This window comes from Mesorhizobium sp. NPDC059025, from assembly GCF_042739655.1.
GTDB lineage: Bacteria > Pseudomonadota > Alphaproteobacteria > Rhizobiales > Rhizobiaceae > Mesorhizobium.
Window position 1 is genome coordinate 1 of record NZ_JBHYIM010000022.1, and the last position, 54,278, is coordinate 54,278.

Below are 54,278 nucleotides of genomic sequence, written 5' to 3' on the forward strand. Positions count from 1 at the left end.
AATGAAACCGGCGGGGCATCGGCGCTCAGCGTCCACAGCGGTTCCAACGACAACAGCTTCACCACGCTCGGCATCCGCGCTTCGACCGATTTCGACATCGGCTCAACAAGGGCGACGGCACGCGGCATGATCGGCTGGCGCCATGCCTATGGCGATGTGACGCCTGAGATCAGCCAGGCCTTCACCGGCAGCAGCGCTTTCACGATCGCCGGCGCGCCGATCGCGAAGGATGCCGCGGTCATCGAAGCCGGGCTGGACTTTGCCATCACGCCGCAGGCGACGCTCGGCATCTCCTACCATGGCCAGGCCGGATCGAAGACCAGCGACCACGGCGTGCGGGCCGATCTCAACGTCAAGTTCTGACGAAGCTCGCCGGCCAGGTTCGAAGCATGTCGGCGATGTCGAGGCTCTGCGCCGTCACGCCGAGCGCGAGCTCGGTATCGCCGGAATCGACGATCGGCAGCCGCGGCCTCAAGCGCCTCCGGGTTCATTCACGGGTAACCATCCCGGCATGAACCCGGCCGATATACGGCATCTGCCGTATGCCAACACCGTCGTTTCGCGGGCAGATATCCGGACGGGTCGCGTGAAGGCGCGCCGCGGCCCGGCACCGCCAGGTGCCTTCCGCGCATCTGAAAGGGATAGATCGATGAAGCGTGTAGCCATTGCCGTCATGGCCTGCCTGTTGGCAGCCTCCGCCGCGAACGCCGCCGGGCCGAACAGGTCGGGCGCCATCAGCGGTAGCCTGCCGAATGGCAAGTATTGGAGCCCGTTCCGCTGATCGGCTAGAACGGCACCCGCTCCGGTCAGCCGGGGCGGGCCTTGCCCGGATGCCTGAGCTGTCCGGCAGGCTGGGACGGTGGGAACAGCGGGAGCGTGCATCCGCCAGGGGGGCGGGCAGGCTCGCAAGTTGGCTAATCGTGTTGCCGAGTCTAGGAGGTCGCCAGCCAGCTATAGGCCTGAGCAACAATGACGACAGAGACGAGAAGAAAAGCGACTTTGTAATAACGCCCATAAGGCGATTGGTATTCGTGTTCCTTCGCAGGCATAGCGGTACTCCCCAACACCACTCGACATGATTATGCACTAGCACTCGATGGGCGGCGGTACAATCAGTTCTCCCGACAGCGTTACCGATTCATCCACACCGATGTAACAAAGCCACGGATTCTGGCGTGAACCGCTTGTGCCCCGAACCTGGGAACCGCTAGAGCAATTGCGGAGAAAACACACTGCTGTGCATGCCGACGAGGGAGGGGTTCTTGCGGATTTGCAATTGCGGTCTGATCGACCGCAGGGCTTTGTTGCGTGGCGCCGGTGCGACGGCGGTGGCAATGCTGGCGTTTCCGGCTGTCGGACATGCCTTCAGGATCCGCGCCGGGACATTCTGTGGCCTGTCGAGCGACAGGAAGCTTCCGGCGATGACCGGAGTTGCGGCGAGCGACACGGCCGAGCAGGTCGTCGCCGAGATCTGCGGCATCGTCGGGCTGCCGGCCAATTTCCGCATCGTGGCCATCGACGATCCGAAAGCCAATGCCTTTGCCACCATCCAGGATGGCGAACGCCTTGTCGTCTACAGCGAACCGTTCATGGAGCTGATCGCGGACCGGCAGAATCGCGACTGGTCGAGCATGGCCGTCTTTGCCCATGAAATCGGCCACCATCTGTGCGGCCACACGCTGGACAATGTCGGGTCGCGCCCGCCGAGGGAGCTCGAGGCGGATCATTTCGCCGGCTTCATCGTCGGCCGCCTCGGCGGAACCCTGGAGGACGCGACGCGCGTCTTTGCCAGGCTCGGGGCAGGGTCGGCGACGCACCCGCCGAGTGCCGAGCGTGTCGCAGCGGCCTCGGCCGGCTGGAGGAAGGCCACCGGCAAGGCCGGCGAGGATCGCCTCAATGTGCTCACGCACAATCTGGAAGGCGGCGAATATGTCCGGGTCGTCGTGGAGTTCTCGGGCCGGGACGGCCGTTGGACGGAGATCCAGCATGGCCAGACCTTTGCCGTGTTCGAGGAGCTGAGGCGCAAGGGCAGAAGCGTGTTCCTGTTCGATGAAACCCGCTCCATCTGGGTCAGGCTCGATGTCGACGGCTCCGGCCGGTTCGCCACCGGTTTCTGGGCGCGGGGAGACAGGCAAAAGGCGACACCGCCCTGGACACCGCTGGACCCGGTGGCGTGGAGATAGCCGCGGGCCACGCCCTGGCCCCAGCGCGAGCAGTTGAAGGGGCAGCCCTTTATCCGTTCGGATCCGGCACGCCGCGCCGGATCTCCTCGGAAAAGCCCGGTCCGATGCCAAAAGCCTTGGCGCGCTCGCTGATGCGGGAACGTTCGATCAGCTCGTTCAGCGGCAGTCGGGTGTCGATCCGTTTCTGGTCATAGAGGTAACCCGGCAGGTAGCCGTTGACGAGCAGGCGCCAGTCGGTCGGCACGCTTGCCCCGATCAGCCGCAGGATGCGCACGATCGCCGTGGTGCAGTTGGTGGTGATCGAGTTGTAGAACTGCGGCTTCGCGGCCAGGGCGTTGGCGTCCTCGACATAGCCGGCCAGGAAGACCCGGGCATGATCTGCGGGCACGGCCAGCCGGTAGAGATGCACATCCTCGCCGCGCACATTGGTGCGCAGGCCGATCAGGTCGCGTTCGTCGGCCGCGATCACGATCAGCGTATCGGTCTTGAAGGCGTCGGCGACCGGCGAATACTCCGTGCCCACCCGGTAGCGCGCCTCGATCGACCAGGCCACCTGCTCGCCGCCCTCGAAGCCGAAGCTCACGATGGTGTGCGCCATGTTCGGCCCTGCCCAGTAGGACATGAACAGGTCGACGGTCCTGAGCTTCGACAGGTCGTAGCTGCGCGTCTCCCAGCTCCCGGTGAAATCGGTCTTCGAGCGCCAGGTGAAGTTGCGCATGTTGGTCAGGGTCAGGCGATCGCCCTCGATCCGGCCGATCACCTGGTGCGCATCCTCCGGCACGAAATCCCCGCCGCCCGGCGGCACGATGCTCGCCCACCAGACCAGCACGCCGGCAAAGACCACGGCGAACAGGCCGATGGCACGCCACCTGCGGCGGGTGAACAGGGTAACGAGCGTCGCCAGCCCGAACAGGCAGAACAGCGCGGCGACGGCGATGCGGCCGGTCTCCGGCAGCGGCAGCCGGTAGAAGAAGGCAAGCCCGGTCCACACACTCGCCAGCGCTATGGCAAGAAAGAGGACGGCGATCAGGACGAAAAGACCGGCACGGCGCATCGCAACTCCTGCAATCATGACCGGCGCGGCAGCCGGACATTCACCAACTTCACGAGCGCTGCCGGGAAATCAAGACGCGATCGTGGCCTGTCGGCCATCGATCCGATGGAGCGTGGGCATCTACTCGGCGACGTGACGGCGCTCCTTCCGATTGTGATCATGCTCGCGGTGCTGATGCCTCCAGGGTCGAAAATACCGGATCCTGACCTAGAGCCTTCGTCCCCGCAATCCGCTACACCGGAGATGGCAGAAGCTCTGGCGCAGATGGTGCGATGAAATCGAAATGGGCCGCGGGCAATATCGTCAGGATCGAGCTGGGGGCAAACAGGCATTGCTACGGCCAGGTTGCCTACAATCCGCTGATCGTCTTCTTTGCCGGCACCTATGACGACGACGTTGCGATCGATCGCATTCCCATGCTGCCTGTCGCCTTCAAGCTCTGGGTCACGAAATACGCGCTCACCAAAGGCATCTGGCGCGTGCTTGGACATCGCGGCCTGACCCCGGAAAATGCAGCCGAACCCTATTTCTTCAAACAGGACATCTTCAACGGCCGGCTGGCACTGTACCATTCGACGTTTGCGGCGTCGAACTGTGAAAGGCCCGCGACCCTTTCCGAGTGCCTAGGGCTGGAATGCGCGGCGGTCTGGGACCCGGAACATGTCGTCGACCGGCTGCGCGACCTTGCCGACGGCCGGCCCAACAAATGGGTCGAGAGCCTGGCGGTCGATCAGAACAAGCTGCGATAAGGACGCAGGCTCTATCCGTTATTCGTAGATCCTGGCGATGAGAAGCAGTTGAGCCGCATGCTTCCAGGGATTGCCGTCCGCCGGATCCCGGCTGTCCAGGACCCAGCCCCCCATCGCCTCCAGATAATCGTCAAGATGGGTATTCAACCAATCGTCCTCGCTTTTCGCCGCGCGAAGCTCGCTGCGCAACGCATCCAGGAAGAGGAGAAATGTCTCCTTGTCGCGCACCGTCGCGACGAGCGTTTCCGGTCCATAGGTGCGGTCAGCAGCGATCTTTGCCTCCTTCATCCGATGGCTGATGGCGCCGATGCAACATCGTTCCCGCTCTCGAGAACGGCTTTGAATTCGTCGGGCTGCAGGACATTGGCGGGCGCGTCACGGAACAGCGGGGCAATCTGGGCGGGCGTGTATCCGGCCAGCCCGCAGCCGATCGGGGTCAGCTGAAACGACAGTTCGGCATGTTCGCGGGCGAATGCCTTGAAGCGCTCCACAGCCTGCGCGATGTTTTCGAGCGGCAGCGTCTTGATGCGCGTGTCCTTGGTCGGAATCCCATAACTGTTGCCTTGCAAGCCTTCGCCCTGGCCATGGATCGCGCCGCGATGCTGTTTTGCCCACAAAGCCGCGCCTTTGCCATGGCGGCCGGCCTGATTGCTTCCGAACACGAATATGGGATCCGCAGCTTCGCTCAAGTTCACCTCTGTGGGGGTATTGGATGGATGGTGGATCAAATCCCGCACAGTCTCTCATGGATCTGGCCTGCAGGTGCATCCAATCCACACAATTCACGTGAAAATGCCCGGCACGCCTGTCGAGATGAGGGCAGCGTCGCGGCCCGGTAGGAGTGCAGCACTCTGTGAGGCAGCCACCAATTGGGCCCTTTTTTCTTTTCTACTTTCGTACCAACTGGTGATTTGGGGCTGACAACAGCCGCAAGTTGCATTATTCGCGCCCGCTTCAACGCAAAACTGGGAGGTTTGGACAGCGAGGCTTCGATGGGCCGACCCCGATATGAATGCATTCAGGAGCCCGCGGGCACCTGGAAGGTCTGGGACAACGCGCTCAACCGCGCGGCGGAACTCGATGGGCAGCAGCTGGTCAACCGGTCCCTGTTTCGCGCCGAAGCCGCCTGCCAGATCCTGAACAGGATCCACCTCGGCTCGCGTTTCTGACACGCCGGCGCCTGCCTCGCATCCACCTCCTTTCGCCTCCGCTGCACCCTGTCCGAGGGAACGTCTGCCGTGCTCATCCGTTCGATCCCGAAAGGAGATCGAGCCATGGCCAAGGTCCGGAACCTGGAGAAGGACAGCGCGATCAACGAAACCGATGCCGCCGGAACCCCGGCGCTGCGGAAGGGAGCGGCGCCCAGCGCGGAAACCACCGTCACCGGCTCGTGTCTCTGTGGAGCGGTGACGTTCACGCTCGCGGGCGATCCGATCCGCGCCGGCCTCTGCCACTGCCACGACTGCCGCCGCGCCAGCGGCAGCGCATTCTCCATGTTCCTGGTCTGGGACCGTTCCGCCTTCGCCTGCACCGGTCCGACGGGGGTCTATGAAGGCAGGAGCTTCTGCTCCTCATGCGGCTCGCGCGTGTTTTCGCTGCGGCCGGAGGAGGCGGAAATCATGGCCGGTGCGCTCGACCGGGCGCCGACGCAGTTCACGCCGGGCTATGAGCTGTGGACGAAGCGCCGCGAGCACTGGCTGCGCCCCGTGCGGTCCGCGCAGCAGTTCGAGGAAGATCGCGGCTGACGGCAGGGTGATCTGATCGCGGTCCGGCGCATTGCCGGGCGCCGGAGAGCACCTTGGAATTCCACTGTGTGGCCACGCGTCGTTTCCCTTGCAGGTTGCAGGAGAAATTGACTCCGGACCAGCGTTGCGGCTGAATGGATCTCCGTTCGGAGGCCCATATGCGTGTCGTTGTAGCCCTTGCCGTCTTCGCCGTCGCTCTCGCGGGCTGTGCTTCTCCCAGGCATGCCATGGTCGGCAATGGCTCGCGCATTACCGTCGCGCCGGACCTGCCGCCGGATGGAAACATCATGCAGCGCGTCAGCACCATGATCTGCGCCAAGCGCTTCATCGACCCGCAGCCGGCCCCCGCCGACGCGCTGGCGGCGCTGCAGAACGAAGCGGCGGCTATCGGCGCGGCCGGCATCTACAACGTGAAATATGCGCAGACCGGTCTTGTCGACCGTTGCGGCATCCTGCCTGGAACCGTGGCGACCGCGATCGCCTATCGGGCGGGCGGCTAAGATTGCGGGATCTGCCTTCGCGTGGGTAGGATCGTGTCGTCAAGCGTGTTGGAAGAGATCGGGCCAGACTTGCCGAGCTGGCTCGAAGCTGTGCTCGGCAGGCTTCGCTTCTATAGAAGACGGGAGCCGGATTCGGAATTCGCGCGACGGCTCGATTCCTTGCTTTCAAAGATGGCCAATCAAGCGTCGTCGACTGCGCGGGCCGATACACTCGACAGGTTTCTGCGTGCCTGCCTGGCCTCTCTCCTGGATGCCGCACATTCGAAGCCGGAGCTCCACGCGCACCGGGCTGACCTGGCGGTGCTGTGCGGCCTTGCCTGCGAAGCACTCGATACTGACCGGGATGACCGTCTCCTCATCTTTGTTGCCGACGGCGTGCGGACGTTGGAAGAAGGCGCTCCATGGGCTATTCGAGTGCCTGGACGTGTGGTTTTCCTGGCGGCAATGGTCGCTGCTGGCCCCGAAGACGAAATCCCCGCGGCGGCCATTCGGCTCACGAATGATCTCGCGGCGGCCGTCGGTCTTGACCATCTGATCCAGGCGATGGAGAACGGCTTGCTCGGGAATTGACGTGAGCGCACGGTGCTGCGGTTGCTCGGAGCGTGTGCCGATACCTTGCCTTCGAAGCAGGCGAACACGATGGTTTGGACACTCCTCCGCAGCATCCTCGACCGTAAGCCATTGCCAGAAGGATCGGCCGTGCGGTCTGCGATAACGTATCGGCGAGACGGCAGGATATACGTGTTGAGTCAGTCGAAGACCGTCGATGGCTTGTGGCTTGCTACCGCGCCGAAGTTCGAGGTCGAAGAAACGGATGCCCCCGAAGTCGGCCGCGCTCTGCTCCGATGCCTTTCGCAATCCAGAACCGGTATACCGCACCCGAAGCGGGAGGATTGGCCCACCCTCGATCGGCAACTGGTCGAGTTTCTGGGCGTCAAGTCCATCAAGGCGTTTGAACGCTCGGCTCTATGCGCAACAGTAAGCCAGGCGGCTGGTGGATTGGTTACGCTGACGCCGACGGCACGGGATTCAACAAACGGCGGCTTTGTGGGCCTCTCGGAAAAATCGATCATGGTCGAGGGATCGGATCGACGTCTGGGCGAGATTCTGATCGAGTGTCTTCGTCTTTCGAAATAAGGACCGGCCGTTCGTTTCCAGTCGGCTCGAGGACAGCATGCACAAGTCGGAACACCGTATCTGCGTCGAATGCCTCAGCCCCTACCATGAGGGGAGCTCGCGCATGCTCGAGCTGTGCCCGGAATGCTCCCACCACATCTATGGCTACCCGAATTGCGAGCACCGGTTCGAAAATGGACATTGCGTCGTCTGTGGATGGAATGGAGCCGTCTCTGAATATGTCGCGAGCCTCCGTTCATAATCATGATTGGGTGTATCCATTCGCCCGCGCATCCGGGGCCTTGAATAAACCGCAATCGGTTTCCATATAGCGATGGTGTGTCCCCGTCAGAGGTTGATGCGCTTTCCCTTCCGCCTTCGTCCGACCACGGATGTACTGGCGAGTTGATCGTGGAAGGGGTTCTCGAAAGAGACAGCAGAGCCGTTGGGAGATATCCCCAGCGGCTTTTTTGTTGCCTGCCGGAGAGCGGCGCTGCCTCTCACCCCGGCCAGGACACCGGTGCCGCTCGACCCCCTTCAGCTTTCGACCTGGCGGGCCACCTCCCGATAGGCGAATTCCCGCTGACGGAATCGAGATGCCTTTGCGAGGCAGAACAGATTGCCTGCGCATGCTGCGTTGTCTCAGGAGGCAAGCACCGCATCGATCCGGGCCCGCGTGCGCGCCACCCCTTCGACGATGCGGTCCTTGTCGATCGAGGAATAGCCCATGCGGAAGAAGCGGCAGGGGCCGTCCGCGTCGGGGAAGAAGGGCGAGCCGGATTCGATCAGCACGCCGTCCTGCCGGAGCGCGGCCATCAGAAGGTCCGCATCGAGACCCTCCGGGCCTTCCACCCAGAACGAGGTGCCGCCGAAGGCTGAGGAGCCGGCTATGGTGAAGCCCTGCCGCTTCAGCGCATCGGCCATGACGATGTGGCGCTTGTGATATTCGCCGCGCATGCGGTGCAGCACCGCGTCATGGTGGCCGAGCGCCAGGAAATAGGCCGCGGTGCGCTGCACATGGCCGGGCGGATGGCGCAGCATCAGCGCCCGCAGCGCGCGTGCCTCGCGGATCACCGGCGCCGGCGCCACCAGATAGCCAAGCCTCAGGCCCGGAAACAGCGACTTGGAAAACGAGCCGATGTAGAACACCCGGCCGGCCCGGTCGAAAGCCTTCAGTGCCGGCGACGGCGGCGCCAGGAAGCTCATCTCGAACTCGTAGTCGTCCTCGATGATGACGAAATCCTGCTCGGCGGCTGCTTCCAGCAGGTGCTGCCGGCGCTCGATCGGCATCGTCGCCCCGGTCGGGGAATGGTGGCTCGGCGTCACGAACACCGCATCGACGCCGGCCGGGATCACTTCCGGCGGCAGGCCCTGGCCATCGACGTCGATCGCCGTCACCTGCGCCCCGCTCAGTTTCAGCGAAGCGCTCATGTCGGGGTGGCAGGGGTTCTCGCACACCGCATGCGCGCCGCGGGCGAGCAGCAGCTGCGTGACGATCCACAGCGCGTTCTGCGCGCCCACCGTCACCAGGATCTCGTCGGGATGCGCCCGGATGCCGCGGCTGGGCAAGGTGCGCGAGCAGATGTAGTTCACCAGCTGCACGTCGTCGGCGGCGGCGAAGTCGCCGGCCATCAGCTCGAAATCCTCGCGCGACAGCGCGCGCCGCGCACAATCGCGCCAGGCATTGAGGTCGAACAGCGAAGGGTCCATCTGGCCATACAGGAACGGGTAGGGGAAGCGGCGCCAGTCCAGCGGCTTGATCATCTGCTTGGCGACGATGAAGCTGGAACGCAGCTTCGCCGACCAGTCCACCACCTCGCCCGCCGCCTGCGGCGTTTCCGTGGCCAGCAGCCTGAGCGGCGGGTTGTCGCAGATGCGGTAGGCGCTGCGGCTCGCCGCCTCGACATAACCCTGCGAGGCCAGTTCCTGGTAGGCCAGCGTCACCGTGATGCGCGAGATGTTGAGATAGTCGGACAGCTTGCGCGTCGAGGGCAGCTGCGCGCCGGGCTGGACGCGGCCGGCCAGCACCGCCGACACCACCGTCTCGCGGATCTGCGCCTGCAGGCCGACGCGGCTGGCGCGGTCGAGGAAGAACACCGTTTCGGAAACCGTCGGATGCGCCATGGGGGCCTTCGGTTGATCGCAAGAGCCTGCGGGCAGAGCTCTGTTCGTTTCAGCCTGACATGTCCATCGAGAGTTGAACTGGAATCATTCAACTTCCAAACTGGATATAAGGCAATCCGCGTCCCTCCTTTAACCCTATCAGCCAGAACCAAGACCGGCACCAAAGCCGGCGTGTTCCCGGACCACCGGCAACCAACAAAACAAAGAGGGTAACGATAATGGGATTCAAGCATTTCAAGCAGTTGGCCGCCGTCGCCTCGCTGGCGGCCGGCCTTTTCCAGGCAGGCTTCGCCTATGCCGAGGAAACCGTCGTCGTCGGCTACCAGCAGATCGTCGGGCCGTTCGTCACCGCCATCGCCGACGGCCGCTTCGACAAGGCCGCCAAGGAGGCCGGCTACACGATAGACTGGCGCCAGTTCTCGTCGGGCGGCGACATCTCGACCGCGCTCGCGTCCGGCAACGTGCCGATCGGCGTCATCGGCTCGACCGGTACGGCCGCCGCCGCCACGCGCGGCGTCGACCTCGAGCTGTTCTGGATCCTCGACAACATCGGCAAGTCGGAAGCGCTCGCCGTGCGCAACGGCTCCGGCATCGAGAAGCCCGAGGATCTCCAGGGCAAGAATGTCGGCGTGCCGTTCGTGTCGACCTCGCATTTCCATCTTCTGGTCGGCCTGCAGCAGGTCTGGAAGGTCGATCCGCGCGAGGTCAACATCCTCAACATGAAGCCGCCGCAGATCATCGCCGCCTGGCAGCGCGGCGACATCGACGCCGCCTATGTCTGGCCGCCGGCCCTGACCGAACTGCTCAAGACCGGCAAGACCATCGCCGATTCCGAAACCATCGGCGCAGCCTCGGTGCCGACGTTCGACGGCCTCGTCGCCGACAGGAAATGGGCCGCCGCCAATCCGAAATTCATGGTCGCCTTCACCAAGGTGCTTGCCGAGGCCTATGCCGACTATAACAAGAACAAGGCGAGCTGGACGGCGGACTCCGAACAGGTCAAGGGCATCGTCAAGATGATCGGCGGCGACGGCGCCGGCACGGTCGAGGCGCTGAACCTCCTGTCCTTCCCCAATGCCGATGAGCAGGCCTCCCCGACCTGGCTCGGCGGTGGCGCGCTCAAGGCGATCAGCGAAAGCGCCAAATTCCTCGTCGCTCAGAAGCAGATCGACAAGGCGCTCGACGACTACACGCCCTTTGTCAACGCGAGCTACGCCAGGGAGGCGTCCAAGTAGGTCAGGATTTCACATCAGGCGCCGCCGGCGTGCCGGCGGCCGTCTCCCTCTCATACGCGAAAGGCTCGGCGTGATGGAAACCCTCAATGTCAGCAATGTCAGCCTGACCTACCCAGGCCTCTATTCGGACCAGGCCGTGATCGCCCTCAAGGGTGTCAGCCTGGAGATCAAGAGCGGCGATTTCGTCGTCGCGCTCGGCGCGTCCGGCTGCGGCAAGACCACGCTGCTCAACCTCATGGCCGGCTTCATGGCCCCGAGCGACGGCGACATCACGCTGGGCGGCCACCAGGTCACCGGCCCCGGTGCCGAACGCGGCGTCGTCTTCCAGAAGCACGCGCTGCTGCCCTGGCTCAACGTCATCGACAACACCGAATTCGGCCTCAAGCTGCGCGGCATCGACCGGCAGACGCGGCGCGAGATCGCCACGAAAAACCTGGCGCTGGTCGGCCTGCAGGATTTCCACAAGCACATGATCTACCATCTGTCGGGCGGCATGCAGCAGCGCGTCGGCATCGCCAGGGCCCTGACCTGCGATCCCGCCATGCTGTTGATGGACGAGCCGATGGCGGCGCTCGACGCGCTGACCCGCGAGACCATCCAGGAACTGCTGCTCGAGGTGTGGCAGCTCACCAACAAGATGTTCTTCTTCATCACCCACAGCGTCGAGGAGGCGCTGTTCCTTGGCTCCCGGCTGATCGTCATGTCGCCGCGGCCCGGCCGCATCACCCACACCTACGAGCTCGATTTCAATCGACGCTTCCTCGAGGAGGGCAACGCCCGTGCAATCAAGTCCAGCCGCGATTTCATCGACATGCGCGAACAGATCCTCTCCATCATCTACGGCGACGAGCGCCAGGCCGGCGGCGCCCTCTATGCTTGACCGCGTCTCCAGGGCCCGGCCGGTCACGCCCGGCAAGATCTACGGCGCCCCCGGCGACGGCGCCAGCGGCCATATCAGCCTCATCACCGCGCTGGTGCTGTTCGGTCTGTGGCTGCTGGTCACCGAGATGGGCTGGGTCAAGCCGCTGTTCCTGCCGTCGCCGCTGGCGGTATGGGACAAGTTCGTGCTGGCCATGACCGAAGGCGTGTCCAACTCGACGCTGACCCAGCACACGCTGGCGAGCCTCGGCCGAGTGCTCGGCGCCTTCGTGCTGGCGCTTGTCACCGCCGTGCCGATCGGCATCCTGATGGGCGTCAACCGCACCATACGCGGCCTGTTCGACCCGATCATCGAGTTCTACCGCCCGCTGCCGCCGCTCGCCTATCTGCCGCTGATCATCATCTGGCTGGGCATCGGCGAGTTCCCGAAGGTGTTCCTCATCTACCTGGCGATCTTCGCGCCGATGGCGATCGCGGCGCGGGCCGGCGTGCGTTCGGTCTCGACCGAGCAGATCCACGCCGCCTATGCGATGGGCGCCACCCGCACCCAGGTGATCAGCCAGGTCATCCTCAAGGCGGCGCTGCCGGAGATCTTCACCGGCATGCGCATCGGCATCGGCGTCGGCTGGACCACGCTGGTGGCGGCCGAAATGGTGGCGGCGCATCGCGGCCTCGGCTTCATGGTGCTGAACGCGGCCGAATACCTGGCCAGCGACACCGTCATCATGGGCATCATCGTGATCGGCATCTTCGCCTTCGCCTTCGATCTTCTGCTGCGCTACCTCGAGAAGATCCTGATCCCCTGGAAGGGCAAGATCTGATGGCGATGCTCGGCAATCCCGCTACCGCGCCGCCTGTCTAGGGCGGGCATCCAACCACACCAACGACAATTCATCCGGCCGGTTCTTCCGGCCACGGCGGAGCCGTGCCCGGCGCGCCATTGACCAATCCACCGGCCACGGCGTGTCCGGCGGGGGAAGACCACCATGACAAGAGACGAGGACCACACCATGGCGCTCAACGCCGACGACCTTGCCAGGCTGTTCGATGCCTTCAACCGGCACGACATCGACGGCGTGATGCGCTTCTTCTCCGACGACTGCGTCTTCAACGCGGTCGGCGGGGCCGAGGCCTACGGCACCCGCTTCGAAGGCCCCGAAGCCATCGCCAATGCCTTCAGCGGCGTGTGGAAGGCGATGCCGGACGCGCATTGGGCCCATCACGGCCATTTCGTCCAGGGCGACCGTGCCGTCTCGGAATGGACCTTCACCGGCACCAATGCCGACGGCAGCCGCGTCGAGGCCGAGGGCTGCGACCTGTTCACGCTCAACGGCGACGGGATCGTGCGCAAGCAGGCGTTCCGCAAGAACCGGCCGCTGCTCGCGGCGGACGCCTGAGCGGTTTCAGGGAGGATCGGGTCATGCAGCAGCAGCTTGTCAGGCCGGCGGCACGGCGGAAGCCGTTCGACCCTGCCTATGATCCCGTGCACGCGCCGAACCCCGGCGACGGCAAGGATTATGCGCCGACCTACTGGATCGCCACCGCCGGTGCCGAGCCGGAAGACGATGGCCCCGTCGCGGGCGACATCGACGTCGACGTCGCCATTGTCGGCTCGGGCTACACCGGGCTGTCCTGCGCCATCCATCTCGCCCGCGAACACGGCATCAAGGCCACCGTGCTCGAAGCCAATGGCGTCGCCTGGGGCTGCTCGACCCGCAATGGCGGCCAGGCGCAGATCTCGGCCGGCCGGCTGAAGCGCTCGCAATGGATCGAACGCTGGGGCGTCGATGTCGCCCGCGGGCTGCATGCCGAGATCGCCGAGGGTTTCGAGCTGTTCCGCGCGCTGATCCGCGAACCCGAGATCGACTGCGAGCCGCAGGATGGCGGCCATCTCTACATCGCCCATCGCGACAAGGTGCTGCCGGCGCTGGAGAAGGAGACCCGCCTGCTCAACGAGGTGTTCGGCTACAAGGCCCGCATGGTCGGCCGCGACGAAGTGCACCGCGACTTCGTGCGCGACGCCGAGGCGAGGGGCGCGATGTACGAACCCGACGGCATCGGCATCCATGCCGCAAAACTGGCCTTCGGCTATCTCCGGCTTGCCCGCCGGCTTGGCGCGAAGGTGCATACGGCAAGTCCGGTGCTGGGCAGCGACCTCAGGGGCGGCGTCCATCATCTGAGGACGCCCGGCGGCACGGTGCGGGCGCGAACGGTGTGCATCGCCACCGCCGGCTACACCTCGCCCGGCCTGCATGTGCTGACCCGGCACCGGCTGATGCCGATCCTGTCCAATTCGGTGGTCACCCGGCCGCTGTCGCAGGCCGAGCGTGACGAGCTGAATTTCACGGCGCGCATCCCGCTCACCGACACGCGCACGCTGCGCCACTACTACCGCATGCTGCCGGACGGGCGGGTGCAGATCGGTAGCCGCAGCGCCATCACCGGCCGCGACGCCGTAAACCCGAAACATCTGGCGCTGCTGCTGGAAGGGCTCGCCCGCAAGTTCCCGATCCTGCGCGGCATCGAGATCGATTATTCCTGGTGGGGCTGGGTCGACGTCAGCCACGACATGATGCCGCGCATCTTCCAGCCCGATCCCGGCCAGCGCCTGTTCTACGCCATGGGTTATGGCGGCAACGGCGTCATGTATTCGGCGCAGGCCGGCCGCCGCATGGCGCAGATGGTGGCGGGCAAGGGCGGTGGGCTCGACCTGCCGATCTTCACCTCGCCGCTGCCCAGCCACGGCCTTTTGACGCCGTTCCGGCGGCTTGGCCAGGCCGGCATGTACCGCTGGTATTACCTCAAGGACGAGATCCTCTGAGCGTGATCCCGCGCTCCGACAAGAATCCGCCGGCAACGCTGGCCCGACCCCATCGAAAGGAAGCCCAGACATGAAGATGACCACCGAAGAAGCCTTCGTCAAAGTCCTGCAGATGCATGGCATCGAGCATGCCTTCGGCATCATCGGCTCGGCCATGATGCCGGTGTCCGACCTGTTCCCCAGGGCCGGCATCAAATTCTGGGACTGTGCCCATGAAACCAATGCCGGCATGATGGCCGACGGCTTCAGCCGCGCCACCGGCACCATGTCGATGGCCATCGGCCAGAACGGCCCCGGCGTCACCGGCTTCATCACCGCGATGAAGACCGCCTATTGGAACCACACGCCGCTTTTGATGGTCACGCCGCAGGCGGCCAACAAGACCATCGGCCAGGGCGGTTTCCAGGAAGTCGACCAGATGGCGATGTTCGAGGAGATGGTCTGCTACCAGGAGGAAGTGCGTGATCCCTCGCGCATCCCCGAGGTGCTGAACCGCGTCATCGAGAAGGCCTGGCGCGGCTGTGCCCCTTCGCAGATCAACATCCCGCGCGATTTCTGGACCCAGGTCATCGACGTCGACCTGCCGGCGATCGTCCGTTTCGAGCGCCCGGCAGGTGGCCCGCAGGCCATCGCAGAGGCGGCGAAGCTTCTGTCGGAAGCGAAGTTTCCGGTCATCCTCAACGGCGCCGGCGTCGTCATCGGCAACGCCATTGCCGAATCCATGGCGCTGGCCGAGAAGCTCGACGCGCCGGTCTGCTGCGGCTACCAGCACAACGACGCTTTCCCCGGCAGCCATCGCCTCGCCGTCGGTCCACTCGGCTACAACGGCTCGAAGGCGGCGATGGAACTGATCGCCAAAGCCGATGTGGTGCTGGCGCTGGGCACGCGCCTCAACCCGTTCTCGACGCTGCCGGGCTACGGCATCGACTACTGGCCGAAGAACGCCGCCGTCATCCAGGTCGACATCAATGCCGACCGTATCGGCCTGACCAAGAAGGTCTCGGTCGGCATCTGCGGCGACGCCAGGCAGGTGGCGCGCCAGATCCTCGAAAAGCTGAGCCCGGCGGCGGGCAATGAAGGCCGCGAGGCGCGCAAGGCGGCGATCCACCAGACCCGCTCGGCCTGGCTGCAGCAGCTGTCGTCGATGGATCACGAGGATGACGATCCGGGCACCGAATGGAACGCGTCGGCGCGCAGGCGCGAGGCCGACCGCATGTCGCCGCGCCAGGCCTGGCGCGCGATCCAGGCCGCCTTGCCCAAGGAGGCGATCATCTCAAGCGACATCGGCAACAACTGCGCCATCGGCAATGCCTATCCGAGTTTCGAACAGGGCCGCAAATATCTGGCGCCCGGCATGTTCGGTCCCTGCGGCTACGGTTTCCCGGCGATCGTCGGCGCCAAGATCGGCTGCCCCGACGTCCCGGTGGTTGGCTTCGCCGGCGACGGCGCCTTCGGCATCTCTATGAACGAGATGGGCTCGATCGGCCGCGACGGCTGGCCGGCGATTACCATGGTGATCTTCCGCAACTACCAGTGGGGCGCGGAGAAACGCAACACCACGCTGTGGTACGCCAACAACTTCGTCGGCACCGAACTCAACCCCAATCTCAGCTACGCCAGGGTGGCAGACGGTTGCGGGCTGAAGGGCGTCACCGTCGACACCACGGCCAAGCTTACCGAGGCGCTGGCCAGGGCGATCGACGACCAGGGCAAGGGTGTCACCACCTTCATCGAGGTCATCCTCAACCAGGAACTCGGCGAACCCTTCCGCCGCGACGCCATGAAGAAGCCGGTGCCGGTGGCCGGCATCGAGGCGGCCGACATGCGCCCGCAGCAGCGCGCCTGATGGTGCCACGGCCTGCCCGGTTCGCCGGGCAGGCCCGAGATGTCGATCCGCCTGCAGGCCCTCATACAGGCCCTCATACAGGAATGATCCGGATGAACACCGCCGCCGCGACCCGACGCCTCAACAGCCTGCCTTCGATGGCGCAAGCCTGGTGGCCGGGTCTTGCCGTGACCGGCGCTGTGGCGATCGCGGCGCAGTTCCTGTCGGATCACTACGGCGCGCCGGCCATGCTGATGGCGCTGCTGCTCGGCATCGCCTTCAATTTCCTGTCGGAGGAGGGCCGTTGCGTTGCCGGCATCGACCTCAGCGCGAAGAAAGTGCTGCGCATCGGCGTAGCCCTGCTCGGCATGCGCATCAGCGTCGACCTTTTGGTCGGGCTCGGCGCCGGCACCATCCTCCTGCTGGTCTGCGCCATCGCCGCCACCATCCTGTTCGGCCTTGCCGTCGCGAAGCTGCTGGGCCGCGGCTGGCGGCTGGCGCTGATCACCAGCGGCTCGGTCGCCATCTGCGGCGCTTCGGCCGCCATGGCGATCGCCGCCGTGCTGCCGCGCAACGAATTCTCCGAGCGCAACCTGATCTTCACCGTGCTGTCGGTGACGGTGCTCTCGACGCTGGCCATGATCTTCTATCCGATGCTTGCCGATGCCATCGGCCTGGACGCGCGCGCCACCGGCATCTTCTTCGGCGGCACCATCCACGACGTCGCCCAGGTGGTCGGCGCCGGCTTCTCGGTTTCGCCGGAAGCAGGCGAGACCGCCACTTTGGTCAAGCTCATCCGCGTCACCATGCTGGCGCCGGTCGTGCTGGTGTTCTCGCTGGCCACGCGCGGCGCCGGGCCGGTCGGCGACACCGGCAAGCGGCCGCCGCTGCTGCCCGGCTTCGTCATCGCCTTCCTCATCCTCGCCGCCGCCAATTCGCTCGGCTTCGTGCCGGAAGTGGTCTCGAAGGCCGGCATGGAGGTGTCGCGCTGGGCGCTGCTCGCCGGCATCGTCGCCGTCGGCATGAAGACCTCGCTGCGCCGCGTGCTCGATGTCGGCGGCGATGCGGTGGCGCTGATCGTCGCCGAGACCATCTTCATCGGCTTCTTCATCCTCGCCGGCATCTATTATCTCGGGCACGCCTGATGAAGCCGCTGGAACGCATCCTCACCGTTGCCAAGGCATCGCCGCGCCGCATCGTGCTGCCGGAAGGCGAGGACCCGCGCATTGTCGAGGCGGCCCTGCGTTCGGTGCGCGAGGGCATCGCACAGATCACGCTGGTCGGCCGCCGCGCCATCGTCGAGCAGAGGCTTGCCGAAGCCGGCGCTGGGGGCGAGGCGATCGGCATCGAGGACCCTGAGACTTCTGCGCTGACCGCTCGCCTGGCAGCCGCCTATCACGCGCTGCGCAAGGATAAGGGCGTCGACGGTGCGTTAGCCTATGCGGCCGTGCACGCGCCGCTCACCTTCGCCGCCATGATGGTGCGCGAAGGCGAGGCCGATGGCACGGTCGGCGGTGCGGTCGCCACCACGGCCGACACGGTGCGGGCGGCCCTGCAATGCATCGGCCGCGCGCCCGGCGTCGGGCTGGTGTCCTCCTTCTTCCTGATGATGCTGTGCCAGCCCTACCATGTGAAGAAGGGCGCCTTCGTCTTTGCCGATTGCGGCCTGGTGGTCGACCCCGACGCCGCCGGCCTCGCCGACATCGCCCTCATGTCCGCGCGCTCCTACCAGGCGCTGGCTGGTGCGCAGCCCAAGGTGGCGATGCTGTCCTTCTCGACCAATGGCAGCGCCGCGCACGAACGCGTTTCGAAAGTGGTCGAGGCCACCCGCCTTGCCCATGCCGCCGATCCCGACCTCGTCATCGACGGCGAACTCCAGTTCGACACTGCCTTCGTCGAGGCGGTGAGCGCCGCCAAGGCGCCGGACTCCGCGCTGCATGGCGAAGCCAATGTCTTCGTCTTCCCCAACCTCGACGCCGCCAACATCGGCTACAAGATCGCCCAGCGCATCGGCGGCGCAACGGCGATCGGGCCGATTTTGCAGGGTTTGGTCAAGCCGGCTAATGATCTGTCGAGGGGGTGCAGCGTGGAGGATGTGGTCTCGATGATCGCGGTGACGACGGTGCAGGCGGGTGCGGTGATCGCCTAGCGATGCCGTTTCAGCGCCGCGGGCATGGGGGATAACCCGCATTCTTCACAACTGCGCGCCCGCATGTGGCCCGACTATTCACGAGGCTCCAGCGTCACCGATGTGCCTATGGGGACTGCCTCCAGGGACAGCAGCCGAGGTTCCAGCCGGATTGCCATGGAAATGGCGATGAGCCGTCCATCCGAAACCGAGTGGGCGAACGTCCCGCACAGAAATTGCCAGTCGCCGTCTTCGTCACGTGCGACAAGGCCTATCGGGTGACCATCGAGAACATGGCTGCAGGTGATGCAGGCCAGGTTCTCTGGAAATACTTCGCCTGCCAATTCCACCATGTCGCATCCTCTCTCGCCGTGTTCTTTTTATAGACAGCTATTCACCCTTATGCGGTCGATAAGGTGACTGCCTGTTCGCTCCCTTCGATCGTAATAGTCCTTTTCGGAGAACTGAACGATCCATTGCCGAGCATCTTCGATGCACACCTTAAGGCCTATTGCGAAGTTCTGGATCGGTGTGTATTTATACACATGAAAAGTGCGGAAATCATCAAAGCCCTTCAGGCTGACGGTTGGTACGAAGTGGCCCGAAAGGGCAGTCACGCACAATTCAAGCACGACACGAAGCCGGGCAGGGTCACGGTTCCACATCCTAAGCGGGATATTCCGTTGGGAACGTTGCGCAGCATCGAACGGCAATCCGGCCTGAAACTGAGGTAACGAAGATGAAGCAATATATCGGTCTGATCCACAAGGATGCCGAAAGCGACTTCGGTGTTTCGTTTCCTGATTTTCCGGGCGCCGTGACGGCCGGGAAGGACCTCGACGACGCGCGCGCCATGGCGGAAGAAGCACTGGCCTTCCATATCGAAGGCCTGGTCGATGATGGCGAGGCGATTCCTGAGCCTTCCAGCCTCGAAGACGTGATGGCAGACGCCGCCAACCGGGACGGCGTCGCAATTCTGGTTGCCGTGAAAACCCAGGCTGCGAAGGCTGTCCGTGTGAACGTCACCCTTCCGGAAGACGTCCTGGCTGAAATCGATGCCTATGCGGCGGCGCATGGCTACAGCCGCTCAGGTTTTATCGCGAAGGCGGCAAAGAAGGCGATGGAGACGGAGGCGGCATAGGGTGATGGAAACACTCGCCCTTTGATCGAGGCACTCTAGCGCACGCTGAACTCCACGATCGCCTTCGCCACCGCTGCCGGGTTCTCCAGCGTCGGGAAGTGCGTCTGGCCGGGGATGTGGACGGGGCGGAACCAGGGGTGGCCGGCGGAATAGTCTTCCTGGAATTTGCGGTATTCGGCCGACAAAGGCTGGGAATAGATGTGGATGAGTTCGGGCTGCTTCTGCAGCCCTTCCATGCGTTTGAGCGGCGAGCCGTATTGTGTGTAGGCTCGAAGGATCTCGCGGCAGGCACGCATCCACATCGGGCCGGAGAACCAGGCCATCTCCTTCTTCATGTGGTTGATGACATCGACATTGTCGGTGGTCGCTTCCCATTCGTTGAAGAAGCTGTCGCGGCCTTGCTTGTAGCGCTCAGGGTCCTGCCCGTCCTCGAGCTGCTTGATGAAGCCCGGATGCGGCTGCATCAGCCAGTCGATCAGGACGGTGCGTTCAAGGCCCAGCCGCTCGCACAGGCCGATATTGACCCAGCAGCCATGCGAGGTCGAAACCAGCATCGGGTTCTTCGGCGCCTTGAGCTCGATGAAGGCGGCGATGTCGTCGACCAGCTCCTCGGTGCCGAAGTCGCCATGCACGGTCTCGTTGGCGTCATGGCCGCGATAGTCCGGCACCAGCACGTGGAACGTCTCGGCAAGCAAGGGCGACAGGTTCTTGAACAGGCGGTTGTCCTGCGCCCAGCCCGACAAAAGGATGATGGTGTCGTTTTTGGGGTCGCCGAATTCCAGATAGGCGATCGGATGGTCGTTGATCTGCACGGTCGGCATCAGGCTTCTCCCATTCCTGCCCGTGCAGCTTGCCTGCCGGGTTCCAGGCCATCCGCGTTTCTTGTTTTATAACGAATGGCGTTCTTTTATGAAAAGAGTCGAAGCCCATCGATGTCAATAGAGAATGGCATTCTTTTTTGAGGCGATGATCCACCGGCCTGTCGTGGCATGCCGATTTGTCGGCTGGCTGTTTGACCGGCACGGATTCCACGCTTAAGCGTAGGGTTCCTGATTTGCGCGAGAGGGGTGATCTTGGCCCGCGTCAAGAGTGAAACGGTCCGGCAGGCGATCCTGACGTCGGCGGCGTCGCAGATCGCCATGACCAGCTACATGGACACCACGGTGGCCAAGATCGCCAAGGGCGCCGGCATCGCGCCGTCCAACGTCTATGTCTATTTCGAATCGAAGCTGCAGATCTACTTCTCGATCTACACGCCGTGGTTCGAAACGCAGGTGCTGGCGCTGGAGCGCGCGGTAGCGCGGTTGAAGACGCCGGAGCGCAAGATCCAGCGCCTCGTCGGCGGCCTGCTCAATGACATCGCCGACGACAAGACCGGCTATACCTCCGCCCTGATGGAGGGCCTGGCCATCGTCATGCCCAAGGACAAGTACAAGCCGGACCTGCTGCATTGGGCCGAGAACAAGATCGTCCAGATCGTCTGCGATGCGCTGGACGGCTACACCCCGCAGGACCCACGCCTGCGAGCCTTCGCCCACCTTTTGATGCTGACCTTCGACGGTGTCGCAATGCGTGTGAAATCGCAGCGCGCCGCCAATGAAAGCACCGCCAACCGGGCCGATGTCGAGGATGCGCTGGTGGGGATGCTGATCGCTCGTTAGGCCCCCGCGGCAATCTCTGAAATCCTGTTCGGGTTCGTCGTATGCGCTTTGGCGGCTACATCGGGCTCGACTGCGCATGGGGATAATTGCTGCGGGCTCCCCCTCTCCGCCACCGCTTCGCGGCGCCACCTCTCCCCATTCCATGGGGGCGAGGAACCCCAGCTGGAAAAGCGCCGGCATTACGGCGGCGGTTCCTCGCCCCTGCCGAAGGCGGGGGAGAGGTGGCTCGGGCAGAGCCCGAGACGGAGAGGGGGAATCCCTGATCCGACTACCTCGAATACCAGCTGGTTGCTCCTCCATAAAAGAATGATATTCGCTATTGACACGTCTCGTCATATCATCGTTCATTAAAGAACGTCATTCGTTCAAGAGTGCGAACAGCACCGGGGGAAGACGTGGGAACAGCCCTTCGAGGGCATGGGAAGGCAGCGCAGCAAGACGCGCCGGGAGGAGGACATATGACTTTCACGATAAGCCGCAGGATGTTCCTGGCCGCTGCAGCACTTGCACCGGTGACGACGCGCCTGGCGATGGCCGCCGATGGTCCGTTGCGCATCGGCTATTCGATGTGCCTGACCGGGCTGTTCGCGCAGGCCGCACCGTCGCAGGTCAACGCCTATGAACTGTGGAAGGAGCAGGTCAACGCTGCCGGCGGCCTCGACATCGGCGGTGGTCAGCGCCGTCTGGTCGAGTTCGTCAGCTATGACGACCAGTCCAATCCGGCCAACGCCGTGCGCATCTACGAGAAGCTGATCACGCAGGACAAGGTCGACCTTTTGGCCGCGCCCTGGAGCACGCCGATCCACCTGGCGATCGCGCCGGTGCTGGCCAGGCACAAGTTCCCCATGGTCGGCAACACGGCGGCTTCCGTGAAGCTGCGCGAAGTGAAGCCCGGCTACATCTGGTTCCCCACCGCCGTCATCCCCGACAAGGTCGGCGAAGAGCTTGCCGCCTTCATGGCCAAAGAGAACGTCAAGACGGCGGCGGTCTTCGCCAACGTCCTGCCGCTGGCGCAGGAGATCAAGACCTACCTTTTGCCGGCGCTGGAGAAGCACGGCATCAAGCTGGTCGCCAACGAGGACTTCCCGCCCGATATCAAGGACATGACGACGCTGATCAGCGGCGCCAACCAGTCCAGCCCGGATGCCTTCATCGTGCTGAGCTATCCGTCGGATACCTTCCTGTTCGCCACCCAGGCCAAGCAGCTCAACGTGAAGGCACCCTTCGTGCTGTCGCTGATCGGGCCGACCATCCAGGCCTACCAGCAGGCCTTCGGCACCGGCGCCAACAACATGGTAACGGTCGGCCACTGGTCGCCGAACCAGAGCAAATGGCCGAAGGCCAGGCCGTTCTTCGACGCCTATCTCGCCAGATACAAGGAAGCACCAGACGCGCTGGACAGTGTTCTGTCCTTCATGTCGATGGAAATCCTGCAGCAGGCGGTGGCGACGGCTGGCCTCGACAAGGAGAAGCTGCGCGAGACGATCGCATCGGCGACTTTCGACACCATCAACGGCCCGGTCAGGTTCGACGGCGTCCAGAACACCACGACGCCGACCTCGTTCCTGCAGATCCAGGACGGCAGCCTCGAGCTGGTCTGGCCGGAGTCCATCAAGACCAGGGATTTCAGGCCGAAGACGGGTTGGTAAGAGGCCCATGTTCCAGCAATTGTTGTTCGCGGCGGTCGTCTCCGGCGCGCTCTACGCGCTTGTCGCGCTTGGCCTGAACCTCGTCTACGGCTCGCTGCGGCTGCTCAACATCGCCCATGGTGACCTGGTCATGATCGGCGCCTATACGGCGTTCTGGTCGTTCACGCTGCTCGGCATCTCGCCGGTCGTGTCGCTGGCCACCACCACGGTGCTGTGCTCGGCATTCGGCTTCCTGGTCTATGTCGTGCTGTTGAAACGGCAGCTCGGGTCGCCGGCGCTGGCGCAGCGCCTGGAAGCCAACTCGCTCATCATCTTCTACGGGCTGTCGGTGATCCTGCAGAACGGCGCCTCGCTGGCCTTCAGCGCGACGTCGCGCGGCTACCAGTTCCTCGACGGCGTGCATAGCTTCGGCGGCGTCTCGGCAACCGGCAGCATGCTGCTGCTGCTCGGCGTCGCCGCCTTGATCACGCTCGGCGCGCTCGCCTTCCTGCGCTTCCATGTCGCCGGCTGGAGCCTGCTTGCGGTCATCGAGCGCAAGGATGCGGCAGCCGTCGTCGGCGTCAATGTCGAGCGTGTGCAGATGATCTCGATCTGCGCCGGTTTCGCCATTGCCGGCATCGCCGGCGTGCTGGTCTCCATGACGCAGCAGATCACGCCCTTCATGGGCTTTCCCTTCACCATCGCCGCCTTCGTCGTCGTCATCATGGGCGGGCTCGGCAACATCGCGGCCGGCATCGCCGCCGGCTTCGTGCTCGGCTTCATCGAGACCTTCGGCGTCGCGCTCACCTCGGCCACCTACCGGTCGATCCTCATCTACGGCATCTTTGTCGGCGTGCTCTTGCTGCGTCCGCAGGGCCTGTTCGGCAAGGCGGTGCAGGCGCGATGACCGGCAAGCCTTTCCTGATCGCCGCTTTCGCGATCGTCGCCGGCCTCATGGCGCTGGTGCCGCAGCTCGGCTCCGAATACTGGCTGGGCGTCGCCTTCATCGTCGCCATGTGGGTCGCGCTGATCCAGAGCTGGTCGCTGCTGTCGGCGACGACGGGCTACATCTCGCTCGGCCACGCCGTCTTCTACGGCATCGGCGCCTATGTTCTGGTGATCAGCCTGGACTGGATGCCCGTGCCTTATGCGCTGCTTTTGTCGGGCGCCGTTGCCGGCCTGCTGGCGCTGGTGGTCGGGCTGCCGGTGCTGCGCGTCAAGGGGCCTTATTTCGTCATCCTGACCTTCGGTTTCGCCGAGCTGGTCAAGAACCTCGTCATGCTGCTCGAAACCCGTCTCGGCCAGTTCAGCCGCATGATCTTCGACGCGCCGTCGCTGGAGGCGCTTTACTACGCCATGCTGGCGCTGGCCGTCATTGCCACCGCGCTCACCGCCTGGACCGCGCAGTCGCGCTTCGGCCGCGGCCTCGCCGCCATCCGCGAGAACGAGGTCGCCGCGGAAGCCATCGGCGTGCCGGTGACCCGGCTGAAGCTTTTCGCCTTTGTCGCCTCGGCGGTCATTCCCGGTATCGTCGGCGGGCTGCTGGTGCTGCGCACCAGCTATTTCGCTGCCGACCAGGCCTTCGATCCGGCGGTTTCCTTCACCATCGTCACCACGGCCATCGTCGGCGGGCTCGGCCGGGTGTCGGGGCCGCTGCTCGGCACGCTGTTCCTGGTCGTCCTGTCGGAGCTTTTGTGGGCGCGTTTCCCGCAGGCCTACATGATGATCCTGGGTGCCTTGCTCATCGTCTTCATCCTGTTCGTTCCGCAAGGACTGGCCGGTCTGGTGAGCAGGGGGCTGAAACGCTGATGGCCATTCTCGATGTCCAGAACGTCTGCAAGCAGTTCGGTGGCCTGAAGGCGCTGCAGGATGTGTCCTTCACGGTGGACGAAGGCACCATCTTCGGCCTGATGGGCGCCAACGGCGCCGGCAAGACCACGCTGTTCGGCGTCATCGCCGGCCAGATCAGGCCGAACGGCGGCGGCATCAGCTTCGCCGGCAAACCATTGGCCGGGCGGCGCCCCGACCAGATCTGCCGCCTGGGCCTCGGCCGCACGTTCCAGATCGTGCGCCCCTTCGGCAATCTCACCGTGCTCGACAACGTCATCGTCTCGGCCATGTACGGATCGGCCCGCACGCACCGGCTGGCCGATGCGACGCTGGCCGGGCGCCAGGCGCTGGAGGATGTCGGCCTTGCTCCTCTTGCCGACCAGCTCGCGGCAAGCCTGACCCTGTCGAACCAGAAACGGCTGGAGATCGCGCGTGCGCTGGCGACCGGCGCCAGGCTGGTGCTGCTCGACGAGGTCATGGCCGGCCTTACCGCGACGGAAGTCGCCGAGATGACCGAGACGCTGTTCCGGCTGCGGCGGGAGCGCGGCCTCACCATCCTCATCATCGAGCATGTCATGGGCGCGCTGATGAAGCTGTCCGACCGCATCCTGGTGCTGGACCACGGCGTGCCCATCGCCATGGGCACGCCCGAGCAGGTCGTCGCCGACGAGAACGTCGTGAAGGTGTATTTCGGATGACGGCGCTGCTCGATATCAAGGGTCTGTCCGCCGGCTATGGGCCGGTGGTGATCCTGCGCGACATCAACCTTTGCGTCGAGCCGGGCTCGATCACCGCGCTGGTCGGCCCGAACGGCGCCGGCAAGACGACGCTGATGAAGACGATCCTCGGCCTGATCCACGCCAGCAGCGGCAGGATCGCCTATGCCGGCGCCGACATTTCCATGAGCTCCTCGCACAGCCGCGTCGACGGCGGTATCGCGCTGGTGCCGGAAGGCCGCATGGTCTTCGCCGCGCTGACGGTGGAGCAGAACCTCAGGCTCGGCGCCGTCGTGCCGCGCGCCCATGGCGGCGCACTGCAGCGGCTGGAGGAGATCTACCGCCAGTTCCCGCGACTGAAGGAGCGGCGCCGGCAACTGGCCGGCTCGATGTCCGGCGGCGAACAGCAGATGCTGGCCATCGGCCGCAGCCTGATGGCGAAGCCGCGGCTGATCCTGCTCGACGAGCCGACGCTGGGGCTGGCGCCGATCATGGTCAAGAAGGTGTTCGAGATCATCGGCCAGCTGCGCGCCGACGGCTACACGCTTCTGCTGTCGGAGCAGAATTCGAAGCTGGCGCTGGAGATCGCCGACCATGGCTACATCATCGAAAACGGCGTCGTGACGCTGTCGGGGCCGGCGCACCAGCTGGTCGACGATCCGGAAGTGAGGCGCCGCTATTTCGGCATGTGACGCGGCCGCAGGCGTGCGGCGGGAGGAGGAAGAGATGACGGACAAACCAACGGCGCTCATCGCCGGTGCAGGCTTCGCGGGGCTGACGGCGGCAACGGCGCTGGCGCAGCGCGGCTGGAAGGTCACCGTCTTCGAACGGCAGGCCGAGCTCAGGGCGTCAGGCGCCGGCATCTACATCTGGGAGAACGGCCTGCGCATCCTCGAGGCGCTGGGCCTGGGCGGCCTGTCGGCGAACGCCTATCGCGGCCACGCCATGGAACAGCGCGGCCATGACAACGCCGTCCTCGACGATGGCGGCCTGCCGCCGCAGGTGCGGCTGGTCACCTTGCACCGGCGCGACCTGCTTGAAGGCCTCAAGGGCGCCGCTGAAAAGGCCGGGGTGACGATCCGCACCGGCCAGGAGGTGATCGGCGCCGGTGCGCAGGGTGAACTGCATTTTGCCGGCAACCACTCCGCGCGCGGCGATCTGGTCATAGGTGCCGACGGCGTGTGGTCACCGGTCCGCAAGTCACTGGGGCTGGAACTCAGCCACCGGCAGACGACGGAGGGCGCCATCCGCACGATCATCGAAGGCGGCATCGAGGATCTCGGGGCGGGCGGGGAAGACAAATACATCGAATGCTGGTCCGGCATGCGGCGTTTCCTCATCACCCCGCTGGCCGGAGGGCAGATCTATCTGGCGCTGACCTGCCAGGACACGGACGCGAAGGGCAGGGCCTGTCCGCTCGACAAGGCGACCTGGCGCGCTTCCTTCCCCGCCTGGGCGCACCTCATCGACCGCATCGGCGACGTGCTGGCCTGGAGCCCCTACAGCATCGTCACCGTCAAATCATGGTCGGCCGGCCGCGCCGCGATCCTCGGCGACGCCGCGCATGCCCAGCCGCCGAACCTCGGCCAGGGCGGCGGCATGGCCATGCAGAGCGCGCTGGCGCTCGCCGCCCATCTGGAAGACCTCGCCGACCCCCGCGACATCCCCGCCCGGCTGGCTGCGTGGGAGCAAAAGGAACGCCCGCTCGCCGAACACTGCCAGCGCTGGTCGTGCCTCTACGGCGAGGTCTCGACGCTGCCCGACGAGGTCCGCGCCCGCGCCCTTCCCAGCGCCATGGCCGACCCGTGGGTGCGCTCGGAATTGCTGCGTGCGGCGAGAAGTGAGCCGACAGGGACGGTGATTTAGGGAAGGTCTGCATGCTTTGGCCCGAGCCAGCGTTGTCGGTCCGGGCGTGTCTTGCGGCGGTGCACGGCTGCGACCTCGATCGCGATCAAGGTCGTCGTCGGAAAACGGGTGGCGATGATCGCCCCCGGCCGGCACACATCGCGCAAAACCGATGATGGAGCCTGCCTGAGATGAGTTGTGATTGTGCCGATGCCATGCCGCTTCTCGAGCGCATGTTCGAAGTCGAACTGGGATTTGTGAACTCGGACGCGAAGGACGTGCAAAGCCTGGCCAGGGCTTTCCACCCCGACGTGGTCGTCCACGAACCTGCCTCCCTGCCTTATGCCGGCGACTGGAGGGGGCTGGAAGGCATCGCCGGCCTGCTCGGCCGCATGGGCGAGGTCTGGAGCGACATGGCGGTCGCGGACATGACGGCGGCCCGCGTCGAGGACACCGTCTTCATGTCCTGCACGCTGCGGCTTACGTCGCGCGCCACCGGCGCCGTCATCGAGCAGCCCTTCGCCGAGGTCCTGCATTTCAGGAACGGGCTGCTTCTCGACGGCACGCCGTTCTATTTCGATACCGCGGCGATCATCGCGGCCATCTGACGAAACGAAGCGTTCTGCGACCTGATGCAATTCCCGGAGAGTCGCGGATTCAACCAGGCAGCTCCCGGTGCGGCCTAATCCTTGCCATTCGGGAATCCGTTCGAGACAGTCCCGCGGGCTACCCCGAAGAATGATTGCCGCTGTCGCCGTGCTGGCCGCCGTCAGTGTCGGCGCGGTGTTCCGTTTCACTGACGACATAAGCAACGCGGTGACCGACGTCTTCGTCGCCACCGCCAGTTCCGGCGCCGCCAGCCCCGGCAGTCAGGCAGGCCGATCACTCCTGACAGGACTGTGCGAACTTGCGTGTTATGCTGCGCCATCAAACACTTGCCCCGGCAGAGGAGAATTCGCCACGTCCAGGATCAACCGTCGCACATTGCTGCTTCAGTCTGGTGGCGTCGTTATCGCAACGACCATCGAAGCGATCGCCCGTGACACCCCACATCCGGAACCAAGCGCTGAACTGGCCGCGCTGATCGAGGCGCACGGGTCGGCATACTCGGCACTGCGCAGAACCGTCGACGAAATCGGTAGCCGCGGCAGCGTCTTCGACAATGCCTGCCGGATTGAAGAAAAGGCGCTGGTGGCCGTCTGCGCCTATCCCGCGATCACGCAAGGCGATCGCCTCGCCAAGGCCGCCTACCTTCTGGAGATCGAGGCTCGGGGCGAACTCGACCTGCCGCAGCACATGCAGGCACTGCTCCGCTCGACGCTGTGGACGGGCTAGGAGGCTTGGCAGCGCTGATGCCAGGAGGCGAATTCCCCGCTGGTTCGTGCGGATGTCGACAATGGCAGCGGAGCGGACGATCCGCTTTCTTGATGGCCGACCAATCCGCCCACGGAAGTTTCAATCAATCAGTTGATGTTTCGATTGTCGGCAAATGATCTAACGCTTTGGCAAGCTGTCGGATGTTAAGTGCCGGTTTGGTGCTGATGTGGGCCTGCATCGATGACGGACGAAAAAGACAAGGCGGAGCCGAAGGACGAAAACATATTCGTCTTTATCGTGCAGGCGATCGGCGTCGTCATCCTGACCGTGATTGGTCTATTCGTCCTGTGGGGTGTCCTTGCGTTCCTCGCGATGGGCTACACCATCATGACCGGGACGTTCGCCCCATAAGGGCCCGCGTTGACAGCCGGGCCAATGCCGCGCCGCCTACATCCGCGAGTGGCGCGGGCGGCGGATTTCCCCGCGCTGGGTACCGATCGCCATTTCGAAACTGTCGGCGATCCGGCGTGCCCGGATGATGAAGGCGTTCGCGGCCCCGGGGGAGCAGAGCTCTTGCGCGGTCGCCTCAAAGAGTGCCAGCCAGCGGTCGAAATGTTCGTTTTCGAGCGGCAGCGTCAGGTGCGGCCGCATCGGGCGGCCGTTGTATCGACCGCTGCGCAAGGTCACCGACGACCAGAAGGCGGTGATGTTGGCGATGTGCTCGTCCCAGTCGTGCACGGCTGCGGCGAAGATCGGGCCGATCAGGTCATCCGCGCGGGCACGCTCGTAAAACGTGCGCACGAGGCTGGCGATCAGCGCCTCGTCTATGTCGGGATGAGCGGGGTCGGTGAGGGGATCTTCGCTGCTCATGTCCGGCAGTCTAGCGCTTGGTGGCGTTCGCCTGCATTTTGCATATTGTCACAGCCGGCAGAACCATGCTCGACAGCATACGCCTCACCGGACGTTCAGGAGGCCTTCCGGTCCGCATCGGCCGTCAACAGTCGGCGGATCGACGGTGCACTCTATCTGGCGGCGCTGGAAAGCAGACCCTTTCGCCATTCCGCTGCAGCGGGCAAGTATCGGAGCCGGGATGCGCCATCGGCAACAGGGTTGACCTTGCACCCGGCAGGGCACCGGGCGCGGACCACAGCGGAGACATCGACTTGGACAAGGGCTGGCAGCGGATCGGATCAACCATTTCGCAGTTGTTGTCGGATGGCGTCGCCGACGCCGGCGCCGTGGCCAATGCGATGCTGCTGGTCGAGTTCGGCGAGGGTCGTTATCCGCCACCCACGGAGGTCGGGCCGGGCTATTGGCCGACCGTGAACTTCTCCTGGGACATCGAGCCGGATCCCGTCGCGATCGAGGTGTTTGCAGACAGGTTTGAATTCTACCGGTTTTTCGATGGCGGCACCGAGATACGGGAGATGAAGCACGCTTCCTCGGATGCATTGCCGCGCGAACTGGTGGAAATCCTCGATCCGATCCTGCGCTAGACGCGGGCCGATGGTCAGCGCAGGCAGTCGCGGCGGCTGTTCCGGCTGCGCGCGGGGTGATAGGTGGTTGGGTATGGTTCGGGGGCGGACGGCATGAACGAGTATATGAGATCGACGCATACACTTTATGCGTTTGCGCTGTTGTTCGGCCTGACGCAGAGCTTCGATGCCCTCGCGCAAGGATACACCGCCAATCAGGCGCTGATGAAATTGCTGCTTTCGGCGCTCGTTGGGACGGCAATCACATTTGGCTTCGCCTGGGTCCTGCTCGGCATCCGTCGAAAGCAGCACCTGGCGACGCTGGTGACGAACTGGATATTGGCCATTGGCAGCGGGCTGAACCTGCTCGGGATTGGCCTGCAGGTGATCTTCAACATCGAAGCGAGCTGAACCGGTCCACCTTGTCTTTGGCGCGCAGAACGCCTCCAGGCCATGACAAAAGCCAGCCAGAAGAGTTTCAGATGGTCTTTTCGGAAGCAGGATTGTGGGACGAACTCAACCAGGGCAGGGATCGCATGTCCGTGCCGCAGAGGAAACTGTGGGACACGGTGAAAATCCCTCCCGCCCTCTGGCAGCTGCGCGGCTATGAACCGTGCTGGGTCGTCGGCCTGATCGGCGCCACCGTGCTCTACTACAACCATCTGGAGAACGGTTTCAATCGGTCGCCATGGACGCAATTCGGCGTCATCGACCAGTACCAGGCGCTGGACTGGGATCTGGAAACGCTGCTTGAGCACCAGCTCGCGGTCCTCGCGGCTGGCAGCGACACCGGACCATGGGCTGGCGAGCCCCAGGCCGGCGAGTATCTGCCTGCAAGCCGCAAATCTGTGCCGTAGAGGGAGGATCATGGAAAACCCGGATCGCGAACGGGCCGTCAAATGGCTGCCGGTGGACGACGTGCCTCACAGTCCCTGCCACGTGTGGAGGGTGAGGACAGACAATGATTTCGAGGCCGTCGTCGAAGGCAGATTCGTCCACGACGACCGCACGCTGCAGATTCAATTCGTTGGTCTGGAGCGGATTTCGGCCACCAACGATATGCTTGGCAGCATGGGCATGACCGTGAAAGACAAGTCGGCTCTGCCGATGCTTGACGACGACTCCTATCGCTGGCCAACCATAAGAATTGAAAATTCCGAATGGGTGGGCCTGTTTTTCAACGACTGCCAGCATTTCGTGCTGCTCAGCCTGGAGTGTACGGTCGAGGTGGTGGCAAGGTGTGCAAGCGCACGCTGGCTCGCGGCGGCAACGCCGGCAGAGGGTTGAGATGGAACCTTCGCGGGTGAAGAAGGCGACGGTTCGCGTCCTCGTGATAAACCTCTGCTTTTGGCTGGCCGCGACGCTGTTCAATCTGCTGCTGCAGGATCAAAACGGCGTCGCGATGTCCTTCGTTTTCGCGATCGTTTTTTCCGCATTGTTCGGCGGCATATTTGCGATCTCCGATCTGTTCCACAAGATCGGGCCGGACACGCTGCGAGGTATTTTCTACGCCTCCCTGGCAGGGCTCCTGTCGACTTTCCTGGCTTTGCTGTTCTCCATGCAAGCCTTTCAGTTCAGGCCTGGGATGCTGACGGGATCGCCTCGTTCAGCTTCCGAAGCAATATTGGTTGGGCTGGCTACGTATGGTCTCAGCCTTGTTGTCTTCGCCTTTGTCTCTTCTTTCCGGGAGGTCGAAAAGGTGGCGACGAGATCGGCGAACGCGATGGAACGGATCATGCAGGTATCGATCGCTCACGAAGCCTTTCCGAGGATCGGGACAGTCTTGAACCCGGCAGTCTTCTTCGACGGCGAGGATGCTTTCGTCTGCTATCGGACATCCGAGCGCGCGGAGGCTGGGAACGTTGTCCTGAAATTCGGCGACGTGATTGATTTCCGGATGAATCCGGAGACCGTCGAAGGCTTGAAGACCTTCAGATACCCCGTTGCGCCCTGGGCCTTCAACGAGGTCGTCGGCGCCGAGGAAACAACCAGGTGGCAGGTGCTCGATCCGCGGTTCTGGGTTATCTCCTTCAACGATGTGACGCTCGAAATCGTCTTCGAGACGGTGTCGCTGATCCATCACGGTGAGGAGCGCTGCCCACCGGCCACGACCTTGCTGAAGGTTCTGCAGGAATAGAGCGGATGGAAACGTTGAAAAGGGAGGATCTTGAGGATGCGGATGAAGGTGCTGGTTTCCTGATCAAATGTCCGGGCTTGCGAACTTGACCTCTGCAGAAGCAATCGAATCCGCCGTCAATACCGTGATGGCATTGCTCGTGGAGCGCAGATACGCGGAGATCGAACGGATCACCGGTGGGATCCGGATGAATGCAGGCGATCTCGGGAACATCGTTTCGGAGTATGGCATCGAGATCGTCATGCCGCCGGAAGGAAGGTACCGTGAACTCGACGTGATCTCGGTCAGCCTGGCGGGCATGCCGACATTTTCAGTCGTGACCGATGTCTGGACGAAAATCGACGGGAAATCGGATGTTTCAATCGAAATGACGGTGAAAATTGACGGAGAAGACGTGATCGTCGAAATCGATAAGACGGCCCGATGAAACGAACCTCAGGCCGGAGCCAGGGCGTTGCTATTCCGCTGCGACGGCGGGAACATCCTTCATCAGTTCAGGGATGCTGCGCCTAGATGGCGGCAAGTAGTCTGGCGGCAGGTCGAATTGCGCCTCTCGCGTTTGTAAACTGCGGTCCGGGAATTTCGAGGTGCCGCTACCGGCGAAGGACACTGGCGTAGCTGTGCCGTTTGGTGTCCATCTCTGCTATACTATTTTGGAGGGCTTGGACGGAAATCGATAGAGATGAAGGGATTGGATCCCTCGTGGCGATTTGTCCGGCTGATTGATACAGCCTCACGTCGCTGGCGGCCAAGATATCTAAAATTCTATTCGCAAAAATCTTCCGTTCACGCGTGGCGCGGATGTAGCCTTTTGTTGCGGAACTCACATCCAATTGAATGAACCAAGACGGGACTTGCGGATCGATCGCAGAAAGTTCGGTACTGTTGTCGGGAATGAAGGTGATCTCATTCCCTTTCATTGTCTGGTAGGCCGGAGCGGTCACATCAACCAGATTTCCGTTCGGGTCTTCCCAAACGGCGTGGTGTAGTGCTTCAACAAACTTGTTTGGAAAGTGGGAAAGGCACCAGCCTAATTGGGGACGGCCTCCGCGTGTTACAACCACGCTTCGAACATTCTCATAGCACTGCGCTACAGGCAGATCGTCCGAGCCCCTTGTGACGGTGAGAAGTTCACGACCTGGTAGAAACCGATCTCTAATACGCAGAGCTAGCGGATGATCTTTCGGCAGATGTTCCTGCGGGAGATGAACTGTTACCTGCACCGACCGCTCCCCGCCTCATTGCATCAACCGACCGTGGCTCGGACAGCGACGATAGCAGCGCGAAATGCCACCTAGAAGGCCTTTTTAGACGATTCATTGCTGTTTAGCACACAATGCGAGTCAGCTACGATTCCCCTTCGTTGGAGAGACTCGGATGAGCAAGACCTATGATCAATATCTGTCGGCCATCAGCCACACCACGAACTTCGCGTTGGAGGCTGGCCTGTTACAGCAGTGTAAAATCCACGGAGATGACTACGAGGGCGAACTTGCTACGCCTGAAGAAATTGAAGAGCGATTTGGGATTGCTCTAAGAGAACGGGGTATCGATCTGGACTCCCTCTTTCGGGTGCTCAAAGATGCGCCAACATCGTGCCCCCGTTGCAAAGTCTAAGTCGAACGCGGCCGCTTGGTTTGCAATCCGGTTAGCGAACTGCCGGCGACCACTCTCGCGTTCGTGTCGACAATGCTACGTCAATATGAAGTCGCCGGCCAGGGATCGGTTATTGAGGTCGAGCAACAGGCCGTCCCGAAAGTCATTAATGTTCATAAGGTCTGTTTCTGCGAGTTTGTACAATTCGAAGTGGCCGTCTCTGATCATCCTGTTGCGGTCAGCAATTTTTGGCTGAGGAAGTCTCTGCAAGATAGTAACATGGGTTGGGACGCGAGGAAGCGTTGCGTCTCGCCGGGGAACTGTTTCGTCGTAAACACAGAAGAGTCGTCCGTCGACATCGTTGGATTTGAGCGCTCGCACCATTTCGACCTTCAACCTGATAATCGCCTGTATGCTCTTCGGCTTCGCGGTCGATTTGCGGGACAGGCGCTCAATGGCAAGGGCGGTGATATCATCGTCGGTGGCAATTTCTCGAAATACGCTGAGGCCATTTGAGGCCGCGTTGCGAAACGAATCTTCAAGGATTTTCTTCGCGTTCCAATCAATGTAGGCCGGACTAACAACCATCCGGTATATGATTTCATGCGAGCCCACTGGCCCCGGAGACTCTCTCCCGACTTGGTAATTCTCGCACTTGCAATGCGGGAAAGCTCCCTCGACGCGATCCGCCTGCTTTTCGTCAGCGGTTCCGTCAAGTAATTTGGCACACTCGGCACAAAAATCGAGCGTCACGCCTCTAACCGGAAGCCAAATGAGCGATGGAACTCATCGGATGTCTTCTGATCACCGATCACACCTTCGATCAGAACCGATTTACCCTTTTTGTTGTGATAGGCCTCGATGGTGCGATCCGGCTGAAAGATCACCTGCCCAAATTCGTCGCCGTCGTGGAACTCTGCAATGGCGAACCCCTCCCGAGACAATCCCACTGCCACATTGGGAGCGTAGAATGGGAGTGCCCGCACGAAACCAACCGCAGTGTCCAGCGTTTCTTGCACCGGGGGCAGCGCACCTTCACCGTCGTGATCTTCGTCGAGACCGCGCAATTCCTCGAGCCTGGCAACTACCGCAGGAAGCAGTTCGAATTTTACAATCGCGTGACGAAAAGCCGTAACCTGTTCACTCTCGCGGCAAGAGCTGATGATGACCTTAGGCATCGCATTAACGGGGCAAACGACCTCACCAGCTACCAACGCGCTTGATCGTACAAAGTTGGCCACGCTGATGTAAGTCTTGGCGATTGATGTGCGTTCAGTCATTTTCCAACCCTACCGCCGCAAGCATCTTATTATCAACGATACTTTTGAACAGTTCTTTTACGCGCATATGTAGGTCGTCAAATACAGCATGCAAATCACCGAGGGTCGCACCTTCTCTCCCCGTTCCGGCATATCGTTCCTCTACGGTGCTCACAACTTGGATTGAGCGCTTGGAAACGCCATCGCCTTCGATCAGATCAACCATATCTGCATTAACCTGATAGAGCCTCCTATTTTCGCCATCCATTTTCTCCAGCTTTCCAATATGTGAATGCCAAAGGTCGTCCAGATCGAAAATATGTGAGGCCACTAATTCGGAACCCTCTTTAATGACCCCACGCGCCGTGGCAGCATGCATTTCGCCATGAAAAACAAAGCGATCCAGATACTCAAGCCTAATTGTTCTTATTGGCACGGTTTCACTTATGATGACTAATGCATCAGAGCAAATGTCCCAATACGTCGCAGAAATATTTTCCCACCTGGAGTAATTCATATTTCTGTAAACAATGCTCTGCTGTGGGTCGAGCACGACTTCTTCAACAAGCTTATTTGCAACAGATCCGTCGTTGATGTGAACCAGTGAGTGCTTCTGAAACTGCATTCCGTTCGTGGATGCGTGCTGAACTTGGGAGCTGGTCGGATGGAAATTGACGGAGAACACTTGAATTGGTTGGCGGTCGGTCAAACCTTTTGCAAATGTCTTCGGTTCAAGATCCCGGATGATACGTCGGTATACGAGGCTGCTGAGCGGTTCCGCGAAAGTGACCACCATCGCCATGGTGTCGATCGCATGTCTGGGCGTGAAGGGTTTCCACATTGCCAAAAACTACCCATTCCAAGTTGTCACCTTGGATATAGCGAACGAAGAGTGCTGCCAAGCAGCAACAAAGCCCTGAAGCGTCTATGCTGTTAATGTAGCCCTCAGGTAAGGACGACCTTCAAAGTGCGAGGCGCGGATAGCCCCCAACAGTTCCGCTTCATGCTTAGCATGGAGCCTGAGGTTTATACCCATTTGGAACCTCCTAGAACAGCGACCCTTGCGCTAAAAGTGAAGGTGAATAGCCGAATGGATAGGGGAGAGGCAGTTTGTCTTAATGGGCTGTTTCTAAAGAGTTTTTCAAAAGAAAATGGTGCCGCTTGCGTGACTCGAACACGCGACCCCATCATTACGAATGATGTGCTCTACCGACTGAGCTAAAGCGGCCCGGCGAGCTCGAAGCCCGCAAGATGGCTGCGTGATAGCCGCAAGCCCCGGCAAATTCAAGATGGGTCTTCGCCGATTTTATGCGAAAGCCGTGGGGTTGCGGATGGTTGTGGCGATGGCGCCGTGGCGGCGTTGCCTTCTCCCCTTGCGGGAGAAGGTGGATCGGCAACGGTGGCTTTTGCCGCCGGAGCAGCGACGGGACGGATGAGGGGTGCTGGAAGAAATGCCGGGCAGGCGATCTGCGTTGCTCCCAGGTGAGGGTCGAATAAGGGCGCGCTCCGTCCAGCGCCCCTCATCCGGCCGCGCGACAGTGGCTGCGCCACCCGGGCTCGGCCACCTTCTTCCGCAGAGGGAGAAAGAAAGCGCCCCTAGGCCGCCAGCCTGGTCTTCGCCGCCTCATATTCGCGCACCAGCCGCTCGACCAGTTCGGCGGCCGGGACGACGCCGTCGACTGCGCCGATGCCCTGGCCGCAGCCCCAGATCTCCTTCCAGGCCTTGGCGCTGCCGAAATCCATCTTGGAGGGGTCGGAGACCGGCAGGTTGTCCGGGTCCATCCCCTGCGCGCGGATCGAGCCCTTCAGGTAGTTGCCGTGCACGCCGGTGAACAGGTTGGAATAGACGATGTCGGCCGCCCTGGAGTCGACGATCATCTGCTTGTAGCCGTCCGTCGCGCGCGCCTCGGCCGTGGCGATGAAGGGCGAGCCGATATAGGCCATGTCGGCGCCCATCGCCTGCGCCGCCAGCACCGCACCGCCATTGGCGATGGCGCCGGACAACAGCAGCGGCCCGTCGAACCATTGCCGGATCTCCTGTACCAGCGCGAAAGGCGACAGCGTGCCGGCATGGCCGCCGGCGCCGGCCGCTACCGCGATCAGCCCGTCGGCGCCCTTGTCGATGGCCTTGCGTGCATGGCGGTCATGGATGATGTCGTGCAGCACGATGCCGCCATAGGAATGCACAGCCTGGTTCACTTCCTCGACCGCACCCAGCGAGGTGATCACCACCGGCACCTTGTATTTCACGCAAAGCCTGAGGTCGTGCTCCAGTCGGCCATTCGTCTTGTGCACGATCTGGTTGACGGCGAAGGGGGCCGAGGGCCGTTCGGGATGCGCCGCGTCGTGCCGGGCCAGCTCCTCGGTGATCTCGGCCAGCCAGTCGTCGAGCTGGGCTTCGGGGCGCGCGTTCAGCGCCGGAAACGAACCGACGATGCCGGCCTTGCACTGCGCCAGCACCAGCGGCGGATGCGAGATGATGAACAGCGGCGAGCCGACCACCGGTATGCGGACGGTCCGGGTGAGAATGTCTGGCAGCGCCACGCGTCAGCCTCCCTTGAAATTGACGTTTCCGTAAACGTCAATTTCATAACGCAACGAGGCCTCCCACGCAATTGCCGCCTCAGCTGCCGCGGGCCGGAGGTAACACCAGCGGATACCGCAGCTCCGCGACGACACGCGGCATCCCGCACCGGCGCGAAATCGCGCCGCTCTTCGCAAGATGCGCCGCCACCAGCCGCTGGAGCGCCCTGTGCCCCTTCGGAAGGACACGCGGCGCGCCGGCCATCGGCTCCGGAATTGACATCGATTTTGGCAGGGCGGGACGGGAAACCTGCGGAGATTGCTTCCCGAAAGCCACGGTTGGCGGCAAAAATGCGAATAATAGACGCTGCTTAGGGGCAAATGGCGGCAGCCGACCGTTGATTGATCGTGTTCCGGCGGCTAACCATCAGCAAAATGTGACCGCCGCCCGGAAGGAAATCGATTTGGACCCGATCGAAAAGGCGATCCGCAACGCCTTCGAAAAAGGCAACCCCGACGATCGCGCATTCCGCGAGCGGGTCTACCGTTCGGCTTTCGCCGCCCTCGACCGTGCCTTGCTGGCCAATCCGAACGTCACCGTCGAGGTGGCGATGAAGCGCCGCAAGGCGATGCAGGCCAAGATCGCCGAGATCGAATCGGAATTCCTGCCGGCGGTGCCGGGCGTTGCACCAGATGTGGATATTGGGGTCGAACTCGGTGACCGTGCGCCCGCTGCACCGGCCCAGGCCGCGCCCAGCCAGAATGGCGGCCGCGTCGAGCCGTCGCTCGGGGACGCGCCGCGCTCGCGCGTGCTGCCGGTGGTGCCCGACATCATTCCCGAAGGCGCCTTGCCGCCCTCGGCGGCGGAGGTCGCCCTTGCCGGCACGCCGCAGGTCTCGCCGGACCGCAAGCCGCGCCGCATCGGCCGCCGCCTGCCGCTGACGGCGATGTTCTTCGGCGTCACCATCCTTGCTTTGATCGGCATCGGCCTGTGGTGGGCGATGCAGTCCAACGCCTTCAAGACCAGCGAACAGCTCGGCCAGCCGCCGTCGCCGACACCGACGGTTTCCGACGAGGACTATGAGCCGGACGCGGCCGGCAAGCCGAAGCTCTCCAGCGAGACGCAGAACCGCAACTGGATCAGCGTCTTCTCGCCGGCCAACCCGGCGCAGGTCGCCACGCCTTCGGATGCGAAGGCGGAAGTGATGAAGGACGATTCCGGCGCCTTCGTGCGCGTCACCTCCGGCGCTTCCGGCTCGGCCGTCTCCTTCGACGTCGGCCAGGGCGTGCTCGAGAAGATCGCCGGCAAGCATGCCGTGTTCGACATCATCGCCCGCGCCCAGGACGGCAAGGAAACGCAGATGTCGGTCGACTGCAATTTCGGCGAACTCGGCGACTGCGGCCGCAAGCGCTACGCCGTCGGCAACCAGCGCAACGAATATCTGTTCGACGTGCAGATGCCCGCCAAGCGCCCCGGCTCCGCCGGCACCATCGCCATCAACTCCGACTTCGACAAGCAGGGCAAGTCGGTCGACATCTACGAGATCCGGGTGTCGGTGACGGAGTAGGAGGCGGCCTGGTCCTTTTGCGGGAGCGCGCTTCTTGCCATTGTTTGCAGACGGCGCGCCTATCTCCCCCCTTGCGGGGGAGAAAGCAATTTCAGCATCTTAGACGAGCACGCCCGCAGGGCGGCGCAGGCTAAGTGCTAGAAATTGCAAGAGAGGGGATTTGCCGGGCAATGCGTCAGCCAGTTACGCCCTCACGCCGTGGCTTTGCCCGTTCGATGCGAGCCGACGCGACGAAGGCCGAGAACATTCTTTGGCAAGCGCTGCGCAACCGTCAGCTCGATCGATTGAAATTCAAGCGACAGGTTCCGCTCGACGGCTACATCCTTGACCTTGCCTGTTTCGAGGTAAAGCTGATCGTCGAAGTCGATGGCAGCCAGCATGCAGATTCGCAACAGGACGGTGTCCGCGCCGGCATTTCGAAGGACAGGGCTTTGGCATCCTTCGTTTCTGGAATGACGAGGTGGAGAAAAATATCGACGCGGTGTGTTTGGCGGTTCGGCAGGCTGCGAAGGGGCGCGGCTGAATATCCCCTCTCTTGCGATTTCTAGCACTTAGCCTGCGCCGCCCTGCGGGCGTGCTCGTCTAAGATGCTGAAATCGCTTTCTCCCCCGCAAGGGGGGAGATAGCGCGTGCCCGCAGGAGAAGCCTCAATCCTGCACCACTCCAGCGTCTCGTGTCAGGCGCTTCCGGCACTCTGATGAAAGGGTGTGCCTTCCAGTTCGCCGTTGAGCAGCCCGTGAAGTTCGATCAGGCTTTCGCGCACGCGCGGCACCTGCGTGGCATCTGCTACCAGCTTGTTCTCGTAGCCGGCATCCAGCATCGACTGCACCAGATCGCGCAATTCGGCCTTGTCGCTGTCCGCGACCTTGGTCAGGTCGCCATGGTTGTAGCCGTGGTCGTAGCTCTGCCTGATCTCGAGGAGATAGGGACGGGGGCCGGCCCGGTCGATCCACCAGTCGATCATACGCATGGTGATGCCGCGGTTCAGACCCCAGACCTTCCCGGTCTTGCTGAATCCAAAGACACTCAAGACAGTGAACCTCCAATCCTCATGGCCATTTCAGCACTGGACGCATCTGGCCATCCGCACTCCGATCAGCTCAGCCGATCAGTCCTCATCCTCGCGAAGCAGGCGGTCGAAGTCTTCAGGCGGCATGCGCCGCAACTGCCTGCTGAAGTCCGGATCGAAGTGCCGGTCATTGGGGTCCATGCCATGGCGGTCGCTGGACTTGCGGCCGATGGCCGAGACGAATTCGGCTATCTGCGCCGCCTTTCCGGCGCGCCTCTGGTCTGCATTCAATCGGATGCGCGATTGCTCCGGCATCTGCTCCTCCGTCCACTGTCCGGTGAACATACCGGAATTCGGCCAGCAGAAGCCAGCCTGTTGCCTTGGGTCGCGGAGGCGCGGCGCCTCTATCTCCCCCACAAGGGGGGAGATAGCGCGTGCCCGCGTCCCATAGTCAGGAGAGGCCTCAATCCAGCAGTGCCTGCAGCGTCTCGATGCGGTCGGCTTCCGCCGTCGGCTTGTCCCAGCGCAGGCGCGAGATGCGGGGGAAGCGCATGGCGACGCCGGATTTGTGGCGGGTCGAGCGGTTGAGGCCCTCGAAGGCGACTTCCAGCACCAGGCCGGCGGTGCGGTCGGCGCGCACCGAGCGCACCGGGCCGAAGCGCTCGATGGTGTTGTCGCGCACATATTTGTCTATTCTCTTCAGTTCCTCGTCGGTGAAGCCGAAATAGGCCTTGCCGACCGGCACCAGCTCTTCCGCGCCTTCCGGCCCCGACCAGACGCCGAAGGTGTAGTCGGAATAGAAGGAGGAGCGCTTGCCATGGCCGCGCTGGGCGTACATCAGCACTGCGTCCACCGTGTGCGGATCGCGTTTCCACTTGAACCACGGACCTTTCGGGCGGCCGGCGACATAGGGCGAATCCCAACGCTTCAGCATCACGCCTTCGATGATCGGATGCGGCGGGTTGCTGCGGCTCACTTCGAGATCCGCCCAGCTTTCGAACGCCACCAGCGGCGACAGGTCGAAGCGGGTCGGATCGACCGTCCGGATGAAGGCTTCCAGCCGGGTGCGCCGTTCGCGCAAGGGCAGGCCGCGCAGGTCTTCCTCGCCGAGCTGCAGCAGGTCGTAGCAGCGCATGAAGGCGGGATACTGCGCCTGGATCTTGGGCGACACGCTCTTGCGGTTCAGCCGCTGTTGCAGGTCGGAGAACGTGCCGGTGGCGCCGGGCGAGCCGACCAGCAGTTCGCCGTCCAGCACCGCCTCGAAGTCGATCGCATCGGTGAGGTCCGGGAAGGCGCCGGCGACATCCTCGCCGGTGCGCGAATAGAGCCGGCGCACCCCACCTTCGGATGCCGCCTGCACGCGGATGCCGTCCCATTTCCATTCGGCGGCGTAGCCGGCGGGCTCCAGCTTCTCGAAATCCCTGTCCTCGACCGGATGCGCCAGCATGACGGGACGGAACAGCGCCTTGGCAGCGCGTTCCGGTTTGCCGGCCTTGCCTTCCAGCCAGGCGAACAGCTCGGCATAGGGCGGCGTCAGCCCGTGCCACAGCTCCTCGATCTCGCTGACGTCGACCGGTCCGAGATCGGCCACCGCCTGCTTGGCGAGCCGGGCCGAGACGCCGATGCGCAGGCCGCCGGTGACCAGCTTGATGATGGCGAAGCGCGCCGAGATGCCGGCGCTGTCGAGCAGGCGCGCCAGCACTTGCCGCCCGTCGGAACGGCTGGCCGCCTGCAGCCGCGCCACCACCTCGCCGAGCGTCGGCACATGGTTGGCGCGCGCGGCCGGATCGGCCGGCCACACCAGCGAGACGGTTTCGGCGAGATCGCCGACATAGTCGTAGGAATAGCCGAACAGCACCGGGTCCATGCGCTCGGTCACCAGCGCGCGCAGCATGGCGGGCTTCACCGCCGCGATGGAAAGATCACCCGTGATCGCCGCCAGCGCATAGCCGCGGTCCGGGTCCTCGACGCTGCGGAAATGGTCGGTCAGCAGTTTCAGCTTGCCGTTGCGCGAAGGCGTCAGCACCAGCCGGTCGAGCAGTTCGGCGAAGCGGTTCATTGCCCCTCGTCCTCGTAACCGATGAGGTGCAGTGGTTTTGCCGTCAGCCCTTCCAGCTCGCACCAGCGCACCAGCGCTTCCTCGCGGCCATGCGTGACCCAGATCTCGGTTGCGCCGGTCTCCCGGATCGTCGCGCCCAGCTCGTCCCAGTCACCATGGTCGGAGATGATCAGCGGCAGCTCGACGCCGCCCTGTTTGGCGCGCTGGCGGATGCGCATCCAGCCCGACGCGAAGGAGGAGACCGGGTCGGGGAAGCGCCGTGCCCAGCGGTCGGCAAAGGTCGACGGCGGGCCGATGACGACAGCGCCGGCAAAGTCGGTTTTGCTGCCGCTCTCCACCGTGGCCGGCTCCAGCTGGCCGAGATCGATGCCCTGGCCCTGGTAGTAGTCGGAGATCTTCGCCATCGCGCCATGGATGTAGATCGGCCGGTCGTAGCCGGCGTCGCGCAACAGCCGCATCACCCGCTGCGCCTTGCCCAGCGCATAGGCGCCGACCAGATGCGAGCGTTCGGGAAACTGCTCGACCGAGCGCAGCAGCTTGCCGATCTCGTCCTGCGCCGGCGGATGCCGGAACACCGGCAGCGCGAAGGTCGCCTCGGTGATGAAGACATCGCACGGCACCACCTCGAAGGCGGCGCAGGTCGGGTCGGGCTGGCGCTTGTAGTCGCCGGAGGCGACGATGGTCAGCCCGTTGTGGCGCACCGCGATCTGCGCCGAGCCCAGCACATGGCCGGCCGGGTGGAAGGAGACGCTTACGCCGTTCAGGCTGATCGTCTCGCCGAGCCGGGCGGCCTGCGTGGTGCCGGCGAAATCCGCGCCATAGCGCAGCGCCATGATGTCGAGCGTCTCGCGCGTCGCCAGCACCGAGCGGTGGCCGGAGCGGGCATGGTCGGAATGGCCATGCGTGATCAGCGCGCGGTCGACCGCACTGACCGGATCGATGAAGAAATCGCCGGGCGGGCAATAGAGCCCCTGGGGGCGGGAGCAGAGCAGGTCGCTTGGGCGCATGGTCTTCAGGATAGGTCATCGCCCGCCGGATGAAAGATGCTCCTGACAAGGCTGCTGCCAGATTTGTCAGGAGGCCGGCGGGATTGCAGGTGCGTCCTTCGAGGCTCACTTCGTGAGCACCTCAGGATGAGGACCGTTGTGCAGCTCACTTCGCGAAGGCTCAGGATGAGGACCACCGTGCAGCTCGCTTCGCGAGGGCTCAGGATGAGGACCGTTGCGCAGCTTCGCGGCGAAAACTGTTTCCGGAGTCCTCGCACGTCCGTTCGCGATCTTCCCGGTCGGTGGAGGACGCGGATGCGGGGCAATTCTTCGGCGTTGCAGAATGAAGGCGCCTTGCACAACGGCCCTCATCCTGAGGTGCTCGGCCGCACATCAGCTGAAAGCACAGCTCGGTCCCTTGCCGGCGAGCCTCGAAGGACGCACCAAAACGGCGGCAGTTGCGTCCTTCGAGGCTCGCTTCGCGAGCACCTCAGGATGAGGGCCGCCGTGCAGCTCGCTTCGCGAGGGCTCAGGATGAGGACCGTTGTGCAGCTTCGCGGCGAAAACCGTTTCCGGTGTCCTCGCACGTCCGTTCGCGATCTTCCCGGTCGGAGGAGGACGCGGGTGCGGGGCAATTCTTCGGCGTTGCAGAATGAAGGCGTCTTGCACAACGGCCCTCATCCTGAGGTGCTCGCCCGCACATCAGCCGAAAGCACAACTCGGTCCCTTGCCCGGCGAGCCTCGAAGGACGCACCAAAACGGCGGCAGGTGCGTCCTTCGAGGCTCGCTTCGCGAGCACCTCAGGATGAGGACCCTCGTGCAGCTCGCTTCGCGAGGGCTCAGGGTCGTCGTGCAGTTCGCCTTGCGGGAGGTGTGCCACCAGACAAGGGGGCTTGCGCGTGCCACCACTCTCCAGCTAGGGCGTGAACCCGTCGCTTCCTCGCCCCTTTCTCCGGGTTCACGATCGAAGCGCGCCGGAGATCTCTTCATGAAACCGCTACCCGCTTCGTCGGGCGACCTGCTTGCCGACCGCCGCGCCGACTACGCGGAGGCGCTGTTCGCCTCGCAGGACTATGCTGATGCCGCCGAGCTGATGCTGGGCGCGGTGGAGCTTGCTCCCGACTGGGCGCTCGGCTGGTTCCGGCTCGGCGAAATGCAGGAGGCGGCCGGCGATCTGGAAGCCGCGGCACTGGCCTGGACGATGGCGCTGAAGCTCGACCCCGCCGACCGGCCGGGTTCGGCGCTGAAGCTGGCGCTGATCGGCAAGGCGCCGCCGGCTTCAGCGCCGCCGAGTGCCTTTGTCGAGGCGCTGTTCGACCAGTATGCGCCGAACTTCGACACCGCACTGGTCGAAAAGCTCGGCTACCGCGTGCCGCAATATCTCGATGAAGCGATCCGCGCCGTGCCCGGGGCCGGGCGCCGCTTCCGCCTCGCGCTCGATCTCGGCTGCGGCACCGGCCTGATGGGCGAGAGGCTGCGCCCGATCGCCGAACGCCTCGAAGGCTTCGACATCTCCGCCGAGATGCTGCGCAAGGCCGAGCGCAAGGGCATCTACGATCATCTCGGCAAGGCCGACCTGCAGCAGTTCGCCTACACGGGCACCGCACCCGATCTCGTCACGGCGGCCGATGTCTTCATGTATGTCGGCGCGCTGGAAACCATCGTCGCCACCGTCGCCGGCCTGCTCGGCGTCGATGGCCTGTTCGCCTTCTCGGTCGAGAAGCTGGATGCAGCCGGCGGCTTCGCCCTGCAGCCGTCGCGCCGCTATGCCCACTCCGAACCCTATGTCCGCGCCGTGCTCGCCGGGAACGGTTTTTCCGTGCTCTCGCTCGAACAGCGCGTCATCCGCCAGGACCGCCGCGAACCGGTCGCGGGGCTGATCGTGGTGGCGAGGCGATAGTCCCGTCATTGGCTCGGATCTTTCCAGATCGAGGGCGCGGTGCTGATATCTCCCCCTTGCGGGGGGTGAGAGGCCTGGTTCGCCGCAGGCGAATTGAAAGGTCCAGTGGACCTTTCAAAAGGCTCGAACGCCCGAGGCCATAGCCGAGGGCCGGGCGATTTCAGCATCTTAGACGAGCACGCCCTTTAGGGCGGCGCAGGCTAAGTGCTAGAAATCGCAAGAGAGGGGATTTGCCGGCACAACGCCAGCAATCTGCTTCTCTCATCTCTTCGGAAAAGAGGGGCTCACTCAAGAAGCCCCTCAGCTGCAAATCCCCTCTCTTGGATTTTCTACGACTTAGCTGTGCCGCCCTGCGGGCGTGCTCGCTAAGATCGTGAAAATCCTTTCTCCCCCGCAAGGGGGGAGATAAGAGGCGCCGCTACCCGGCCCTCGGGCTATGGCCTCGGGCGTTCGAGTCTTTTTGAAAGGTCCACTGGACCTTTCAATTCGCCTGCGGCGAACCAGGCTCTCACCCCCCGCAAGGGGGATAGGGGCGACCCGCACAGTCCAGATATTGGAAATCGCAAGAGAGGGGATTTGCCGGAAACGCGCGGCACGTTACGCCTGTGCGACAACGATTGAGAACACTGACTTGAAATCTGCCCCGCTCCGTCCCCACGTGCTCCGCCCCGGCGATGCGGTGCGTCTCGTTTCGCCCGCCAGCACGCCGGACGAGCAGGCTGTCGGTGAGGCGGTGGCCGTGCTCGAGCGCAACGGCCTGCGGGTTCAGCTCGGCCGGCACGTCTTCGACCGCTATGGTTATCTTGCCGGCCGCGACGAGGACCGGCTCGGCGATCTCAACGACGCGCTGCGCGACAGTGCGGTGCGGGCGGTCGTCGCCACGCGTGGCGGCAAGGGCGCCTACCGCATCGCCGACGGGCTCGACCTTGCCGCCCTGCGCGCCGACCCCAAGCCGCTGGTCGGCTTCAGCGAGATCACCATCCTGCATCTGGCGATGTGGGGCGGCGCCGGCGTCCCCGGCATCCATGGCGCCTGCTGGAGTGCCGGCCAGCATGGCGAGCGTGCCGAACAGTCCTTCCTGCGCGCGCTGCTGACGACCGAGGCGGCCACCATCCATTGCGAGCCGCGCGAGCCGACATCGGCATTGACCACCGCGGGCCGCGCCGAAGGCATCCTGCTCGGCGGCAACCTCGACATGATCGCGACGGCGGCGGGCTGGACCTTGCCGAGCCTGCAGGGCGCCATCCTGCTGCTCGAGGACGTCGACAAGGGGCTGGGGCATGTCGACCGCAACCTGACCCGGCTGCTGAAATCCGGCGCGCTCGACGGCGTCGCCGGGGTCGCGGTCGGTCAGTTCACCGGCTTCGCCAGTTCCAAAGGGGTGACGGTGGTGGAGCTGCTGCGCGAACGCCTGGCTCATCTTGCCGTGCCCATCCTGGGCGGCCTGCCTTTCGGCCATGGCGACAACCCCGTCGCCGTGCCGGTCGGAACGCAAGCGGTGCTGGATGCCTCCGACGGAACGCTGTCGGTAGCGGCCGCCATGCGGTGAAGAGCGCCTTTTATCTCCCCCCTTGTGGGGGAGAAAGCGATTTCAGCATCTTAGCGAGCACGCCCGCAGGGCGGCGCAGTCTAAGTGCTAGAAATCGCAAGAGAGGGGATTTGTCGCCGTGACGCACGCGAGCGGCGGGCGACGGGGGCGGCACCGCGAAGGGCGGTGCCGCCCGTATTGGCAATCTGCTTTTCAAGCTGCCCTGCTCGAGGGCAGAAAGCTCTCACCCGCGAAGCGTCTCAGCTGAATATCCCCTCTCTTGGATTTTCTACGACTTAGCTGTGCCGCCCTAACGGGCGTGCTCGCTAAGATCGTGAAAATCCTTTCTCCCCCGCATGGGGGGAGATAAGAGGCCCCGGCCCTCGGCTGTGGTCTCGCGGATCCACTGACCTTTCCCGTGACCTCAGGCGAACCAGGCTCTCACCCCCCCGCAAGAGAGGAGATAAGGGCGGCCGCCGCCCAAGCCCCGCTTGTGGCATTTGGTTGCATCGGCTAGGAGCCGGTCGGGGATTGCAGATTTTTCAGCACCGGATTTTCGAGGGACGACCATGACCTTTTCCAGCGACACCGCCGCGCCGACCGGCATGTTGAAATACGCGCTGCTGTTCGGGTTGATGATGCTGTTCTGCCAGGTCGTCGTCGCCGTGCTGACGACCGTGCTGCGCTTCGAGACGCCGGCGGCGATGGGCATCATCGTCATCATGGCGAGCCTGGCCTTCGTCATGCAGAAGTTCGTCACCGACACCCGGCGCGCGCCGCTGTCGTCGGAGCGGCTGAGCCTCGCCACGCTGGGCGCCGTCGTCGCGGTCGTCGTGACGGCGGCACTGCAGGCGCTGTCGGCCCTGCTGCTGGACCTCGCCGGCGAACATGATGCGCTGAAGGACGTCATCCGCGAACTGACCGTCGGCAACGCCTCGCCCACGCTCACCTTCGCCGTTCTGGCCGCGCTGGTCTTCGCACTGACCTTCGTCATCATCTTCGCCTCCGCCGGCTTCCTCGCCCGCGGCGCGCTGAAGCGGCTGAACACCAGGAAATAGGCAAGCACAGGCGCGCGCTATCTCCCCCTTGCGGGGGGTGAGAGCCTGGTTCGCCGCAGGCGAATTCAAAGGTCCAGTGGATCTTTGAAAGGGCTCGAACGCCCGAGGCCATAGCCGAGGGCCGGGCGATTTCAGCATCTTAGCGAGCACGCCCGTTAGGGCGGCACAGCTAAGTGCTAGAAATCGCAAGAGAGGGGATTTTCAGCAGCGAGCGTTGGCCACTTGCAGGATCGCCAAGCATACAGCGTTGGTGTTTATCTCCACCTCGTCATTCCAGAAACGAAGGACGCGAAAACCCTGTCCTTCGAAATGCCGATCACGCAAAACGTCTCGCTGCCAATCCGCATGCTGGCTGCCATCCACCTCGATGATCAGCTGAGCCTCGTAACAGACGAAGTCGAGAATGTACCCGTCGAGCGGAACCTGTCGCTTGAACTTTAATCCATCGAGCTGGCGGTTGCGCAGCGATTGCCAAAGCAGGTTCTCGGCTTTCGTTGCATCGGAGCGCATCGAACGGGCAAAGCCACGGCTCGAAGGTGTAACTGGCTGACGCATTGCCGGCAAATCCCCTCTCTTGCGATTTCTAGCACTTAGCTCCGCTGCCCTTCGGGCATGCTCACTAAGCTGCTGAAATCGCCCGGCCCTCGGCTATGGCCTCGGGCGTTCGAGCCCTTTCAAAGGTCCACTGGACCTTTGAATTCACCTGCGGCGAACCAGGCTCTCACCCCCCGCAAGGGGGGAGATAAGCCGCCGCGCTTGTCCGCTACGGTAGTGTTCAACCTACACAATCCCGTCCACCAAAGACGATCCCCTTTCTTGGCCTTGCGCCTGGCGCGGCGCCTCTATCTCCCCCCTTGCGGGGGAGAAAGGATTTTCACGATCTTAGCGAGCATGCCCGTAGGGCAGCGCAGTCTAAGTCGTAGAAAATCCAAGAGAGGGGATCTTCAGCTGAGCGGTTCGCAAGTGAGCTGTTGTTCTGAACGCTGATTGTCAGCGGCGTGCCGGCCCCGGCCCTCAGCTATGGCCTCGGGCGTTCGAGCCTTTTTGAAAGGTCCACTGGACCTTTCAATTCGCCTGCGGCGAACCAGGCTCTCACCCCCTCTCTTGCGATTTCTAGCACTTAGCTCCGCAGCCCTTCGGGCATGCTCGCTAAGATGCTGAAATCGCTTTCTCCCCCGCAAGGGGGGAGATAAGTGGCGCCGCGCTCTGTCCCCCACCCCAAAACCGATCCCCTTTTGTTCCAGATTCCGCTTGGCCTGCGCCCGCGCCCGCGCTAGGTCTTGCCGGTGACCGCCAAACCGCGCCTCATCGCCGACGACAGCCTGCTGCCCGAACCCTTCACCCGCTGGTTCGCGGCCAAGGGCTGGGCGCCGCGTCCGCATCAGCTGGAATTGCTGGCCAATGCCCATGCCGGCCGCTCCATGCTCTTGATCGCGCCGACCGGCGCCGGCAAGACGCTGGCCGGCTTCCTGCCGTCGCTGACCGAGCTGGCCAGCCGCCCGAGGCGCCGGCCTGGCGAGCGGCCGCGCGGCGTGCACACGCTTTACATCTCGCCGCTGAAGGCGCTGGCCGTCGACATCGAGCGCAATCTCGGCAAGCCGGTCGAGGAGATCGGCCTGCCCATCTCCATCGAGACCCGCACCGGCGACACGCCCGCCCACAAGCGCCAGCGCCAGAAGCTGGCGCCGCCCGACATCCTGCTGACCACGCCCGAACAGCTGGCGCTGCTCATCGCTTCCAACGGCGCCGACCGCTTCTTCGAGGACCTGCGCTACATCGTGCTCGACGAGCTGCATTCGCTGGTCACCTCCAAGCGCGGCCATCTTCTGGCGCTCGGGCTGGCGCGGCTGCGCAGCTTCGTGCCGGACCTCACGGCCATAGGCCTCTCCGCCACCGTCGCCGAGCCCGACGAGCTGCGCCGCTGGCTGGTGCCGCAGACACCCGGAGCAGCCCCCATGGCCGGCCTCATCACCGTCGCCGGCGGCGCCAAGCCGGATATCGCCATCCTCGATTCCCGCGAGCGGGTGCCGTGGTCCGGCCATTCGGCGCGCTACGCCATCCCCGAGATCTACGAGGCGATCCGCCGGCATAAAATGACGCTGCTGTTCGTCAACACGCGCAGCCAGGCCGAGCTGCTGTTCCAGGAGCTGTGGCGCGCCAATGAGGATGCGCTGCCGATCGCGCTGCATCACGGCTCGCTCGAGGTCGGCCAGCGCCGCCGCGTCGAGCAGGCCATGGCCGACAACGCGCTGCGCGCCATCGTCGCCACCTCGACGCTCGACCTCGGCATCGACTGGGGCGATGTCGATCTCGTCGTCCATGTCGGCGCGCCGAAAGGCGCCAGCCGCCTTGCCCAGCGCATCGGCCGCGCCAACCACCGCATGGACGAGCCCTCCAAGGCGATCCTCATCCCCGCCAACCGCTTCGAGGTGCTGGAATGCCGTGCCGCCCTCGACGCCAACTATCTTGGCGCGCAGGACACGCCGCCGCTGCTTGCCGGCACGCTGGACGTGCTGGCCCAGCACGTGCTGGGCTCGGCCTGTGCCGCCCCCTTCGACGCCGACCTGCTCTATGCCGAGATCCGCACCGCCGCGCCCTATGCGGAACTGGCCCGCGAAACCTTCGACCGCGTCGTCGATTTCGTCGCCACCGGCGGCTATGCGCTGAAGAGCTACGAACGCTACGCCCGCATCCGCCGGACCAAAGAGGGCCTGTGGCGCGTCACCCATCCGCGCATCGCCCAGCAGTATCGCCTCAACGTCGGCACCATCGTCGAGATGCCGGAGCTCAATGTGCGTTATGTACGCCAGGGCCGCGGCATGGCCGGGCGCGGCGGCCCGGTGCTCGGCAAGATCGAGGAGTATTTCGCCGAGACCCTGCGGCCGGGTGACAACTTCCTGTTTGCCGGCAAGGTTCTGCATTTCGAGGGCATCCGCGAGAACGAATGCATCGTCTCCAACGGCAGCGGCGCCAACATCATCGTGCCGAGCTATGCCGGCGGCAAGTTCCCGCTCTCCACCTATCTTGCCGAGCAGGTGCGCGCCATGCTGGCCGACCCGGCGCGGTGGCAGAACCTGCCCGAACAGGTCGCCGAATGGCTTGCCATGCAGAAGCTACGTTCGGTGCTGCCGAAGAAGGGCGACATGCTGGTCGAGACCTTTCCCAAGGGCAGCCGCCACTACATGGTGTGCTACCCGTTCGAGGGCCGGCTGGCGCACCAGACGCTCGGCATGCTGCTGACCCGCCGGCTGGAGCGCGCCAACGCCCGCCCGCTCGGTTTCGTCGCCACCGACTATTCGCTGGCCGTGTGGGCGCTGGACGACATGGGCGCGCTGTTCAGGGCGAAAAGCCCGTCGCTCGCCGAACTGTTCGATGAGGACATGCTGGGCGACGATCTCGACGCCTGGCTGAACGACAGCTGGATGCTGAAGCGCACCTTCCGCAACTGCGCCGTCATCGCCGGGCTGATCGAGAAGCGTTTCCCCGGCCAGGAAAAGACCGGCCGCCAGGTCACCGTCTCGGCCGACCTGATCTACGACGTGCTGCGCAGCCACGAGCCCGACCACATCCTGCTGCAGGCCACCCGCAACGATGCCGCCACCGGCCTGCTCGATGTCAGCAGGCTTGGCCTGCTGCTCTCGCGTGTGCGCGGCCGAATCGTGCATAAGGTGCTGGACCGCATCTCGCCGCTGGCCGTGCCGGTGATGCTGGAGATCGGCAAGGAATCGGTGAATGGCGGCGCCAATGAATCGCTGCTGATGGAAGCGGCCGATCTGGTCGAAGAGGCAATGGGAGCGGGGGCCAGGACCACTTAATATGATCGAAATGGCGCCTGAAACGGCAAAGAGATGCCAGGAGAAGTCCGAAGGTCGATGGGGTTCCATCGGCCGAGGAGTTCGACGCCGCAGGTCGCAGCCGTTTCGGCGTCCTTCGGATGTGGTCCATCTGCCCGCCTACGTCGTCGCGAGGGACTTGAAAGCCCTCAGGCTTCCTTCGCCCTCGCTTTCCCGCATTTTCCAATCGGAAAATGCAAATTCAAAAGTAGCGTATGGCCTTGTCCGAAAAGTCTGCAACTTTTCGGGTCCATGCGCTGTATCCAGCCAGATGGCCTCACACCATTTCGACCAGATTAAGAGGTCCTGGCCCCAATGAATTTCTCGGCGGCACGCGCAGCAACGGCCATCGGCGGCGAACCGGTAACGGTCGCCGGCGAGCGTGCGTTGTGCGATGCGCGCGGTGTGCTGTTCTTCCCCGACCTTGGCCTGCTCGCCGTCTCCGACCTGCATCTCGAAAAGGGCTCGTCCTTCGCCCGCCGCGGCGCGCTGATCCCGCCTTACGACACCGTCGCCACCTTGGCCCGCCTGGAAGCGGTGATCGCCGACTATCAGCCTAAAATCGTCGTCAGCCTCGGCGATTCCTTCCATGACGGCCAGGGCGCCGAGCGCCTGCGTCCCGAGTTCCGCCGGCGGCTGGAAGGGCTGATGGCCGGGCGCGACTGGTTCTGGATCGCCGGCAACCATGACCCGGAAGCCCCGGCCGACTTGCCGGGTGAGACGGTGCTGCAACTCGCCGTCGGCACCGTGCTGTTCCGCCACGAACCGTCACGGCAGCGCATCGAAGGCGAGATCGCCGGCCATTTGCACCCCTGCGCCCGCATCGTCCAGCGCGGCCGCTCCGTCCGCCGTCGCTGCTTCGCCGGCGACGGCGGCCGCCTCATCATGCCCGCCTTCGGCGCCTACACCGGCTCGCTCAATGTATTGGATCGGGCCTATCAGGGGCTGTTCAGGCGCGAAACGCTGATGGCGTATATGCTGGGGGCGGAGCGGGTGTTTGCGATTTCGGGGGCGATGCTGCGGCCGGGGTGAGAGAGAAGGTACGGCAGCTTGCGCCGCCATCTCGGTAGTCCTAGTAGACCAACGGCTTCCCGAAACCAGCTGTGCGGTTCACGGGATGCTCACCAAGTAGCTCCACAACTTGGACGCCCAGACTGTTCTGCAAAGCGCGCAGGGCGGCTGGGAAGCTCCGCCCGACCACGAGTAGTGCTTCAACCGAGTGCCGCGCTCCGCAGAAACCGCGCTCGGCTTCCATAACGGAGCGATACTTTACACATTGAAATAGCCCGCGCGTCAGATCGACCTCGTTAGAGATGCTCGACTTGACCTCGACAGCGACGAGCCTACTCGTGGTGTGAAACAACACATCGATCTTGTCGCCAGAGGGCAAAGGCGCTTCCTTGGTTACCCCTGCGGTCACAGGAAGTCCCACGAGCTCAGGGCTATTCGCCACCCAGGCTTTGAGGCGTCGATGTTCTTCGCCTTCACCACCACCGCCGCTCATTCCAATCTTGGCCTCCGTGACGATATCGCGGGCGTCCGGTGAGGCAGGACTTAGTTCGCACGTTTCGAGGATATCGGCCCAATAGGGGTAAGCGTAGATTTCATGCCAATAGGCGGCGAGATAGGCGCGCTTGTTCGCTAGCGAGAGATTGCGATATTCACTGGTCTTCTCTGCAAGGAAGCCTTCGAATCCTTCCCCTGGAAGCCGGCGTTGTTGGTTGATCGTCAGCGACTGGATATGTGGTATCTTTCCCCAACCGTGCTTGCCCGACAACTCATTCAGCGTTGTGCCGATGCTGCCCAGCACGTAGTTGAGGTTGCGAGGGTTCGGCATCGAGAGCTCAGAAGCCAATGCTTCATAATAGATCGGATACCCCGATGCAGCTTGCCGCACCAGAATCGGCAAAGCGCTTCGTGCGCGAATCTGGTAGAGTTTATTGCCGAACATGTTGTCGCATTGCGTTGCCGTCTCCGCCATTTGCTCCCCTTCGTTCTCAGCCGTTTCCTCGCGCAGGTACGAATATCCTATGGCGGGTTCGCGGTGCCTGAAAAGCGGGAAGTTGAGCGGATGCAATGCGTTTTTACTCTGATATTTCGAGGGGCGGCTGAACGGTTGGACATCATCGGCTTTGCGCCGTCAATTCAGGTAGACTTTGCCCCCAGAGAGAAGCGTATCTCGCGGACGAATATACGCCATAGATCGACTCGGCGGCTAAGCTCCCTTTCTTCTTACTTCGAGCAAGAATGCTGTCACCGAAGCGGTCATGCCGCTGGCGATCTGCCATGCGTTGAAAAGCTCGACGTGCATTGCCTCAAGGTCAGCCATCATCGCATCGCGTCCTTCGTCGGTCTGGATTTTGAAGTTGTGGGATTCATAGAAGCGATGAAACAGCCTGTTCCGCGTTTGCAATGCGGACGCGAAGCGATCAGCCAGTCGATCATCAAGCTCTACACATTTTTTCAAGCTGCGAAGCAGGTGGCCCAGCGTACTCCGGTCGATGTCGTGAAGGAGCTTCCGCGCCTTGTCGGAGTCGGCTTTGAACCCCCAATCCTGTTCAATCGCGCGGGCGCAGAGAAGTAGCGAGCCGAGTTCAACCTCGAATAGCTGTGCGGCTTCCGCCGTTATGCCGAACTTTGCATAGAGTTCATCGCGTGTCGCCAATGTCCTAGCCCGCGATTGGGTGTGGCGCTGCCTGACCCAGCTCGGCGATAAATTGGCTCGCATGAAGAGACGCGATGCCATATCGCGTCTGCGCTGGCGCGATGCCTGCGCCAAGGGCGGATGCCAATGGCATAGTCTGTGAGTAGGTCAAGATCAACGTGCCGGGTTTGCCAGCATTTGGAGCT

The 54,278-nt window shown here is 63.5% G+C and carries 64 protein-coding genes, 1 tRNA gene and 1 pseudogene (1 of these 66 running past the window's edge); 44 read left to right on the forward strand and 22 right to left on the reverse strand.

All coding sequences use genetic code 11. The annotated features are described in order from the left end of the window. Positions 1 to 363, forward strand: a 363-nt coding sequence (locus ACFWYE_RS29795) for an autotransporter outer membrane beta-barrel domain-containing protein (protein ID WP_379115624.1), incomplete at its 5' end; no start/stop codon positions are given. Here the strand turns inward: ACFWYE_RS29795 and ACFWYE_RS29800 are convergent. Then, positions 353 to 475, reverse strand: a complete 123-nt coding sequence (locus ACFWYE_RS29800; RefSeq protein ID WP_379115625.1) for a hypothetical protein — start codon at positions 473 to 475, stop codon at positions 353 to 355. The two genes, ACFWYE_RS29795 and ACFWYE_RS29800, sit on opposite strands and share 11 nt — an antisense overlap. A gap of 174 nt (positions 476 to 649) precedes the next feature. Here ACFWYE_RS29800 and ACFWYE_RS29805 point away from each other — a divergent pair, with 174 nt between their 5' ends. After that, a complete protein-coding gene (locus ACFWYE_RS29805; protein WP_379063457.1) occupies positions 650 to 781 on the forward strand; it encodes a hypothetical protein in 132 nt (43 codons plus the stop codon). A 481-nt stretch (positions 782 to 1,262) separates the two neighbouring features. Further along, entirely contained in the window at positions 1,263 to 2,183 is a 921-nt protein-coding gene (locus ACFWYE_RS29810) for a M48 family metalloprotease (RefSeq protein WP_379115626.1), read from the forward strand. Between the two features lie 49 nt (positions 2,184 to 2,232). On the opposite strand, the gene ACFWYE_RS29815 is transcribed toward ACFWYE_RS29810, so the two are convergent. Beyond that, positions 2,233 to 3,237, reverse strand: coding sequence for a DUF4105 domain-containing protein (locus ACFWYE_RS29815; RefSeq protein ID WP_379115627.1), 1,005 nt, complete (start codon positions 3,235 to 3,237; stop codon positions 2,233 to 2,235). A 272-nt stretch (positions 3,238 to 3,509) separates the two neighbouring features. On the opposite strand from ACFWYE_RS29815, the gene ACFWYE_RS29820 reads away from it, so the two are divergent. Then, positions 3,510 to 3,986: an immunity 26/phosphotriesterase HocA family protein gene (locus ACFWYE_RS29820; RefSeq protein WP_379115628.1), complete on the forward strand. Its 477-nt coding sequence runs from the start codon at positions 3,510 to 3,512 to the stop codon at positions 3,984 to 3,986. Positions 3,987 to 4,004: 18 nt separating this feature from the next. On the opposite strand, the gene ACFWYE_RS29825 is transcribed toward ACFWYE_RS29820, so the two are convergent. Next, complete coding sequence (locus ACFWYE_RS29825) at positions 4,005 to 4,274, reverse strand: hypothetical protein (protein WP_379115629.1); 270 nt, start codon at positions 4,272 to 4,274, stop codon at positions 4,005 to 4,007. After that, the gene (locus tag ACFWYE_RS29830; protein ID WP_379115630.1) at positions 4,271 to 4,723 is read right to left on the reverse strand and encodes a hypothetical protein; all 453 of its coding nucleotides are present in this window, start codon (positions 4,721 to 4,723) and stop codon (positions 4,271 to 4,273) included. The genes ACFWYE_RS29825 and ACFWYE_RS29830 overlap by 4 nt, the downstream gene beginning before the upstream one ends. Positions 4,724 to 4,978: 255 nt before the next feature. On the opposite strand from ACFWYE_RS29830, the gene ACFWYE_RS29835 reads away from it, so the two are divergent. From ACFWYE_RS29835 to ACFWYE_RS29855, 5 genes are all read left to right on the forward strand, one after another. Further along, a complete protein-coding gene (locus ACFWYE_RS29835) occupies positions 4,979 to 5,155 on the forward strand; it encodes a hypothetical protein (RefSeq protein ID WP_326893667.1) in 177 nt (58 codons plus the stop codon). A gap of 105 nt (positions 5,156 to 5,260) precedes the next feature. Continuing rightward, positions 5,261 to 5,731, forward strand: coding sequence for a GFA family protein (locus tag ACFWYE_RS29840; RefSeq protein ID WP_379115631.1), 471 nt, complete (start codon positions 5,261 to 5,263; stop codon positions 5,729 to 5,731). A gap of 158 nt (positions 5,732 to 5,889) precedes the next feature. Next, entirely contained in the window at positions 5,890 to 6,231 is a 342-nt protein-coding gene (locus ACFWYE_RS29845; protein WP_379063444.1) for a hypothetical protein, read from the forward strand. A gap of 33 nt (positions 6,232 to 6,264) precedes the next feature. Further along, complete coding sequence (locus tag ACFWYE_RS29850) at positions 6,265 to 6,801, forward strand: hypothetical protein (protein WP_379115632.1); 537 nt, start codon at positions 6,265 to 6,267, stop codon at positions 6,799 to 6,801. 174 nt (positions 6,802 to 6,975) lie between these two features. After that, entirely contained in the window at positions 6,976 to 7,368 is a 393-nt protein-coding gene (locus ACFWYE_RS29855) for a hypothetical protein (protein ID WP_379115633.1), read from the forward strand. 621 nt (positions 7,369 to 7,989) lie between these two features. On the opposite strand, the gene ACFWYE_RS29860 is transcribed toward ACFWYE_RS29855, so the two are convergent. After that, on the reverse strand, positions 7,990 to 9,471 hold the full coding sequence (locus ACFWYE_RS29860; RefSeq protein ID WP_379115634.1) for a PLP-dependent aminotransferase family protein: 1,482 nt from the start codon (positions 9,469 to 9,471) through the stop codon (positions 7,990 to 7,992). 218 nt (positions 9,472 to 9,689) lie between these two features. Between ACFWYE_RS29860 and tauA the strand changes: the two genes are divergently transcribed. From tauA to pta, 8 genes are all read left to right on the forward strand, one after another. Beyond that, complete coding sequence (gene tauA, locus ACFWYE_RS29865; RefSeq protein ID WP_379115635.1) at positions 9,690 to 10,706, forward strand: taurine ABC transporter substrate-binding protein; 1,017 nt, start codon at positions 9,690 to 9,692, stop codon at positions 10,704 to 10,706. Between the two features lie 73 nt (positions 10,707 to 10,779). Further along, complete coding sequence (locus ACFWYE_RS29870) at positions 10,780 to 11,586, forward strand: taurine ABC transporter ATP-binding protein (protein ID WP_379115701.1); 807 nt, start codon at positions 10,780 to 10,782, stop codon at positions 11,584 to 11,586. Next, positions 11,579 to 12,406, forward strand: coding sequence for an ABC transporter permease subunit (locus ACFWYE_RS29875; RefSeq protein WP_379063432.1), 828 nt, complete (start codon positions 11,579 to 11,581; stop codon positions 12,404 to 12,406). The genes ACFWYE_RS29870 and ACFWYE_RS29875 overlap by 8 nt, the downstream gene beginning before the upstream one ends. Positions 12,407 to 12,571: 165 nt before the next feature. Continuing rightward, on the forward strand, positions 12,572 to 12,982 hold the full coding sequence (locus ACFWYE_RS29880; protein WP_379115636.1) for a nuclear transport factor 2 family protein: 411 nt from the start codon (positions 12,572 to 12,574) through the stop codon (positions 12,980 to 12,982). A 23-nt stretch (positions 12,983 to 13,005) separates the two neighbouring features. Further along, positions 13,006 to 14,406, forward strand: coding sequence for an NAD(P)/FAD-dependent oxidoreductase (locus ACFWYE_RS29885; protein ID WP_379115637.1), 1,401 nt, complete (start codon positions 13,006 to 13,008; stop codon positions 14,404 to 14,406). A gap of 70 nt (positions 14,407 to 14,476) precedes the next feature. Then, entirely contained in the window at positions 14,477 to 16,252 is a 1,776-nt protein-coding gene (xsc, locus tag ACFWYE_RS29890; RefSeq protein ID WP_379115638.1) for a sulfoacetaldehyde acetyltransferase, read from the forward strand. 92 nt (positions 16,253 to 16,344) lie between these two features. Next, positions 16,345 to 17,376, forward strand: a complete 1,032-nt coding sequence (locus ACFWYE_RS29895) for a YeiH family protein (RefSeq protein WP_379115639.1) — start codon at positions 16,345 to 16,347, stop codon at positions 17,374 to 17,376. Further along, positions 17,376 to 18,380 carry a phosphate acetyltransferase gene (pta, locus tag ACFWYE_RS29900; RefSeq protein ID WP_379115640.1) on the forward strand — a complete coding sequence of 335 codons (1,005 nt, stop codon included), beginning with the start codon at positions 17,376 to 17,378 and terminating at the stop codon, positions 18,378 to 18,380. The genes ACFWYE_RS29895 and pta overlap by 1 nt, the downstream gene beginning before the upstream one ends. Before the next feature lie 74 nt (positions 18,381 to 18,454). Here the strand turns inward: pta and ACFWYE_RS29905 are convergent, their stop codons facing one another. Next, positions 18,455 to 18,712, reverse strand: coding sequence for a hypothetical protein (locus tag ACFWYE_RS29905; protein ID WP_379115642.1), 258 nt, complete (start codon positions 18,710 to 18,712; stop codon positions 18,455 to 18,457). Positions 18,713 to 18,904: 192 nt separating this feature from the next. Between ACFWYE_RS29905 and ACFWYE_RS29910 the strand changes: the two genes are divergently transcribed. Both ACFWYE_RS29910 and ACFWYE_RS29915 read left to right on the forward strand, forming a co-directional pair. Beyond that, the gene (locus ACFWYE_RS29910; RefSeq protein ID WP_379115702.1) at positions 18,905 to 19,093 is read left to right on the forward strand and encodes a type II toxin-antitoxin system HicA family toxin; all 189 of its coding nucleotides are present in this window, start codon (positions 18,905 to 18,907) and stop codon (positions 19,091 to 19,093) included. Positions 19,094 to 19,098: 5 nt separating this feature from the next. After that, a complete protein-coding gene (locus tag ACFWYE_RS29915) occupies positions 19,099 to 19,500 on the forward strand; it encodes a type II toxin-antitoxin system HicB family antitoxin (protein ID WP_379115643.1) in 402 nt (133 codons plus the stop codon). Positions 19,501 to 19,535: 35 nt separating this feature from the next. On the opposite strand, the gene ACFWYE_RS29920 is transcribed toward ACFWYE_RS29915, so the two are convergent. Continuing rightward, positions 19,536 to 20,321 carry an alpha/beta fold hydrolase gene (locus ACFWYE_RS29920; RefSeq protein WP_379115645.1) on the reverse strand — a complete coding sequence of 262 codons (786 nt, stop codon included), beginning with the start codon at positions 20,319 to 20,321 and terminating at the stop codon, positions 19,536 to 19,538. Positions 20,322 to 20,573: 252 nt separating this feature from the next. Between ACFWYE_RS29920 and ACFWYE_RS29925 the strand changes: the two genes are divergently transcribed. The 10 genes from ACFWYE_RS29925 (at position 20,574) to ACFWYE_RS29970 (ending at position 28,908) form a co-directional block, all read left to right on the forward strand. Next, a complete protein-coding gene (locus ACFWYE_RS29925) occupies positions 20,574 to 21,161 on the forward strand; it encodes a TetR/AcrR family transcriptional regulator (RefSeq protein WP_379115647.1) in 588 nt (195 codons plus the stop codon). Positions 21,162 to 21,619: 458 nt separating this feature from the next. Then, positions 21,620 to 22,810, forward strand: a complete 1,191-nt coding sequence (locus tag ACFWYE_RS29930) for an amino acid ABC transporter substrate-binding protein (protein ID WP_379115648.1) — start codon at positions 21,620 to 21,622, stop codon at positions 22,808 to 22,810. A gap of 7 nt (positions 22,811 to 22,817) precedes the next feature. Further along, the gene (locus tag ACFWYE_RS29935) at positions 22,818 to 23,696 is read left to right on the forward strand and encodes a branched-chain amino acid ABC transporter permease (RefSeq protein WP_379115650.1); all 879 of its coding nucleotides are present in this window, start codon (positions 22,818 to 22,820) and stop codon (positions 23,694 to 23,696) included. Then, positions 23,693 to 24,598, forward strand: a complete 906-nt coding sequence (locus ACFWYE_RS29940; RefSeq protein WP_379115651.1) for a branched-chain amino acid ABC transporter permease — start codon at positions 23,693 to 23,695, stop codon at positions 24,596 to 24,598. The genes ACFWYE_RS29935 and ACFWYE_RS29940 overlap by 4 nt, the downstream gene beginning before the upstream one ends. Then, positions 24,598 to 25,317 carry an ABC transporter ATP-binding protein gene (locus ACFWYE_RS29945; RefSeq protein ID WP_379115652.1) on the forward strand — a complete coding sequence of 240 codons (720 nt, stop codon included), beginning with the start codon at positions 24,598 to 24,600 and terminating at the stop codon, positions 25,315 to 25,317. The genes ACFWYE_RS29940 and ACFWYE_RS29945 overlap by 1 nt, the downstream gene beginning before the upstream one ends. Beyond that, entirely contained in the window at positions 25,314 to 26,027 is a 714-nt protein-coding gene (locus tag ACFWYE_RS29950; RefSeq protein WP_379115654.1) for an ABC transporter ATP-binding protein, read from the forward strand. Before ACFWYE_RS29945 ends, ACFWYE_RS29950 begins: the two co-directional genes overlap by 4 nt. A 34-nt stretch (positions 26,028 to 26,061) precedes the next feature. Beyond that, a complete protein-coding gene (locus ACFWYE_RS29955) occupies positions 26,062 to 27,201 on the forward strand; it encodes an FAD-dependent oxidoreductase (RefSeq protein ID WP_379115655.1) in 1,140 nt (379 codons plus the stop codon). A 170-nt stretch (positions 27,202 to 27,371) separates the two neighbouring features. Beyond that, entirely contained in the window at positions 27,372 to 27,788 is a 417-nt protein-coding gene (locus ACFWYE_RS29960; protein ID WP_379115656.1) for a nuclear transport factor 2 family protein, read from the forward strand. A gap of 130 nt (positions 27,789 to 27,918) precedes the next feature. Then, complete coding sequence (locus ACFWYE_RS29965) at positions 27,919 to 28,515, forward strand: hypothetical protein (protein WP_379115657.1); 597 nt, start codon at positions 27,919 to 27,921, stop codon at positions 28,513 to 28,515. Positions 28,516 to 28,737: 222 nt separating this feature from the next. Beyond that, on the forward strand, positions 28,738 to 28,908 hold the full coding sequence (locus ACFWYE_RS29970) for a hypothetical protein (protein ID WP_379115658.1): 171 nt from the start codon (positions 28,738 to 28,740) through the stop codon (positions 28,906 to 28,908). 36 nt (positions 28,909 to 28,944) lie between these two features. Here the strand turns inward: ACFWYE_RS29970 and ACFWYE_RS29975 are convergent, their stop codons facing one another. Beyond that, positions 28,945 to 29,367 (reverse strand): group III truncated hemoglobin, encoded by a 423-nt coding sequence (locus ACFWYE_RS29975; RefSeq protein WP_379115659.1) that lies wholly within the window; start codon positions 29,365 to 29,367, stop codon positions 28,945 to 28,947. A gap of 293 nt (positions 29,368 to 29,660) precedes the next feature. Here ACFWYE_RS29975 and ACFWYE_RS29980 point away from each other — a divergent pair, with 293 nt between their 5' ends. From ACFWYE_RS29980 to ACFWYE_RS30005, 6 genes are all read left to right on the forward strand, one after another. Next, entirely contained in the window at positions 29,661 to 29,993 is a 333-nt protein-coding gene (locus ACFWYE_RS29980; RefSeq protein WP_379115660.1) for a hypothetical protein, read from the forward strand. A gap of 93 nt (positions 29,994 to 30,086) precedes the next feature. Next, a complete protein-coding gene (locus ACFWYE_RS29985) occupies positions 30,087 to 30,383 on the forward strand; it encodes a hypothetical protein (protein ID WP_379115661.1) in 297 nt (98 codons plus the stop codon). A 71-nt stretch (positions 30,384 to 30,454) separates the two neighbouring features. After that, positions 30,455 to 30,829, forward strand: a complete 375-nt coding sequence (locus ACFWYE_RS29990) for a hypothetical protein (RefSeq protein ID WP_379115662.1) — start codon at positions 30,455 to 30,457, stop codon at positions 30,827 to 30,829. Positions 30,830 to 30,839: 10 nt separating this feature from the next. After that, on the forward strand, positions 30,840 to 31,259 hold the full coding sequence (locus ACFWYE_RS29995) for a hypothetical protein (protein WP_379115663.1): 420 nt from the start codon (positions 30,840 to 30,842) through the stop codon (positions 31,257 to 31,259). A 1-nt stretch (position 31,260) separates the two neighbouring features. After that, complete coding sequence (locus ACFWYE_RS30000; RefSeq protein WP_379115664.1) at positions 31,261 to 32,109, forward strand: hypothetical protein; 849 nt, start codon at positions 31,261 to 31,263, stop codon at positions 32,107 to 32,109. An 85-nt stretch (positions 32,110 to 32,194) separates the two neighbouring features. Continuing rightward, positions 32,195 to 32,536 (forward strand): hypothetical protein, encoded by a 342-nt coding sequence (locus ACFWYE_RS30005; protein WP_379115665.1) that lies wholly within the window; start codon positions 32,195 to 32,197, stop codon positions 32,534 to 32,536. 166 nt (positions 32,537 to 32,702) lie between these two features. On the opposite strand, the gene ACFWYE_RS30010 is transcribed toward ACFWYE_RS30005, so the two are convergent. Next, on the reverse strand, positions 32,703 to 33,332 hold the full coding sequence (locus ACFWYE_RS30010) for a hypothetical protein (protein ID WP_379115666.1): 630 nt from the start codon (positions 33,330 to 33,332) through the stop codon (positions 32,703 to 32,705). A gap of 154 nt (positions 33,333 to 33,486) precedes the next feature. Between ACFWYE_RS30010 and ACFWYE_RS30015 the strand changes: the two genes are divergently transcribed. Continuing rightward, entirely contained in the window at positions 33,487 to 33,726 is a 240-nt protein-coding gene (locus ACFWYE_RS30015) for a hypothetical protein (protein ID WP_379115667.1), read from the forward strand. 75 nt (positions 33,727 to 33,801) lie between these two features. Here ACFWYE_RS30015 and ACFWYE_RS30020 read toward each other — a convergent pair whose 3' ends face one another. The 5 genes from ACFWYE_RS30020 to ACFWYE_RS30040 all read right to left on the reverse strand — a co-directional run bounded on the left by ACFWYE_RS30020 (position 33,802) and on the right by ACFWYE_RS30040 (position 37,508). Next, positions 33,802 to 34,458, reverse strand: coding sequence for a hypothetical protein (locus ACFWYE_RS30020; protein WP_379115668.1), 657 nt, complete (start codon positions 34,456 to 34,458; stop codon positions 33,802 to 33,804). Next, positions 34,455 to 34,985 carry a hypothetical protein gene (locus tag ACFWYE_RS30025; protein ID WP_379115670.1) on the reverse strand — a complete coding sequence of 177 codons (531 nt, stop codon included), beginning with the start codon at positions 34,983 to 34,985 and terminating at the stop codon, positions 34,455 to 34,457. Before ACFWYE_RS30025 ends, ACFWYE_RS30020 begins: the two co-directional genes overlap by 4 nt. Then, the gene (locus ACFWYE_RS30030) at positions 34,978 to 35,766 is read right to left on the reverse strand and encodes a hypothetical protein (RefSeq protein WP_379115672.1); all 789 of its coding nucleotides are present in this window, start codon (positions 35,764 to 35,766) and stop codon (positions 34,978 to 34,980) included. Before ACFWYE_RS30030 ends, ACFWYE_RS30025 begins: the two co-directional genes overlap by 8 nt. 350 nt (positions 35,767 to 36,116) lie before the next feature. Next, a tRNA-Thr gene (locus tag ACFWYE_RS30035) sits at positions 36,117 to 36,192 on the reverse strand. 368 nt (positions 36,193 to 36,560) lie between these two features. Then, a complete protein-coding gene (locus ACFWYE_RS30040; RefSeq protein WP_379115673.1) occupies positions 36,561 to 37,508 on the reverse strand; it encodes an NAD(P)H-dependent flavin oxidoreductase in 948 nt (315 codons plus the stop codon). A gap of 443 nt (positions 37,509 to 37,951) precedes the next feature. Here ACFWYE_RS30040 and ACFWYE_RS30045 point away from each other — a divergent pair, with 443 nt between their 5' ends. From ACFWYE_RS30045 to ACFWYE_RS30055, 3 genes and pseudogenes are all read left to right on the forward strand, one after another. Further along, a complete protein-coding gene (locus ACFWYE_RS30045; RefSeq protein ID WP_379115674.1) occupies positions 37,952 to 39,055 on the forward strand; it encodes a hypothetical protein in 1,104 nt (367 codons plus the stop codon). A gap of 215 nt (positions 39,056 to 39,270) precedes the next feature. Continuing rightward, positions 39,271 to 39,405, forward strand: a pseudogene (locus tag ACFWYE_RS30050) (endonuclease domain-containing protein); the annotation flags it as partial. Positions 39,406 to 39,491: 86 nt separating this feature from the next. Then, complete coding sequence (locus ACFWYE_RS30055; RefSeq protein WP_379115703.1) at positions 39,492 to 39,578, forward strand: hypothetical protein; 87 nt, start codon at positions 39,492 to 39,494, stop codon at positions 39,576 to 39,578. Between the two features lie 153 nt (positions 39,579 to 39,731). On the opposite strand, the gene ACFWYE_RS30060 is transcribed toward ACFWYE_RS30055, so the two are convergent. The 4 genes from ACFWYE_RS30060 to ACFWYE_RS30075 all read right to left on the reverse strand — a co-directional run bounded on the left by ACFWYE_RS30060 (position 39,732) and on the right by ACFWYE_RS30075 (position 43,130). Next, positions 39,732 to 40,085, reverse strand: a complete 354-nt coding sequence (locus tag ACFWYE_RS30060; protein ID WP_379115675.1) for a hypothetical protein — start codon at positions 40,083 to 40,085, stop codon at positions 39,732 to 39,734. A 78-nt stretch (positions 40,086 to 40,163) separates the two neighbouring features. Continuing rightward, positions 40,164 to 40,379: a hypothetical protein gene (locus tag ACFWYE_RS30065; RefSeq protein ID WP_379115676.1), complete on the reverse strand. Its 216-nt coding sequence runs from the start codon at positions 40,377 to 40,379 to the stop codon at positions 40,164 to 40,166. A gap of 148 nt (positions 40,380 to 40,527) precedes the next feature. Further along, positions 40,528 to 42,123, reverse strand: coding sequence for a cisplatin damage response ATP-dependent DNA ligase (locus ACFWYE_RS30070; RefSeq protein ID WP_379115677.1), 1,596 nt, complete (start codon positions 42,121 to 42,123; stop codon positions 40,528 to 40,530). Continuing rightward, positions 42,120 to 43,130, reverse strand: coding sequence for a ligase-associated DNA damage response exonuclease (locus ACFWYE_RS30075; RefSeq protein ID WP_379115678.1), 1,011 nt, complete (start codon positions 43,128 to 43,130; stop codon positions 42,120 to 42,122). The genes ACFWYE_RS30070 and ACFWYE_RS30075 overlap by 4 nt, the downstream gene beginning before the upstream one ends. Positions 43,131 to 44,097: 967 nt before the next feature. Here ACFWYE_RS30075 and ACFWYE_RS30080 point away from each other — a divergent pair. The 3 genes from ACFWYE_RS30080 to ACFWYE_RS30090 all read left to right on the forward strand — a co-directional run bounded on the left by ACFWYE_RS30080 (position 44,098) and on the right by ACFWYE_RS30090 (position 47,595). Next, the gene (locus ACFWYE_RS30080) at positions 44,098 to 45,009 is read left to right on the forward strand and encodes a methyltransferase domain-containing protein (protein ID WP_379115679.1); all 912 of its coding nucleotides are present in this window, start codon (positions 44,098 to 44,100) and stop codon (positions 45,007 to 45,009) included. A gap of 631 nt (positions 45,010 to 45,640) precedes the next feature. After that, positions 45,641 to 46,558, forward strand: a complete 918-nt coding sequence (locus tag ACFWYE_RS30085; protein ID WP_379115680.1) for an LD-carboxypeptidase — start codon at positions 45,641 to 45,643, stop codon at positions 46,556 to 46,558. 548 nt (positions 46,559 to 47,106) lie between these two features. Then, complete coding sequence (locus tag ACFWYE_RS30090; protein WP_379115681.1) at positions 47,107 to 47,595, forward strand: ABZJ_00895 family protein; 489 nt, start codon at positions 47,107 to 47,109, stop codon at positions 47,593 to 47,595. Between the two features lie 201 nt (positions 47,596 to 47,796). Here ACFWYE_RS30090 and ACFWYE_RS30095 read toward each other — a convergent pair whose 3' ends face one another. Continuing rightward, entirely contained in the window at positions 47,797 to 48,150 is a 354-nt protein-coding gene (locus tag ACFWYE_RS30095) for an endonuclease domain-containing protein (protein WP_379115682.1), read from the reverse strand. A gap of 731 nt (positions 48,151 to 48,881) precedes the next feature. Between ACFWYE_RS30095 and ACFWYE_RS30100 the strand changes: the two genes are divergently transcribed. Further along, positions 48,882 to 51,410, forward strand: a complete 2,529-nt coding sequence (locus ACFWYE_RS30100; protein WP_379115683.1) for a ligase-associated DNA damage response DEXH box helicase — start codon at positions 48,882 to 48,884, stop codon at positions 51,408 to 51,410. A 333-nt stretch (positions 51,411 to 51,743) separates the two neighbouring features. Beyond that, complete coding sequence (gene pdeM, locus ACFWYE_RS30105) at positions 51,744 to 52,460, forward strand: ligase-associated DNA damage response endonuclease PdeM (protein WP_379115684.1); 717 nt, start codon at positions 51,744 to 51,746, stop codon at positions 52,458 to 52,460. A 40-nt stretch (positions 52,461 to 52,500) separates the two neighbouring features. On the opposite strand, the gene ACFWYE_RS30110 is transcribed toward pdeM, so the two are convergent. The 3 genes from ACFWYE_RS30110 to ACFWYE_RS30120 form a co-directional block, all read right to left on the reverse strand. Beyond that, positions 52,501 to 53,409 (reverse strand): hypothetical protein, encoded by a 909-nt coding sequence (locus tag ACFWYE_RS30110; protein ID WP_379115685.1) that lies wholly within the window; start codon positions 53,407 to 53,409, stop codon positions 52,501 to 52,503. 234 nt (positions 53,410 to 53,643) lie between these two features. Next, positions 53,644 to 54,093 (reverse strand): hypothetical protein, encoded by a 450-nt coding sequence (locus ACFWYE_RS30115; protein WP_379115686.1) that lies wholly within the window; start codon positions 54,091 to 54,093, stop codon positions 53,644 to 53,646. A gap of 4 nt (positions 54,094 to 54,097) precedes the next feature. After that, positions 54,098 to 54,278, reverse strand: the 3' portion of a protein-coding gene (locus ACFWYE_RS30120; RefSeq protein ID WP_379115687.1) for a UvrD-helicase domain-containing protein. Its footprint extends 1,844 nt past the window's final position; the window shows 181 of its 2,025 coding nt (coding positions 1,845-2,025); the start codon falls outside the window, past its right edge — the gene reads right to left on this strand; it ends in the stop codon at positions 54,098 to 54,100.

Coding starts and splice junctions, on each gene's coding strand:
- ACFWYE_RS29805 (WP_379063457.1), top strand. CDS start 650: ATGAAGCGTGTAGCCATTGCCGTCATGGCCTGCCTGTTGGCAGCCTCC.
- ACFWYE_RS29815 (WP_379115627.1), bottom strand. CDS start 3,237: ATGCGCCGTGCCGGTCTTTTCGTCCTGATCGCCGTCCTCTTTCTTGCC.
- ACFWYE_RS29820 (WP_379115628.1), top strand. CDS start 3,510: ATGAAATCGAAATGGGCCGCGGGCAATATCGTCAGGATCGAGCTGGGG.
- ACFWYE_RS29825 (WP_379115629.1), bottom strand. CDS start 4,274: ATGAAGGAGGCAAAGATCGCTGCTGACCGCACCTATGGACCGGAAACG.
- ACFWYE_RS29835 (WP_326893667.1), top strand. CDS start 4,979: ATGGGCCGACCCCGATATGAATGCATTCAGGAGCCCGCGGGCACCTGG.
- ACFWYE_RS29840 (WP_379115631.1), top strand. CDS start 5,261: ATGGCCAAGGTCCGGAACCTGGAGAAGGACAGCGCGATCAACGAAACC.
- ACFWYE_RS29845 (WP_379063444.1), top strand. CDS start 5,890: ATGCGTGTCGTTGTAGCCCTTGCCGTCTTCGCCGTCGCTCTCGCGGGC.
- ACFWYE_RS29860 (WP_379115634.1), bottom strand. CDS start 9,471: ATGGCGCATCCGACGGTTTCCGAAACGGTGTTCTTCCTCGACCGCGCC.
- tauA (WP_379115635.1), top strand. CDS start 9,690: ATGGGATTCAAGCATTTCAAGCAGTTGGCCGCCGTCGCCTCGCTGGCG.
- ACFWYE_RS29870 (WP_379115701.1), top strand. CDS start 10,780: ATGGAAACCCTCAATGTCAGCAATGTCAGCCTGACCTACCCAGGCCTC.
- ACFWYE_RS29875 (WP_379063432.1), top strand. CDS start 11,579: ATGCTTGACCGCGTCTCCAGGGCCCGGCCGGTCACGCCCGGCAAGATC.
- ACFWYE_RS29880 (WP_379115636.1), top strand. CDS start 12,572: ATGACAAGAGACGAGGACCACACCATGGCGCTCAACGCCGACGACCTT.
- ACFWYE_RS29885 (WP_379115637.1), top strand. CDS start 13,006: ATGCAGCAGCAGCTTGTCAGGCCGGCGGCACGGCGGAAGCCGTTCGAC.
- xsc (WP_379115638.1), top strand. CDS start 14,477: ATGAAGATGACCACCGAAGAAGCCTTCGTCAAAGTCCTGCAGATGCAT.
- ACFWYE_RS29895 (WP_379115639.1), top strand. CDS start 16,345: ATGAACACCGCCGCCGCGACCCGACGCCTCAACAGCCTGCCTTCGATG.
- pta (WP_379115640.1), top strand. CDS start 17,376: ATGAAGCCGCTGGAACGCATCCTCACCGTTGCCAAGGCATCGCCGCGC.
- ACFWYE_RS29905 (WP_379115642.1), bottom strand. CDS start 18,712: ATGGTGGAATTGGCAGGCGAAGTATTTCCAGAGAACCTGGCCTGCATC.
- ACFWYE_RS29910 (WP_379115702.1), top strand. CDS start 18,905: ATGAAAAGTGCGGAAATCATCAAAGCCCTTCAGGCTGACGGTTGGTAC.
- ACFWYE_RS29915 (WP_379115643.1), top strand. CDS start 19,099: ATGAAGCAATATATCGGTCTGATCCACAAGGATGCCGAAAGCGACTTC.
- ACFWYE_RS29920 (WP_379115645.1), bottom strand. CDS start 20,321: ATGCCGACCGTGCAGATCAACGACCATCCGATCGCCTATCTGGAATTC.
- ACFWYE_RS29930 (WP_379115648.1), top strand. CDS start 21,620: ATGACTTTCACGATAAGCCGCAGGATGTTCCTGGCCGCTGCAGCACTT.
- ACFWYE_RS29935 (WP_379115650.1), top strand. CDS start 22,818: ATGTTCCAGCAATTGTTGTTCGCGGCGGTCGTCTCCGGCGCGCTCTAC.
- ACFWYE_RS29940 (WP_379115651.1), top strand. CDS start 23,693: ATGACCGGCAAGCCTTTCCTGATCGCCGCTTTCGCGATCGTCGCCGGC.
- ACFWYE_RS29945 (WP_379115652.1), top strand. CDS start 24,598: ATGGCCATTCTCGATGTCCAGAACGTCTGCAAGCAGTTCGGTGGCCTG.
- ACFWYE_RS29950 (WP_379115654.1), top strand. CDS start 25,314: ATGACGGCGCTGCTCGATATCAAGGGTCTGTCCGCCGGCTATGGGCCG.
- ACFWYE_RS29955 (WP_379115655.1), top strand. CDS start 26,062: ATGACGGACAAACCAACGGCGCTCATCGCCGGTGCAGGCTTCGCGGGG.
- ACFWYE_RS29960 (WP_379115656.1), top strand. CDS start 27,372: ATGAGTTGTGATTGTGCCGATGCCATGCCGCTTCTCGAGCGCATGTTC.
- ACFWYE_RS29965 (WP_379115657.1), top strand. CDS start 27,919: ATGATTGCCGCTGTCGCCGTGCTGGCCGCCGTCAGTGTCGGCGCGGTG.
- ACFWYE_RS29970 (WP_379115658.1), top strand. CDS start 28,738: ATGACGGACGAAAAAGACAAGGCGGAGCCGAAGGACGAAAACATATTC.
- ACFWYE_RS29975 (WP_379115659.1), bottom strand. CDS start 29,367: ATGAGCAGCGAAGATCCCCTCACCGACCCCGCTCATCCCGACATAGAC.
- ACFWYE_RS29985 (WP_379115661.1), top strand. CDS start 30,087: ATGAACGAGTATATGAGATCGACGCATACACTTTATGCGTTTGCGCTG.
- ACFWYE_RS29990 (WP_379115662.1), top strand. CDS start 30,455: ATGGTCTTTTCGGAAGCAGGATTGTGGGACGAACTCAACCAGGGCAGG.
- ACFWYE_RS29995 (WP_379115663.1), top strand. CDS start 30,840: ATGGAAAACCCGGATCGCGAACGGGCCGTCAAATGGCTGCCGGTGGAC.
- ACFWYE_RS30000 (WP_379115664.1), top strand. CDS start 31,261: ATGGAACCTTCGCGGGTGAAGAAGGCGACGGTTCGCGTCCTCGTGATA.
- ACFWYE_RS30015 (WP_379115667.1), top strand. CDS start 33,487: ATGAGCAAGACCTATGATCAATATCTGTCGGCCATCAGCCACACCACG.
- ACFWYE_RS30025 (WP_379115670.1), bottom strand. CDS start 34,985: ATGACTGAACGCACATCAATCGCCAAGACTTACATCAGCGTGGCCAAC.
- ACFWYE_RS30030 (WP_379115672.1), bottom strand. CDS start 35,766: ATGGCGATGGTGGTCACTTTCGCGGAACCGCTCAGCAGCCTCGTATAC.
- ACFWYE_RS30065 (WP_379115676.1), bottom strand. CDS start 40,379: ATGCCGGAGCAATCGCGCATCCGATTGAATGCAGACCAGAGGCGCGCC.
- ACFWYE_RS30070 (WP_379115677.1), bottom strand. CDS start 42,123: ATGAACCGCTTCGCCGAACTGCTCGACCGGCTGGTGCTGACGCCTTCG.
- ACFWYE_RS30075 (WP_379115678.1), bottom strand. CDS start 43,130: ATGCGCCCAAGCGACCTGCTCTGCTCCCGCCCCCAGGGGCTCTATTGC.
- ACFWYE_RS30080 (WP_379115679.1), top strand. CDS start 44,098: ATGAAACCGCTACCCGCTTCGTCGGGCGACCTGCTTGCCGACCGCCGC.
- ACFWYE_RS30090 (WP_379115681.1), top strand. CDS start 47,107: ATGACCTTTTCCAGCGACACCGCCGCGCCGACCGGCATGTTGAAATAC.
- ACFWYE_RS30095 (WP_379115682.1), bottom strand. CDS start 48,150: ATGCGTCAGCCAGTTACACCTTCGAGCCGTGGCTTTGCCCGTTCGATG.
- pdeM (WP_379115684.1), top strand. CDS start 51,744: ATGAATTTCTCGGCGGCACGCGCAGCAACGGCCATCGGCGGCGAACCG.
- ACFWYE_RS30110 (WP_379115685.1), bottom strand. CDS start 53,409: ATGGCGGAGACGGCAACGCAATGCGACAACATGTTCGGCAATAAACTC.